This is a genomic window from Bacillus cereus group sp. N11 (assembly GCF_016483605.1).
Classification (GTDB): domain Bacteria; phylum Bacillota; class Bacilli; order Bacillales; family Bacillaceae_G; genus Bacillus_A; species Bacillus_A toyonensis.
Map to the genome: position 1 here is coordinate 115,343 of NZ_JAEHBN010000005.1, position 56,920 is coordinate 172,262.

The window sequence follows — 56,920 nt, forward strand, 5'->3', positions numbered from 1 at the left end:
GAGCTGGAGACCCTTGGGACATATTTATAAGATTGTTATCAAATGGCACGGAAAAAGTACCCGTGCTATATTTCCACAGTTACGATGAACTCAAAGAAATCATGAAAATTGCCTTTGAAATGTACGAAGATTTTAAACGAGAATTAATTCCTATTTATTCATAATGTAAAAAGCTACCGAAGACAACTAAAACAGTTACTTCGAGTAGCTTTTATTTATATATATTAAAGTTATTTATTTTCCTCTTTTTGAACATATACATAAGCATCTTTCTGCTCTTTATGTACATCGACCTTCGAATTCTCTGCAAGTTGACCCGCGTTTAGCAAAGAAAAAATAATCAACGCTTCTAGTGACATTTCGTTTTACCACTCCTTTCTAATTGTTATACGTTTATCATACCGCTTACATGTGATTTCCGTATGAACTCGAAAAGGAGATTAAAACAAAAAAAGCTTTGAGGAATTTCCTCAAAGCTTTTTATTTATTAGTAACGAATTAAGAAATATTTCTTCTTACCGCGGCGAATGATTGTGAATTTACCTTCGATGCGGTCGTTTTCTGTTACAACATAGTCTAATGCTTGTGTACGCTCACCGTTTACGTAGATTGCGCCGTTCGTTACATCTTCACGTGCTTGACGTTTTGATGGAGAGATTTTGCTTTCTACAAGTAAGTCGATTAATACTGTATCTTCTGCAGTACGTTCTACAGATGGTACGTCTTTGAATCCTTGTTCGATTTCGCTTGCAGTCAGTTCTGCTACAGAACCGCTGAATAGTGCAGCTGAAATTTTAATTGCTTGCTCTAATGCTTCTTCACCGTGAACAAGTTTTGTCATTTCAGAACCTAACGCTTTTTGTGCTGCACGTTTTTCTGGCGCTTCAGCTACTTGCTTTTCAAGCTCAAGAATTTCTTCATGAGATAAGAATGTGAAGTATTTTAAGTATTTAACAACGTCGCGGTCATCTGTGTTAATCCAGAATTGGTAGAACTCGTAAGGAGTTGTTTTCTCTGGGTCTAACCAGATTGCGCCGCCTTCTGTTTTACCAAACTTCGTACCGTCAGATTTTGTAACAAGTGGAATTGTTAAACCGAATGCTTTCGCATCTTCTTCTGATTTACGGATTAATTCAAGACCAGCTGTAATGTTACCCCATTGGTCACTACCACCGATTTGTAGGCGGCAATTATGGTGTTGGTATAAGTTTAAGAAGTCGTATGCTTGTAAGATCATGTAACTAAACTCAGTGAATGAAATACCCGTCTCTAAACGAGATGCTACTGTATCTTTTGCTAACATATAGTTTAAACCGAAGTTTTTACCGATATCGCGTAAGAATGAAATGACATCTAAGTTACCAAGCCAATCATAGTTATTAGCCATTGTTGCTGGGTTTTCCACGTTTTCGAACTCTAAGAAGTTTGAAAGTTGGTTTTTAATGCTTTCTGTGTAGTAAGCAACTGTATCTTTCGTATTTAATGTACGCTCTGCTTTTTTACCACTTGGGTCACCGATCATACCAGTACCACCGCCAACAAGTGCGATTGGTTGATGACCAGCTAATTGGAAACGACGTAACATTAATACTGGTAACATATGACCGATGTGTAAGCTATCCGCTGTCGGGTCGAAACCACAGTATAATTTAACGCTTTCTTTTTCTAATAATTGCTCAAGGCCCTCAGCATCTGTTTGCTGATTAATTAGACCGCGAAATTCAAGATCTTGTAAAATACCCATATCCTACATACTCTCCTTTAAGTTCATTACTGGCGTGAAGGTTGAAAACATAAAAAAATCGCCCCTTCAAATAAGGGACGATTTTGATTATCGCGTTACCACCCTAGTTGCAGGCAAAAAAAGCCTACCACCTTATTTACATAACGGCTTAGCACCGTCTTTTCCCTTTTGAATACAATTCAATCGAAAAAAGATGCTCTAGGGGCGTAATTCGCGATCATCTATGTGCTGATTTCCACCGACCATCAGCTCTCTAAAACAGGGAAATGATCACTACTTCTCCCTTTCCACGCTCAATTATTCATATACTTTTCTTTATACCATCATTTATATAGGCGTGTCAAATAAGGGCCGGATTTCTCTTCTTGTCAATCCTTTACAACGTCAAAAAGAGTAATTTATTAGACATAAAAAAGCCTCCCTCATCTATTCTTTCATAAATGTATACAGACGAGGAAGGCACTTCGTTCAAATATTATTTTAGTTTTTTTATAATCTTCGCAGGATTTCCGCCAACTACTACATTGTCCGGCACATCTTTCGTTACGACAGCACCAGATGCAATCACCGCATTGTCTCCAATTGTTACACCTGGATTAATAATTGCTCTTCCGCCAATCCATACGTTATCGCCAATTGTAACTGGTTTTCCGTATTCTGATCCGCTTATACGCTCAATTGGATCGAGTGGGTGCGTTGCTGTATAAATGTGAACACCTGGAGCTAACATACAGTTCACTCCGATTGTTACCGGGCATACGTCTAAAATCGTACAGTCAAAGTTCGCGTAAAAATTTTCGCCGACATGAATGTTATAGCCGTAATCACATCTAAAAGAAGATTCAAGATGAATATTATCTCCTGTCGTTCCGAATAATTCTTTTACGATTTCGCTACGCTCTTTCAATTGCTCTTCTGGCGTATCATTTAATTTTCTCGTTAATATACGTGCTTGCTCTCTTTCTTGTACTAAAACTGGATCAGCCGGTATGTACATTTCTCCTAGTATCATCTTTTCTTTTCTGTTTTCATCATACTATCCCCTTCAACTTATATATATAAGTTCATGATATCATAAAAAAGAAAGGCCTGAACATTTTTCGTTCAGACCTTTCTCTCTTAATCTTCCATCGTTGATAAGTCACCTGTTGGTAAGTTTAACTCCCACGCTTTTAATACGCGGCGCATAATTTTACCACTTCTCGTTTTCGGTAATTTATCTCTAAATTCAATTTGTCTTGGCGCTGCATGAGCTGCTAGGCCTTTTTTTACAAATTGACGAATTTCTTCTTTTAATTCATCAGATGGTTCGTATCCTGCTCGAAGTGCGATAAACGCTTTAATAATTTCGCCACGCACCGGATCAGGAATACCAATTACACCAGCTTCTGCAACAGCAGCATGCTCGATTAGTTTACTTTCTACTTCAAACGGTCCAACGCGCTCACCTGACGTCATAATTACATCGTCAATACGTCCTTGGAACCAGAAGTATCCGTCTTCATCCATATAAGCTGAATCACCTGATACATACCAATCTCCCGGCATAAAGTATGACTCATATTTTTGCTGGTTATTCCAGATTCCACGCATCATAGCTGGCCAACCTTTACCAATTGCTAAGTTACCCATTGTGTATGGAGGCACTTCATTTCCTTCATTATCAACAATCGCTGCTTTCACACCTGGAATTGGTTTACCCATTGAACCTGGACGGATTTCCATACACGGATAGTTACAAATAACTTGTCCACCTGTTTCTGTCATCCACCACGTATCATGAATACGAAGTCCAAATGCATTCATACCCCAGCGAATTACTTCTGGATTTAACGGTTCACCAACGCTTAACACGTGGCGCACTTGTGATAAATCATATTTTTTAATTGCGTCTTGTCCAGCTCCCATTAACATACGGAACGCTGTCGGTGCACTATACCAAACTGTTACACCGTAATCTTGCAGTGCTTCATACCATGCATCTGGACTAAATCGTCCACCTAAAATAACATTTGATGCTCCGACTAACCACGGTGCAAAAATGCCGTAAGCAGTTCCCGTTACCCAGCCCGGGTCAGCAGTACACCAATATACGTCATCTTCTTTTAAATCTAATACCCATTTCGCCGTTTGATAGTGCTGAACCATTGCATTTTGCGCATGGAGAACACCTTTTGGCTTACCAGTAGAACCAGACGTATAGTGAAGAATTAAACCGTCTTCGCGGCCTAACCATTCGATATGTAATTCTTTTGAAGCTTGTTCAAATAAAGGATTGAACGCTACTGTTTTACCGCCTTCTTCTACATTATCTCCAACAAGAAAGACTGTTTTTAAAGCTGGTAAATCATTTAATGGTATACGCTCTAACAATTCAGGAGTTGTAATTAACACCTTTGCTTCGCTATCTTCTAAACGATCACGAACTGCGCCTTCCATAAATGCTTCAAATAGCGGTCCAACAATTGCTCCTAATTTCACTGCACCTAAAAGCGCGAAATATAATTCTGGAGAACGTGGCATAAAAATAAAAACGCGATCGCCTTTTTCAACATCGCCATAATTTTTTAGGACGTTTCCTGCTTTATTAGAAAAATCCTTCATTTCCTTAAATGTATATTTCTCTTTTCGCGATCCATCTTGATAATAAAGGGCTACTTTATTTTTTCGATCAGATTTCGCATGCTTATCAATTGCTTCATACGCCATATTTACTCGGCCTGTCTCATTCCAAGTAAAATTTTTATTAACCTCTTCCCAGTTAAAATTCGCGTATGCCTCTTCATAATTCGGCAAATTATTTTCTCCTTTAATGACAGGAAGCGTTTCTACTTTCATACTTTACATCCCCCTCCTATGTATTCTATTATCTATTATAAAGACATTATTTAAAATTTTCAGTATATTTGTTGATTTTTAGACAAATTTTTAATGACAAAATTCGATTCACATCGCATATATTATAAAGTACGATATTAATAGATTCACAAACCCTCAAGGTGGTGAGCAATACATTGATTCATAAAAAAATATATAATGCTAGAAACTTGAAAACAGCGAAAGGCACTTTAATTATTGAAGGTCCTGTCTCTACCCATAATCTTGAAATGTATGAATTCCATCCAGATTTAATTGCGTTTCGTCCTGCCGAGCAGCAATATAAAGCAATTGTCGAAATTTCTAAATTACCAGAAGCTCGACTCATTATTGCTAGACATGACCAAATGATTGTTGGATATGTTACATATTTATATCCTGATCCACTTGAACGATGGTCAGAAGGAAAAATGGAAAACTTAATTGAGCTTGGGGCAATTGAAGTAGTCCCAGCCTTCCGAGGGTCCTCTGTCGGAAAGAACTTATTAGAAGTGTCTATGATGGACGATTATATGGAAGATTACATTATATTGACGACTGAATATTATTGGCACTGGGATTTGAAACAAACAGGATTGAATGTGTGGGAATACCGAAAAGTAATGGAAAAGATGATGAATGCCGGTGGGTTACAATGGATGGCTACAGACGATCCTGAAATTTGTTCACATCCCGCCAACTGTTTAATGGTCCGCATCGGTAAACGGGTTGATACGGATTCTATTCAAGCATTTGACCGTCTACGTTTTCACAATCGTTTTATGTATTAATAAAGGGGGCAACTGGAATGATTGTAGAAGAAATTATGAATCAAAATGTAGTTACGCTACATCCAAACGATACAATCGAAACAGCAATCCGAACGATTCGCACGAAAGGAATTCGGCACATTCCAATTGTCGATCAAAATAATCACGTCGTAGGCATTATTTCTGATCGGGATGTAAGAGATGCAAGTCCGTCTATTCTAGATGAACAAGTTTCACTCGATATGCTGAAGCAACCACTTGAACTTATTATGAAACATCCTGTTATGACTTGCCACCCTCTCGATTTCGTTGAGGAAATTGCTACTTTATTTTTTGAAAATAAAATTGGCTGCCTTCCTGTTACAAAGGCTGGTAAGTTAGTTGGTATCATCTCAGAATCTACAGTACTGCACACGTTAGTAAAATTAACAGGAGCACATCAACCAAGTTCACAAATTGAAATTCAAGTAAAAAATGAACCTGGTATTCTTGGAAAAGTCGTTGCTATTTTTAGTGATTTACAAATAAATATCGTGAGCGTTCTCGTCTATCCAGCAAAAGATGAGAATGATAAAGTACTCGTTTTCCGCATTCAAACGATGAATCCGCTAAAAGTGATTGATGCACTTGAAGCAGAAGGCTACCGCGTATTATGGCCAAACATCATGGGGATGCAAGCATGAGTAGCGCGTTTATTTATTCGGATGACTTTCGGGGCTATTCATTTAGCCCTGATCATCCTTTTAACCAACTGCGCGTCACACTTACGTATGATTTATTACAAAAGGGCGGTTTCATCTCTCCTTCCCAAATCATCTCACCACGGATGGCTACAGATGAAGAGATTGCTTACGTTCATACAGAGGAGTACATACATGCGGTAAAACGTGCTGGAGAAGGAAAGTTAGAAAAATCAATTGCGATGACATATGGACTTGGAACAGAAGACACACCGATGTTCTCAAATATGCACGAAGCAAGCGCATTGCTCGTTGGTGGTACGTTAACAGCTGTCGATGCTGTTCTTTCTGGAAAAGTAAAACACGCGCTTAACTTAGGAGGCGGCTTACATCATGGCTTCCGTGGTAAAGCATCTGGCTTTTGTATTTATAACGATAGCTCCATCGCAATGAAATATATTCAGAAGAAATACGGTTTACGTGTTTTATATATTGATACAGACGCTCATCACGGTGATGGCGTACAGTGGTCGTTTTATGATGACCCTAGCGTATGCACCATTTCATTACACGAAACCGGACGTTATTTATTCCCTGGAACTGGCGCTGTAAATGAACGTGGACAAGGTAATGGCTATAGTTATTCTTTTAACGTTCCACTCGATGCTTTTACAGAAGATGAATCGTTTCTAGAATCATATCGAACTGTCGTAAAAGAAGTTGCCGCATACTTTAAACCGGATATTATTTTAACGCAAAACGGTGCAGATGCGCATTATTACGATCCACTTACACACCTTTGTGCAACGATGAATATTTACCGTGAAATACCGAAGCTCGCTCGCGAAATCGCTAATGAATATTGCAACGGTCGCTGGATCGCTGTCGGCGGCGGTGGCTATGACCACTGGCGCGTCGTCCCAAGAGCGTGGGCACTCATTTGGCTCGAAATGAACAACATCCAAAACATCTCAGGTTATCTTCCTCCAGAATGGATTGACGCTTGGAAAGGACAAGCAGAAACAGAACTTCCCCTCACATGGGAAGATCCAGACAACATGTATAAACCTATCCCCCGTAAACCAGAAATTGAAGAAAAGAATGCATTAACTGTAGCGAAATCCCTTGAAATTATTCGGAATAATATGACAAAATCTTTGTACTAAACGAAAAGGAGGCTCGTTTTTTAATAGCCTCCTTTTATTTATTTTCGATTTCTGTCAGTAAGTCGATATATTTTAATAATCGCTGATATATTTCGAGTTGCGCCGATATATTCTGATAATCGCTGATATATTTCGAGTTGCGCCGATATATTCTAATAATCGCTGATATATTTTCATTTCATAACAGTCTGGCCCAACTTTTATGAGAAAAGGTCGTGATATTATGTGGAAACGACAAATGCTCCGCACGAAACGTGGTACATTTGAACTCTTTACAAAAGGGAATGGTGAACCGCTTTGTGTTACACACCATTATTCACAATTTAATGAAACTGGTGATTACTTCGCGGATGTTTTTACTGCTATGCATCGTGTATTTCTCATTAATTTACGAGATGCCGGTAGCTCTGTAACCGCCCAGTCAGAAAACGAATTAAGCATGATTGAAACAATCCACGACTTAGAAGCAATACGAGAAGCATTACAACTTCCAACATGGCATTTCGCCGGTCATTCAACAGGTGGTATGCTTGGAATTTTGTATGCGATTACATATCCGAATTCCTTACAATCATTAGTCGTAACCGGAGCTGCAGCAAGTGATTATACGAAAACATCAAACTGTATTTACCATTCCTACCATCCACAATTTCATTATATGCAAGAACTAATCAAGAACTTGAAAAACCCTCATCTTACAAATGAAGAGCGAAAGGAACTATCTACTAAGAGAACAAAATTATCATTGTATAAACCAGAAAACTATAACTTTTATTTTTGTAGACCGATCAAAAAAACAATGTCCACCAGCCGGATGAACGCTTTCGCTCATGAATATTCTTCATTTGATTTAAGAGAGTCTTTACCTTCTATTAAAACAAAGACACTTATTATGTGCGGACGACACGATGTGCAGTGCCCAATTCAATATTCTATCGAGATGCATGAGGGTATACGTAATTCTATCTTTATTCCATTTGAGGACAGTAACCATTATCCTTTTTTAGAAGAGGCTACCCACTTTATTTCTATCACACAAGAATTTTACAAAACGTTATAACAGGGAAAATCCAGTTTTGAGTTCAGTTACTATTAAAAAAATCTAAATAAATAACATATGAATTCACAGACTAATGTACTAATAAAAGCTCAAAGTCTCTATATGACTTTGAGCTTTATTTTTTAGAAGAAAAACTTCATACTATAATAAAATAAAAGATAAAAAGAAAAAAGGACTAAACCTAAATCAATAAATACTGACTTTTTATCTCCTTCTTTTACGCTGATCGTAATACCAAACATACTTCTAACCATCCAAAAAGCCACCAAAAATAATCCACCTAAATGGTCATTTGTATAATCTTTATCATAAAACATTTGTATTGCACCAATGATTAATAAAATAAGTATGATATTAGTCCCAATCTTTAAAGCCTTGTTTGATTTAATATTCTTTCGTACATCCCCCAAAACCTAACACTTCCTCTCAAACCATCCTGCGTTTTATTTCTCTTTATATTTTAACACGAATTACCTAATATTCCCTTTCAAATTCAAATCATAAGTGTAATACACTATTACGCATATAAAAAACCTGTCAACACTTCGACAGGTTTACTACACATTAAAACGATAACCAGCTCCCCATACCGTTTCAATATATTGCGGGTGGGCAGGATCTCTTTCAATTTTTTCACGTAACTTTCTAATGTGAACGACAACAGTAGCTAAATCGCCAGCAGAATCTAATCCCCAAATACGTTCAAATAACTGTTCTTTATTTAATACTTGGTTTGGATGCGTTACAAAGAATGTTAATAAATCAAATTCCTTCGTTGTAAACGCGATTTCTTCATTGTTTATAAAAACTTTCCTCGCTCGTTGATCGATAGAGATTCCATGAATATATAACGTATCACGTTGCTTACTTACATTTCCTGATAATCTTTCATAACGAGAAATATGTGCCTTTACCCTTGCGACTAATTCACTTGGGCTAAACGGTTTCGTTATATAATCATCCGCTCCTAATCCGAGTCCGCGAATTTTATCTATATCTTCTTTTTTAGCTGAAACAAGTAAAATCGGAATATCTTTTATAGCACGTATTTGTTTACAAATTTCGAATCCATTCATTTTCGGAAGCATAATATCTAAAATAATTAAATCATAGTCTTCTTGCAGAGCCATTTGTAAGCCTATTTCTCCAGAATGCTCTACATCAACTTGAAAATCACTAATTTCTAAATAATCTCGCTGTAATTCTGCAATACTTACTTCATCTTCTATTAGTAAGATTCTTTTCAATTTACTCACCACATTTCTCTACTTTTTCCAATGAGAAGGAAATGCTTGTGCCTTCTCTAGGCTCGCTTTCCGCCCAAATTTCTCCGCCATGTTCTTCCACAATTTGCTTCGCAATCGCTAAACCAAGTCCACTTCCACCTGTGCTAGAGTTTCGAGATTGCTCTGCACGATAAAACCGTTCAAAAATATAAGGAAGTGTATCAGATTCTATACCTGATCCATTGTCCATCACTTTCACAATAACTTTATCGTTATCACTCGATACTGTTACAGCAATTTTTTGCTCTTCTTTATCCATGTATTTCACACTATTATGAATTAAATTTGATATCACTCTATTTATCTTTTCGCAATCAGCCGTTACATATAGTGGTGATGGATGTAATTGTAAGTACACTTCTATACCTTCTTCACTTAAATCCATCTGCATCTCTTCTATTAATTCCTGCATAAACATATTTAATTCAACTGTTTCAAACTGGAATGGGACTCGATTTAAATCGAGCTTCGAAAATAAAAATAGTTCATCAATGAGTGTATCCATATGTTTTGCTTTCGTATGAATCGTTGTTAAATACTTATCCATTTTCTTCGGGGTATTTGCTACCCCGTCCTTTATTCCTTCCACATATCCGATAATAGATGTAATCGGTGTTTTCAAATCATGGGAGATGTTTGAAATGAGCTCTTTTCGATTTTCTTCATACTGCGTTTGTACTTCAATCGACTCTTTTAACTTCTTCCTCATTTCCTCAAACCCTTGATTCAATTGACCTATTTCATCATGCGATGTAACTGGAATTTGAAATTCTAAATTCCCTTCTTTAATTCTCTCCGTCGCATCTTTCAATACAAAGATTGGTTTTATCACACTTTTTGAGACGAAATAACTTACTAACCCAATGAGCAAAATGGCTAACAATAAAAGTGCTACGAACAAAATCGGAAATAATTTTTGTGTAAGATCTACAAACGAACTTTGCTTTTTTAGTACAAATATACTCCCTTCTTCATTATTTTGAAAAGAAAAATCAAATTTTACATATCGATAAAATGTATCGCCTAGTTCCGTTGTACCACGACTATTAATATTTGCTGCTTCAAATTTCGGAAGGGCTTCTGTTACGGTTGAACTTTCAAAACCCTTTGTAGCATAAGAAATGGTTTCTCCCTTTCTTACAACTATTTTCACACCTTCTTTTTCAAGTGATGCAACGAACGATTCATCTAATAGTTGATATTGATGTTGCTTTGCCGCTCCTTTCAATTCAAGATACGCATTCTCTTCTTCTGGAGTCAGCGGCTTTTGAATATAAGAACTTTTATAAAAATTTTTCACTGCTTCCAAGTCACCTGTTATGGAAAATACAATTAAAAATCCCGCAACTAAAATAAGCGTAATGGAGACGAGAATAACAGCAATATAAGAAAATAAAAACCTTGTTTTAATAGACATCATTTACAGCCTCACTTTATCACTCTATTTGTGGACAGTAAGACTTCCACCTCAAAATTCAGTTGAAACAAAAAGTTAGGTGCAAGTCGGGCTACCCGTAAACGCCCGATTGATTCAAACTTCATATTCATAAGCATAAAAATATATGTTCAATTACTCAAGCGATTTTATAGTAATTTTAGCGTCAGTTTATAAAAATTTAATGTTCTTATTTTACAGTTGAAATTAGGAGGTTGAAATTCCATGTTCAAAAAAACATTAAGCATGATATGTTGTGTAATTTTTTTACAAGGATGCTCGCAAGAACAAGAAGTAAAAAAGGAGATGACAAACATGGAGACTGCACTACTAGCAGCTACTGAAAAAAACGAAACGAACACTGTTATATCTTTATTAAAACAAGGAGCAAATATAGATGCAACGGATAGTCAAGGACGCACCCCGCTTATGATTGCCACATACAAAAATGATATAAAGACCGCGAAAGCTCTTATCGATGCTGGCGCCGATGTAAATATCCAAGATAATATAAAAAACAATCCATTTCTATACGCCGGTGCGGAAGGTTACTTAGACATTTTAAAACTAACAATTGATGCTGGTGCGGATCCAGCACTTACGAATCGTTACGGTGGAACAGTTCTTATCCCAGCCTCAGAACATGGCTATATTACTGTTATAAAAGAACTCCTCACGCGAACAAATATCGATGTAAACCATGTCAATAATCTCGGATGGACAGCTTTAATGGAAGCTATCGTACTAAGTGACGGCGATGAAACACAACAACAAGTCATTCGCCTACTCATTGAACACGGCGCAGATGTAAACATTCCCGATAATGATGGTGTCACCCCACTAGAGCATGCTCGTGCTCATAATTTTGAAGAGATAGAGAAGATTCTAGTAGAAGGACGTAAGTAAAAAGCTAACTTTTGCCTTCCTCCCCCGCCCTATGCTACATTTAACCCGTTACATCAATATTGATAGGGTGGGAATACAAATGAATAAACCTAAAATTGGGATGATTGGACTTGGAAGTATTGCACAAAAGGCATATCTTCCAACACTTACAAAAGAATTAGATTGGCACTTTGTTGGGGCGTTTACACCTAACGCGGAAAAAAGAAAACAAATTTGTCAGCAATATCGGATTCAAGACTTTCATTCTATTGAAACGTTAGCTTCAGAATGTGATGCAGTTTTCGTTCATAGTTCCACTGCTACACATTATGAAATCGTTTCTACACTTCTTGAAAAAGGAATCGATGTTTATGTAGATAAGCCGTTAGCAGCTACAGTAGAACAAGCTGAAAAACTAGTCGAATTGAGCGAAAAGTACAATCGAAAGTTAATGGTCGGATTTAACCGCCGCTTCGTTCCTATGTACGTTGCTGCAAAAGAACAAGCTAATACTATTTCATGGATTCGAATTGAAAAACACCGTACAAATAAAGTTGGGCCAAATACGTACGACTTTACTATGTTAGATGATTACTTACATATTGTAGATACTGCTCGCTGGTTAGCTAATGATGACCTTAACGTCGTTCATAATATGATGCAAATAAATGAAAAAAATGAACTTCTTTACGGCCATCATACATATACAACAACAAACGGACTATTACTTTCAACAGCGATGCACCGCCATGCTGGTACAAATTTAGAACAAATTGAACTTGTAACAGCAGGAAAAATCATTCGCGTAAAAAATATGAATACATTTGAAATTGAAGAGGAAAATTCCGTTTCACAAAGCGGTTCTTCCTCATGGGAAACGACGTTAAAGCAGCGTGGTTTTGAAGATGCTGTTCATCATTTTATTGAATGTGTACACGGAGATACGAAGCCTGTTGTAGATGGATTGGAAGGATTAAAAACGCAACAAATGCTACAAACTCTACTTGACGATGTAAATAAAAATTAAAACGGATACATTTTTCAGAATTTACTTTCATTCCCATTTCCCCTTTATTTCTCTCGTAAATTTCTATAGAATATGTTGATAGGAATTATAAATTTCATATTGAATCGTGGAAAGGATGGGATTAACACATGTGGAACGAGTTTAAAAAGTTCGCTTTCAAAGGAAATGTCGTTGATTTAGCTGTCGGGGTTGTAATCGGTGCTGCATTCGGTAAAATCGTTAGTTCTTTAGTAAAAGATATTATTACACCATTACTTGGTATGGTATTAGGTGGCGTTAACTTTACAGATTTACAATTTGGATATGGTAAATCAGCTGTTATGTATGGTAACTTCATCCAAACTATTTTTGACTTCTTAATCATTGCAGCTTCTATCTTTATGTTTATTAAAGTTTTCAACACTCTAACATCTAAAAAAGAAGAAGAAAAAGAGGAAGAAATTCCAGAACCAACAAAAGAAGAAGTTCTTCTTAGCGAAATTCGCGACTTATTAAAACAACAAAACTCTTCTAAAGATAGAGCATAATTGAACGGATAAAAAGGCATGCCCCTCTCGGGACATGCCTTTTTTATATGTTATAACGTTTCCGAATTCATATGAATAAATAAAATAATACCAGCAACCATAAGTACCATAATACTACCTGCAAATAGTGTAATACCGATGAACATTAAACTTGTGCTCATGTTCACTGATACACTTTCAGTAAAAATAGAAATTACATACGTGATAAGGGCAATTCCTGCAAGAATACTTCCTGGAACAAATCGCTTTAAGCCATTTTGTTTTAACGTCATATATGCAAAAAAAGCAGTCGTGCAAAGCGTAATTATCCAAAGAATGATCATCTTCTCTCCCCCCTCACAAACCTTTTCTTTCTATTATACATGACATTGCCCTATAATAGTTGAATTTGCACTTATGTGACATATAACAAGGGATCCTATTCTATACTATAGCCTAGAATAACATTACAGGACGAAAATCGATTTTCGTTACAAATAAATGGTTGTTTTTCCCTTTTGTTGATATAATTGTTATATAAAAATATTCTTTATAAGGGCATGTTCATAATGATCTGGATTTCACTAATCGTATTAGCCTATTTCATCATTCTCGTCCTAATACAGTATAACTACATTAAGACGCTCAAAGAAAAACAGCAAAAAATGAATGTCGCACAACATGAACTATACGACAAAATATCTTATGGAGAATCCCAAGTACATTACCATTATCAAAGTAACGTATTTACAATACCAGCTTCACTTGTAGCAAGTATTGTTTATAAAGTGAAACATTCGGCATAAGGAGATTTCCCAAATGTACGCTGTAAAATTATTGTTTGAATCTGTTCATTCAGGTGAGCCTAATCCTAGTAAGATAGATGAGCATTATGAAGAGAATCACGATACGCTTTTTGAAGAAAGTATCATTCTCGTTAAAGCGAACAGTTTAGAGGAAGCTCATGATCTAGGGAAAAAGATCGCTATACAATCAGAAGATACGTACGATAATGTATACGATCAACAAGTAACATGGAAGTTTCAAAAAGTACTTCATGTTTTTGAGTTAGATGAAACGCCATTTGAGACAGGAAAAGAATTGTACGCAAGATTTTTACACGTTAAGAAAAATGAAACTGTAGATACAGTAGTTAAAAAATACTATCCTGAATACAAATAAAAGCTCACAGCAATTGCTGTGAGCTTTTTTATACTTACTTCGTTGAATCTCTAAATTGGATACGGTGAGGTAAGATAACAGTGTGATCTTCCACTTTTTCTTTGTTCATATACTTTGTTAATAAACGCATTGCTACTGCACCGATATCATACATTGGCTGTACAACTGTTGAAAGCTGCGGGCGTACCATTAGTGCAAGGCGTGTATTATCGAAACCAAGTACTTCTATATCAGTTGGTACGTTTAATCCAGCATCTTGAGCTGCGTGGATTACACCTAGTGCCATTTCATCAGAAGATACGAAGATAGCTGTTGGCTTTTCATCCATACTCCAAAGCTTTTCGAATGCTTCGATACCTGAATCATATGTGTAATCTCCATCGATTACAAGATTTTCATCATATGAAATACTTGCTTCTTCTAAAGCTTTTTTATAACCTTGTAACTTTTTAGCGCTTCCCGCTTTATCAATGAAAGGACCAGAGACGAAACCAATACGTTTATGCCCTTGCTCAATAAAGTGCTTCATTGCATCGTAAGCTGCTTGTGTATAATCAATATTTACTGATGGCGTTTCATTTTGCTCATCAAATGATGCTGCTAATACAATCGGTACTGGAGACTTTTTAAATTCTTCAATGTGAATGTCTGTAATATCTTCACCCATGAAAACAATTCCGTCTACTTGTTTTCCAAGCATCGTATTTAATAAATGGAACTCTTTCTCTTTGTTTTGGTCAGAGTTACTTAAAATGATGTTATATTTGTACATTGTTGCGATATCTTCAATTCCACGAGCAAGTTCTGCATAAAACGTATTTGAGATATCAGGAATAATAACACCCACTGTAGTTGTCTTCTTACTTGCTAGTCCACGTGCTACCGCATTTGGGCGGTATCCTAAACGATCAATTGCTTCTAATACTTTCTTTCTTGTTGTAGGCTTTACATTTGGGTTACCGTTCACAACGCGAGATACGGTAGCCATTGAAACGTTCGCTTCGCGCGCTACATCATAGATTGTTACGTTCATCTCATCGCACACTCCTTCTATTTTTGTTATCTATTTTTATGTATCGGTTACTTGAATGAAAAAAAGACATCAACTCTATTTGCAGATGCCACCAATCGTCCCGAGTTCTTCCTTTTACTAATGATACGATAAAAACGCAGGCTCATACAATATTTTCCCGCAAAAGTTTCGAAAAAATTCGCTTCTTTTCTCGTATTTTCGTATTTTTTATGAAAAAAAGGGTATTTTTTGTAAAAATATAGATGTTTCATAAGTAGAAACCTTATTTTAAACCGTACGATAGTAAATGAAATTGATATGAGCGATTTTTCAAATATATTGACCACACCTCAAATTATATCGGCAATTATCCGCATATTTCGACCACAACTCAAATTATATGAGCGATTTTTCGCATATATCGATTGCAACTCAAATTATATGAACAATTTTTTAAACATATCGATTTACCAACAAAAATCGAACACAACAGGCACTATATAATAGAGAGGAAACTGTTCCAAAATGTTTTTTGGAATGCTTATTTCTTTTTTGTGATTTACTTCCAAATACTTTTAATTCTTTCATAAAGTCATTGAACTGTGAGATATTCATTTGCTGCGCTGCATCTGCACCAATTGCCATCGCTGCTTTTGCAGCTGGTGGCAGAAGGTCACGTTGCCCTGTAGAATGCGTAACATCGACAACGATAGGTAAATGTGTTTCTTTCTTTAAAATCGATACAGCGGAGATATTAAGCGTATTACACGTCGCTCTTTCATACGTGCGAATACCTTGTTCACATAAAGGCAATTTATTATAGCTGGTACACATTCAATTATCACACGATATACCGCAATGAATTACTATAAAAAAACATCGAACATTTTCACTCACAATAAAAAAAGACAGTTTAAAACTGTCTTTTTTTTTTACAAGAAGGAAACAAACGGTTTATCGCTGTTTTTCTCTTTTACAATAACTGCCTCGATTTTACTCTCGGACTTTATTTGTAATTGTACTTTCGCATCTTTAGGCAATTTCTCTAACATACCTTGAGCAGCCATTTGAGTAAGAGCCATTAATTCTGTTTTACCATTATATTTAATAACAATATTCATATTTAATGTATCCATTTGATTTTTCTTATAAGTAACTTTAGCATTAACTGGGATAAAATCTCCAGGAGAAAACTCTTTTATTGCCTTACCAAATTCACTTATTTTTGTATTATCTTCTCCATGTGCTTGTGTAAATTCATCAGAAGGATATGAATACGCTTTTTCATCGATTGTATTCCAACTTCCAAGGTTCGTATCATTTTTTTGAACGGTAGCACTAGCAATATACGTACCATTTTTTAACGAACTTGTACTTTCTTGTTTAAAAATAGCAAACGTAATTGGAGATTTGTTATATTTATCATTTTTATTAATAGCTTCTATAAGTTGTTTAGCAACTTCTGTACCTTTAGAAATGGCTTCTTCATTTGATACACTTGTAGACATAGATAAACCAATCATGACACCAGATAAACTTAATTCATTTGAATTCTGTTTCCCGAAATAGTCTTGTTCTATAATATTCGTTAAAACTGGTGCTTCTACTTTCGCGACTAGTTCATCAATTAACTTCTCTGGAATATACTGATTTAATTGTAATACGTGATTTTCTGTATCAAATTGTTGCATTGCAATATTCATTAAACCATTTTCATACTCTGCTAAATCTAATTTAGAATTTGTTTTTATATTAGCTGTATTAATAACCTTTTGTTCTTTTAAAGGAATAACAGTTCTATAATAATCCTTAGAAACAGCAGTTCTCGGAATCATACTTTTTTCTTTTGTATCTTTTTGTATAACTTCATCCTTCTTGCTAATCGTATTATTACTACAAGCTCCCAGTAATAAGCTTACGACTGCGAAGGATAATGCCATTTTCTTCATTACTTAAAACCCACTTTCAACAATCTAATTATTTAGTTTGAACTATTCATAGTGTACCATTAAATATATTTCAACAAAAACAAAAAAAAGAAGCAAGCACCTTTAGCTTGCTTCTTTTTACTTTATATTCTCTTCTAAAGCATCTTTTTTAATATTCCAATGAGAAGTATTCCATACTACTAGCCCATCTTTTATGTATAACACTTGTGGTGATTCGTGCTTAATACTGTACTGTTCTGCAACACGATTCGAAACATCTCTCGCATCTTGCACGTATAAGTAATACGCTGGTACTTCTCTTTCTTCATTGCAGTACGCTTGAAACTCTGTGTATGCACCATGACTAATCGGGCATGTCGTACTATGTTTAAAAAGAACATAAGGCTCGTTCTTTTCTACTAAGACTTCAAGCTCTTCAATTGTTTCAAGTTTTGTCATATTCATCAAGATTCACCTCTCATACGAAATCTAGAGCGCTTCTCGTTCTTTTCAGCTTTTTTCTCAATTTTTTCTAATTTACGCTCTTCTTTTTCAACCTTCTTCTCTTGTCTCGATGCACGGTAATGATTGTATACTTCAATCGCTGCACTACTCCACTGTACAACTTGCGCTACTTTATCTGCATTATTTTCAATTTCGTCCGTAACAGACTCTGATACATTACGAAGTTTCGTATTTAAAGAATGGATTGTTGTTCCAATTCCATCTACACCTGCTACCACTTTATTTAATGATTGCGACTTCTGTTGAATATCATCAGCTAACGCATTTGTTTTATGTAATAATTGCTCCGTCTCTACGCTAATTCCTTGCATTTGCTTTTCTAAACCTTCTAACGTGCTCGCAACGTTTTCTAACGTCTTCTGAACCGATAACAACGTTCTACATACATACACTACTAATACGGCAAAAGCAACCGCGATAATAGCCGCACTTACATATAAAAGAACTTGCATTTCATCACTTCCTTTATCTTTTTTCATACTTTATCCTATTATACAATCATTTTCCGTTTCATTCTAATCCCTATCTTTTCATTAGAATTTTCATACTTATTCGTTAACTTTAACATAAATGATTCAACAAATTCCACTAAGTAGGTTACAATAAGAAAGGATACATAATTAGTAGGGAGGCTTTACATATGAAAGATCCACGCATTGAAAAGTTAGCATACAATTTAATTAACTACTCTATTCGCTTACAAAAAGGCGAGAAAGTATTAATTGAAAACTTTGGCTTACAAAAAGAACTTGTAACTGCACTTGTAAAAGAAGCATATGCAGCTGGTGGTTTCCCATTCGTTTCTTTAAAAGATCATCAAGTAGATCGCTCTTTATTAATGGGTGCTACTGAAGAACATTTTGAACAAATCGCCGCATATGAAGCGAGCGTAATGAAAGATATGGACGCTTATATCGGGCTTCGCTCTGGCGACAACATTAACGAACAAGCTGACGTTCCAAGTGAGCGCATGAAAGTTCACGGTCAAACAGTTGGTAAAAAAGTTCATAGAGACATCCGTGTTCCGAAAACACGCTGGGTTGTTCTTCGCTACCCAAATGCTTCTATGGCACAGCTTGCTAAAATGAGCACAGAAGCTTTCGAAGACTTCTACTTCGAAGTATGTAACTTAGACTACGGTAAAATGGATAAGGCGATGGATAGCCTTGTTACATTAATGAATAAAACAGATAAAGTTCGCCTAACTGGTCCTGGAACTGACTTAACATTCTCTATTAAAGACATTCCAGCTATTAAATGCTCAGGTCATTTAAACATTCCAGACGGTGAAGTATACTCTGCACCAGTTCGTGATTCTGTTAACGGTACAGTTTCTTACAACACACCATCTCCTTACAACGGTTATACATTTGAAAATGTACAACTTAAGTTTGAGAACGGCCAAATCGTTGAAGCAACTGCAAACGATTCAGAGCGCATTAACAAAATCTTTGATACAGACGAAGGTGCACGCTACGTTGGTGAATTCGCAATTGGCGTAAACCCATACATCTTACATCCAATGGGAGACATCCTATTCGATGAAAAAATCGATGGCAGCTTCCATTTCACTCCTGGACAGGCTTACGACGATGCATGGAACGGCAACAACTCTAACATCCACTGGGATTTAGTATGCATCCAGCGCCCTGAATATGGCGGCGGCGAAATTTACTTCGACGACGTACTAATCCGTAAAGACGGACGCTTCGTTGTATCTGAACTAGAAGCTTTAAACCCAGAGAACTTAAAATAATAACAAAAACGCTCGGGATTTTATCCGAGCGTTTTTTTATCTTCACTCTATATTGAGCTACTTTTCTCGCTTTTTGTTTGCTGGAAGTGAAAATAATACAAAAGCGCCACTGCAATAGTACCAATCAATATCGGAACATATAAAGGCAGATCCCATTTCATATATACTCTAGTGCAGCCAACAATCACGAACAAAATTTCCAAGCAAAACAAAGGTTTTACATATTTCATTTCTTCCCTACCATTTCTATTTTCACATTCGGATTTTCTTTTTCTACAAGTGATACAAACTGCGTCATATCTTGCGGCATCGCAATCATATGTACTTTGTATGCATTCGTCGTAATTTCAAGGGACTTTCCAACTTGACGAATTATTCTTATCTCTTTCAATACGATATCATCATTTAAAATACCGTACTTTAGCACGCCATTTTCTACTTTATGTTTTTTAATAAATACTTCCCAAACGAGTGGTACATTTACAATAAAGCATAAACCCATCCCAATTAATGCTGACATCCACTGCTCTTTATTTGCGAAAAGCATGACAAGTGGATATACGAACATAAAAACTAACGTGAGACAAACGAAAATTACTACCGACTTACTTCTTTGAATCGGAATGTTCATACACGCACCCCCTAACTTAAATTATAACATTTTTTTCCATTTTAGCTCATGAAAAAAGGCCATTTCTACATGACCTTTTTCACAATGTACCTATAAAATTTCTTATCTACCTGTAACACTGGAAAGTTTTTCGGCAACTCGTCTATACTCACACTTTGAAAACCATTCTTTTCATAAAAACGATGTGCAGCTAAAAATTTCACTGTTGTTCCTAAGTAAATATCCTTCAATTTTTTATCCTCAGCCCATGAAATTGCTTTTTGAAGCAACATATGTGAGGCGCCCCATTCTTTTCCACGAAACTCTTTTTGTACGAACATTTTTCTTAGCGCTACTTGATGATTCTCAATATCTAATAAAGCTACTGTTCCAACTACTTTACCATCATAAATTGCTATCCAAAAGTTTCCGTGATCCTTTTGATAGAATGTTTCTATTTCAAGTAAATCAGGTTGCTCTTCTTTCGTAATGGGAACATTATACTCTTTTTGCTGAATATGAACGATAAGATCTACTACTTCCTCTTGAAACGTACTTTCATACGGAATAATACGAATCTTCTCGTTCATCGAATATCCTTCCATTCTGAAGCTAGTAAACTATATACAGCGATATCATGAAAATGATCATATATCCATTCATCATCTCTTAAAATACCATCTAATGTAAACCCTAAACGTTCTGGAATCGCGCGGCTTTTCACATTTTCAACACCGCACCTGATTTCAACTTTATTCAGCTTTAAATTTTCAAATGCATAATGAAGTACAGCCTTTACGCTACGCGTCATAATGCCTTTCCCACCAGCATCTTCTGTAAGATAATATCCAAGACTCGTCGCTTTCTTCCCCCAGCTTACCGGATGAATTCCTACCATTCCAACGAGCTTTCCTTTGTAACGTATACCACTTTCAAAACCGTTTCCCTCTGCAAATTTCTTTAACCACATCGGAAAAATCTCATCATAAGCATCAGCAGATTTCGTTCCATCTACCCAAGGGAGCCATCTTCTTAAATGGTTACGATTTTGATCTAATAATTCATATAATTCCTCTTTATGATGTTTTTCTAGTAATTGTAGTTCGATTTCGTCATCTACTCGGAGTGTGAACATGTTTTTTAGTCCCCTTTTTATTTTTTCTTATTATTCTAACATCTCAAAATAAATAATGTTAAATATTCACACTTTCTTTTGATTTTATTTGTATAAAACCGGAAGAATACAATACTCCCGTAACAACTAATATCATCCCTATACATTGTGCGGGTGTTATATTTACTCCTTCTATAAAAGAAATAAGCATTGTAACAACAGGCACTAAATTAAAAAATAAAGATGTTCTCGCTGCACCAATTTGAGCGATTCCATTATTCCACCATAAGTAACCGAGCACACTCATTCCCATTGCCATGAAGAGAATCGCTCCCCAAGCTAATAAAGGAACCTCCGAAACGGGTACTATACTTTTTTGCGTGGAAGATATCATAATAAAGGCAAGCGCACCAATCGTCATCGTATATGTCGTCGTTTGTATTGGGCTACCAGCTTTAATAAATCTTCTACCTAGTACACCGTATAACGCCCAACAAATATTCCCTAGTATAATATAAAAATCCCCTTTAGAAAATGATAAATGTTGTAGTGCGGTAAACGAGCCTTGTGTAAGCACAAAAACAACACCAAGTAGCGCAAGTAACATTCCAATTACTTGGCTCTTCACTATTTTCTCTCGTAAAATGACACTTGCTAATAACGTCGTAACGAGCGGATTTGTCGACATAATAAGTGCACCATTCATAGCTTCTGTATATTTCATTCCTAAAAAGAAAAAGAAGTTAAAGCCGAATACACCAACTATACCAAGCAAAAGGTAATAAGCCCTATTCTGTCTCCATACTTCCCACTCAAAATCTTTTCGTATTTTTAATAGACATAACATCACAAGTGCAGCAATTCCAAAGCGCCATGCCGCTATATGAATCGCTTCGAAATACTGCACCGCATATTTCGAAGCGTTAAATGTCCCACCAGTAAATATCGCAAATCCTAACAGCTGCGCATATACTTTATTCTTCATTGTCAGCCTCCGAGTTTTTCTCTTCTAAAAAACCGTAATAAATTTCTAATTTCTCTTCTGTTAGTTGAACTACTTTTTGCAATTGTTCCTGTTGTTCTTTTAACCGCTCTAAGTGAGTTGTTAAAATTAAAATTCTCTTTTTTACTTTCGTAGGTACTTCCTCTTTCCGCTGCTTGATTTCCTCTATAATACATCCATCACTTGCAAACTCAGCGATTTCTTCTAATGACATTCCAGTTTGCTTTAATGAATATAAGAATTTTAATAGACGCACATCACCTTCTGTATACTGACGAATGCCGCTATTTCGCGTTGGTGGTGGTAATAAACCTAACTTCTCATAATAGCGCAAAGTATGAATCCCCATCCCTGTTAACTCTGCTACTTCACCGATTTTATACATGTTCTCTCCCCCTTGTTTTTACATATTTATCTTACAACCTAGAGTTAACTCTAGGTCAATACGCAAATAAAATGAAACTTTAATCAGTGGGAGTTTTACTGCCCACAAATAGCGGGATAAAATATGAACACAACAAAAAAGACGCACAGCCAAGCTATGCGTCTTTTCTATTACTTCTCTGCAACTTGAACTTCTTTTACGTAAGCTGCTTCGAATTTTTGGATGTCTCCTGCGCCCATGAAAATTAGAACGCCGTTTTTATGTTTCTTTAATACATCCGTTGTTGTATCTGTAATTAGTTCTGCACCGTCAATACGCTTTTGCAGATCTTCGATTGTTAAGTCACCTTTGTTTTCACGTGCTGATCCGAAAATATCACATAAGTATACTTGGTCAGCTTTGCTTAGGCTTTCTGCGAACTCATCTAAGAACTTTTCTGTACGTGAGAATGTATGTGGCTGGAATACAGCGACAACTTCACGCTCTGGGTGTTTTTGACGAGCAGCTTCAATCGTTGCGTTAATTTCTGTCGGATGGTGTGCGTAGTCATCGATGATAACTTGCTCTCCCATCGGCTTTTCATTAAAGCGACGTTTTACGCCTTCAAAAGTTGTTAATTGATGTTTAACTGCTTCTACATCAACATTTTCGTAATGGCAAAGCGCAATTACTGCTAATGCATTTAATACACTGTGGTTGCCGTATCCTGTAATTTTGAACGTGTCATAGTACGTATTACGAACGAATACATCGAATATTGTACCATCTGTTCTCTTTTGAATGTTACGTGCTTGGAAATCATTATCTTCTCCAAATCCATAGAAAATAACAGGTACTTTCGCTTGAATTTTTTGAAGTTCTTCATCATCACCACATGCAATAATACCCTTTTTCACTTGCAATGCCATCTCTTGGAATGCACCAAATACATCATTGATGTCTGCAAAATAATCTGGATGATCAAAATCAATATTTGTCATAATTGCATAGTCTGGATTGTAAGACAAGAAATGACGACGATACTCACAAGCTTCAAATACAAAATACTTACTATTTTCTACCCCATGCCCAGTTCCATCGCCAATAAGGTAAGATGTCGGGTGTGCACCTTGCATTACATGGGCTAACAAACCTGTTGTTGATGTTTTTCCATGTGCACCAGTTACAGCAACACTTGTGTATTGGTTCATAAGGTCACCTAAAAAGTGGTGGTAACGATGTACTGGGATGTTTAATTCTTTCGCTGCTACGATTTCTTCATGCGTATCAGGGAATGCATTTCCTGCAATAATCACTTGTCCTTCTTTAACATTATTTTTATCAAAAGGAAGGATTGAGATATTACGCTTTTCCAACGCTGTTTGTGTAAAGAAACGCTTTTCATAATCAGACCCTTGAACAGTATGCTTCATGTCATGAAGAATTTGTGCTAATGAACTCATTCCTGTTCCTTTAATTCCTACAAAATGGTAAACTGTCATCTTAAAGAACCTCCAACATTTCGAACTAATACAACGGCCTATCTATAAGACAGTATATGAATCTTTTCTTATTTTGGTAATCATCATACATTTTGATGTAGTGAAGTTATTCTTTCTCTTCACTTATCAGGATAAACTCGTACGTACTTCTTTGTATGCCCATATCAAGTCCATTATAGCAAAAAAGAAGCCGCTATACTATGATAACAGAAAAACTGATAGGGTCAATCACCTATCAGTTTTCCTCTCTTTTACATATCTTCTCTTGTTTCTAATTGAACACGCTCTAGACGTGGGTTTGGACGATATTTACGGCCAGCTTTCGCTTCTGGTTTTCCATTTAATTCTACGTTATCACCAGTAAAGCCAATATTCATTTTTAATAAGCTACTTCCTACCCCGTATATATCCACAGGCACGTTTTGAGCTTCAAATTCACGAATACGCTTCTCATCAAATCCACCAGTTACAACGATGTCTACATGCTGGAATCCTTCCTCATCAAGTGCTTTACGAAGTGCAAATACAAGCGATGGGTTTACACCACGTGGATCGAATGTTCCAAGTACTTCTGGGTGACGAATGAAGTATTGATCAATCATTGTACGAGACGTATCGACACGCACACCTTTTAATGTTGATCCAAATTCACGCGCTACGCGAAGTGCATCTGTAATGACATCATTATTGTAATCAATTAATACAACTAATTCATCTTCTGGGAATTTCTTATGATATGCTTTTGCGGCTTCCACAACATCACCATTAAACATTTGAATTAATGCGTGAGGCATCGTCCCCATACCACTTCTGCCCCACCATTCATTCATCGCATGCGTCGCTTGTGCGCTCATACCTCCGATGTATGCTGCATAACCGTCACCAGCTTGTTGTGTATAATGATCGTCACGGTCTCCCATGAAAATAACTGGTTTTTCTTTATCTACACTACGTGCAGCTTGGACAACGTTATATACGTTTGTCGCAACCGATGTACGACGAGCTAAAATCCCATCAATGACACCTTCTAAAAATCCGAAATTTTCATAAGGACCATGAATTGTTAACACTGTTTCAAATGGACTAATATTATCGCCATCTTTTAAAGAGTTAATTTCAAGTTCCTCAGGATTTTTAGCGAATGTTTGCAGCAATGCAATTACTTCATCTGTTCCGCAAAGAACTGCATTTTCCTTTTGGAAAAATTGCATCGTTACAATACTTTTCGGGCGAAATTCTTCAATGATTTCTCTAGTCTTTAAAAAGTAAACGGCAGAGAACCAACCTTCTCCAACACGTTCGTCAAATTTAAATGTTCTATTTGTTAGTCTATTTATTTCACCTTTTAATTTTAATTCAATTTCTTTCATGTCGCTTTACTCCCTACTTTACTATCCAACATTTTCTCTTAGTATACAGCAAAACCGTTTACTATATATTTGTTTCCTGCATAGCAGCGAATTCATCCTCAGAAATAAGGACATCTCTCGGTTTCGTTCCTCTTCCTTCAGAAATAATCCCTTGCGATTCCATCTCTTCAATGAGACGTGCCGCGCGATTATAACCGATGCGGAATTTTCGCTGTACAGAAGATGTGGACGCTCCCCCTTGTTCTACAACAAATTGACATGCATCTAAAAATAGTTCATCTTCCGACTCACTCTGTTCTGATTTTGCTAATAAATCCTCTTGCTTAAATAAGTAATTCGGCTTCATTTGCTTTTTCACATGATCAACTGTTTTTTCAATCTCATCATCCGATACATATACACCTTGTACACGAACTGGCTTAGATGTACCGTTCCCTAAGAATAACATATCACCACGGCCAAGTAATTTTTCCGCGCCACCAATATCGATAATCGTACGCGAATCAACTTGAGATGATACAGTAAACGCAATACGCGTTGGAATATTTGATTTAATTAAACCTGTAATAACATCTACCGATGGACGCTGCGTCGCAACTAATAAGTGAATACCACAAGCACGAGCTTTTTGGGCAATACGACAAATCGCCTCCTCAACATCACCAGGTGCCACCATCATTAAATCAGCTAACTCGTCAATGACGATAACAATGTAAGGCAATGTCTCACCCGGAATTTCTCGCTCGCTTACAATCGTATTATAACGCGTTAAATCACGAGCACCAGCATGCGCGAACAATTCATAACGGCGTTCCATCTCTTCAACTGCCCACTTTAATGCAGCAGTAGCTGCTTTTACATCCGTAATAACAGGTGCTACAAGATGCGGAACAGAATTATATGGTGCAAGCTCAACCATCTTCGGATCAATTAGTATTAACTTCACTTCATGTGGCTTCGCTTTATATAAAATACTCGTTAAAATTGCGTTAATACACACACTTTTACCAGAACCCGTTGCACCCGCAATAAGTCCGTGTGGCATTTTTCGAATATCCGTTACAATTGGATCACCAGAAATATCAAGTCCAAGCGCAACAGTAAGTGGTGATTCACTCTTTGTAAACACAGGACTTCTTAAAATTTCACGAAGAAATACTGGCTTACTTTCTTTATTTGGAACTTCAATTCCAATCGCACTCTTCCCTGGAATTGGTGCTTCAATACGAATATCTTTCGCAGCTAAACTCAGCTTAATATCATCACTTAAGTTTGTAATTTTATTTACTTTCACACCTGGATCTGGCTGTACTTCAAAACGAGTTACTGCCGGCCCTTGCGATACATTAATAACATGTGCTCCAACATGGAAATTATTAAACGTTGTATCTAACAATTCTTTTTGCTCTTCCAACCATTCCGTATTATCTAACGCTGACTGTTGCGGGATTGACAATAATGCTAATGGCGGAACGGTATATGTTGGTGGTGTTTGTAATACATTTCGCATATCGTTCTCTCTTTGATTTACAACATATGCTTTCTCTTGTGGTTCTGTACTTGAACTTGGCTTTTGTACTTGCCCTGCAACCATTTGTTGTACTGGTCTTTCTTCCACTCGTGATTCTACTACCATTTGTTGCACTGGTTGTTCTTCCATTCGTGATTCTACTACCATTTGTTGCGCTGGTTGTTCTTCCACTTGTGGTTCTACTACCACTTGCTGCATTGGCTTTTCTTCCACTTGTGGCTCTACTACCACTTGCTGCATTGGCTTTTCTTCCACTTGTGGTTCTACTACCACTTGCTGCATTGGTTTCTCTTCCACTTGTGGTTCTACTATCATTTGTTGCGTTGGTTGTTCTTCTAATTGGTGTACAGGCTTATTCTCTACTCGCTCACTCATAGAAGATTGCATTGCACTCGTTCTAGCCGCATGTCTTTCCATTAATCGCGTTCTGTCTTGTTTCAACATAACAACATTAAATGGTACATGACGCTTTTTCTCACGTTTTGGCTCTTCTTTTTGCACAATTGGTTGTTCTTTAGCGACTGGCCCTTCTTCTACAACTGGTTGTTCTTCAGCGACTGGCCCTTCTTCTACAACTGGTTGTTCTTCAGCGGCTGGCCCTTCTTCTGCAACTGGTTGTTCTTCAGCGACTGGCCCTTCTTCTACAACTGGTTGTTCTTCAGCGACTGGCCCTTCTTCTACAAATAGTTTACTTTCCTCTGTTTCTGCAATTAAAACATTCGCAAAACTTTGGACATCTTCCTTCGTTTGTTCATCAGCCTCAGCAACATGTATGAATTCATTTTTTTGTTCAATTGCTTCATCTAATACCATTTCTTGCTGCGTTTCCTCAAGTTCTACAATTGCTTCTACTTCAGACCCCTCTGTTTCTGCAATTACTTCTGCTTCTTCAGTTTCTTCCATTTCCGCCATTACTTCTGCTTCTTCAGTTTCTTCTGCTTCCGCCATTACTTCTGCAACTTCTCCAAGCTCTTCTGGTATTTCCACAATGATTGTTTCTTCAAGTTTTTCTTCTGCTTTGACAATCACTGATTCTTCTGGAGCTTGCTTTTCTACTTCCATAATAGGTTGTTCTATTTCTGTATTACGTTTAATTTCTTCTGATAATATTGTATCCTCGTGCTCTACTTTGGAATCTACTAATTCCTCTTGTAAAATGTTTTCGTTTAGCACCACTACATCTTTTTCTTGCTCTGCATCTTCCATACGCTCAGCTACCGTTTTATGAAGTAATTCATCCGCTGAAACTTCCTGCGGTGTATTTATTTCTTGAATTACTTCTTTTTCTTCTACTACTGGCTCTTGGCGCTCAATTTCATAACCGTTTTTCTCGAGCCATTGATCAACAACTGACTTTTCTTCCTTTTTACTCTGTTGACCTTGCTGATCAACGTCTTGATGACTAGAAGAAGTCGGTGCTTTTCCTTCTGAGAAATAAGATAATGTATACCCTTTTTTCTCTAACCATGCATCAACGACTGATTTGCCCTCTACAGATATTTCAAGATCTTCTCTTTCCTTTTCTTCCTCCTGCTTTTCTTCCTTTTTCTCTACTGAAGGACGATTATATCCATAAATCGGCGAAATCATTTCTGTTGGACGAAATGGTCTACGGCTACTTTCTTGCGGCGATACAGATACTTTTTTTACGACTGGCTCTGGATCCGGTTCATATTGCACTTCCGGCTCTTCGTATGTAGAAACTGCATTCTCCACATACTGCCGTCTACTTCTCTCCACTTTTATTCCTCTTTGAGTAGGCTGCTCTTCGTATATACCTCTTTGAACAGGTTGTTCTTCAAAGTGAGGTAATTCTCTTACGTCATCCTCATCAAATCCATCATCTGGTATTAATGGAAAACGACATTTACCTGCATTTCTGCTTGCCATTTGTGCTTCTCTTGCTTCAGTGTAGTGGTTTACACGAGGAATTTTCGGCTGACTTTCAATTTGTTTCATTGCTTCTTTATTCATCGCTGTTTGTTCTTCCTCTTTGTTAAACAGCTTTTTCATCCAATCTAACATGCTTACCACTCTTTCTACTAAATAGTAACATCCTTTATTGTATCAGCATTCGGCAAAAAGTGCAGGTAAAATTAAGCATGTCATATTTATCCATAACATTCTAATTTACGATTGTTTTCATATAGAAAAAAGCAGCCTTCTATGTAAGACTGCTTTTAAGCTTTACTCTTCCGATATTCATCTACACTATCTGTTACACTTTGCAGTAAAGAATTTACATACTGCGGGTCAGATAATTTTTTATCTTCATCCTCATTGGACATAAACCCGAGCTCTAATAGTACGCCAGGAACTTTCGCCCAATTAAATCCAGAAAGGTCATCCCTAAATTTAATCCCATTTACTTTCACCTGATTGTTTTCTCTCATTTTATTTACTATCTTTTGCGAGATTTGAAGACTTTCTGCATAAATCTCTTTCGTATAGGGACTTCCTTCTGCTGGCGTCAATACAGCAAACCCACTTTGATTTGGATTTTCAGAACCATCTGCATGAAGGCGTAAAAATAAATCTGCCTTATGATCGTTTGCGAATGTCGCACGTTCTTTATTGCTTATATCAACATCTTGTGACGTTCTCGTCATTACTACTTGTATCCCTTTTGCTTCAAGCTTTTCTTTTAATAAAAAAGACATTTCTAATACAAGTACAGCCTCTCTCTTTTTCGTCACAACACCCGTTGTACCATCTGTCACTTTATATTTTTGCGTCGTTGCCCCTGGTCCAATCGGTTCTAAATTTAAATTTGCTTTTTGTTGATGCCCTGGATCAATAACGACGAGAAACTTTCCTTGTTTTTCATTACTCTCTACTTTTTGTTCATTATTTTGCATAAGTTGCTCAGTTGGCTTCACCGGCGTATTTTCCTCTTTCTTTTCCTCGGCCGATACTTCCTCCCGCTTAGTTTCTACTTGTTCATTCGTTTGAATTGTTTGCGATTCTTCTTTTTTTTCTTGTTCTTCTTGCTGCTTTTCTACCGGTGCTTCTTCTTTATCATCTTTACTATTTTCTTGTGTAGAAGATAATGTTTCTTTTTTCGACTGTTCTTGTGAACAACCTCCCATATATATTCCAATGAATGCAGTCATGACCATTATTTTTATATACTTCATGCTTCTCTCCCATCACTTTGCACCGGACTCAAAGTTTTTCTTATAATTGTTTTATAACCTCATCCATACTTCCAATATAAACAGGCTGCCACGTTTCTGTACCACGCTCTGCCGTATAGACTGGATAAGCGTCATCATCCACATTCACGAAAACTGGATCACCCATATCTGTTTCATATCCAATAACAATCCATTCTTCTTGCCATTTTCCACTTTCATTGCTTATTAATGAATTTTTATGTTTATCATATCGATAACCGATCTGCCCTTTTTCCAGTTCATCTTCACTAAATACATATATTTCATAAGTACCTAGCTCAACATCTTGCTGTTTTGAAGTTTCAATTCGTTTTAGAAGTTCTGCGATTTTTGGTTGTTGTTTCATACGTTTATCCCCTTCTATTTTTCTAAATTTTAACTAGATTGTTTATAAAATACAATATAGATTTTTTAAAAAAAGGTGACACCCTTATCATATTAACGATTTTTTGAGTATATCTATCACAACTCTCAATATATCAACGATTTTTTAAATATATCTATCACAACTCTCAATATATCAACGATTTTTTAAATATATCCATCACAACTCTCAATATATCAACGATTCACTACGAAATTTCGACTTACCGACAAAGAATGATAAAAAGAAAAGAGAGGCTGTCCAAAAGGACAACCTCTCTTTTCTTATATCAATTAAAATTTAAACTCTTGTCCAACTTCAAAGCTATCTTCTAATACAAGAATACCTTTTTCTTGCGGAGCGTCTGGAAGCTCTAATTCACGTGCAGAGCAGATCATTCCAGAAGAAGGAACACCGCGAAGCTCAGCTGGCTTAATTAACATACCACTTGGCATAACAGCGCCGATTTTTGCAACGACAACTTTTTGTCCTGCATCAACGTTTGGTGCACCACATACGATTTGTAATGTTTCTGTACCAATTTCTACTGTACAAATGTTTAATTTATCAGCATTTGGGTGCTTTTCTTTTTCAGCTACATAACCTACAACAAATTTCGGAGAAAGATCTGCTTCTACTTTTTCTTCAAAGCCGTTCTTCGCTAAAATTTCGTTGATTGTTTCTACAAGCTCTTTCGTTAATGTCAGGTTACCTGTTTCTTTTACTTCTAAGTAAGAAGATGCATTAAAGATGTTGAATCCTGCTGTTACATTGCTTTCACGATCGTATACGCGTGCAACATCTCCTTTACGATCAAAAGTACGGTTCTCTAAAGTAATATCTTGTAAGGCAACAATTAAAGTGTCACCAATTCCTTCAAGGTTATAAAAAACGTTCACTTCGTTCATCCTTTCTCTTTTCCATCTGTCTTCTTCCGATTCTTCGCTAAAATAAAGATTGGTTCAAAGTCCCCATCTTCATAAACGAATGAAAGTGATGTAATCGGAACATGCCCTTCGGCAAAAAATTTCATTGTCATTTGTGCAATAATATCATAACCGATTTCGTTGACGATATCAGCAATAATTAATACGTCTTGGTGAGGAACAGCAACAACCATGTCACCAGAGATCTTTTCACGCATCGATTGTAGTAACGTTTCGTTTAAAATACGACTCGCATCATACCCATCATTTGTGTTTAAAAAGTAGAATGTATTATCCGCTACTGTGTCCTGCTTAAATTCATAACCTAATGAGCGAGCATTAAATAATGCCATTTCGCGCACTTGCTGCTCTGTAAGCTCTAATTTTTGTAATAAGCGCTCATCAATTAGGCGATACGTTTTATTAGAATCTAGCGCGTAATAAATACGTGTTTCCGCCGTATGATCCGTCATAATAAACGGATTTCCTTCTTCTGATTGTTTTGGGAAAGAAGTAGAGCGAATAACAGGTAAAATTTTCGCCGTGCTATTTTCTTCTCTATGCATTGCAATTAACGCTTCTTGTACATAATAAGCAACCTCTTCAATCGCCTTTTCTTTGTTCACTTCCCATTTCGCTACTACTCCTGGAAGTGATACGTTAATACCTTTTTTCGAGTTTGTTTGTTCAATACGAAGAACTTCTTTCTCGCTATCATAATGAAAATCCCATTCTGGTCGAGATAATTTCTTCATTAACTCGTCTTTCATCTTTTTACTTGTCATTTTCATCTCTTTTTCCTCCCTTCCAAAAAAATAACCTCCCCCGCGAAGGTAGAGGTTGTTTTTACAATTCAATTGGCTAATTGTTTTATTTTAAACCTTCAATAAACTCTTCGATTTGCTCTTGTGTTTTACGATCTTTGTTTACATAGCGTCCAGTTTCTTCACCTTTATTGTACGCTACAAAGCTTGGAATGCCAAATACGTCTAATTTTACGCATAGATCAATAAACTCATCACGATCTACATAGTAAAATGAGAAATCACTATACTTCTCTTCTACTTCTGGCATAAATGGATCAACGAAACGGCAATCTGGGCACCATTCTGCTGAGAACATGAAGACTACATTCTCTTCATTTTTTAATTCTTGGAATTGTTCCATGCTTTCTAATGATTTCATCTATATTTCCTCCTCTAATGCGTGCACTTTTTTCACACTATAATCTTTTCTTTATACTACCATACATCGTACACGGTGCAAGGTTTATGCTTGCTTTTTATCATACTTATATTGCCCAACGAGTAACTTAACAACGTGTACAAATAATTCCGTTCGATCGACATAATCGTCTGTAAAAATACCGATAGCACCTTCGTGACTACGAATATCTTTCCGCTCTACAAACTCTTCCATCACTTCACTTAACTCTTTACCATCTTCAAGAGGCGTTAAAAAATCGTCTGGTAACTTAATACGTGCTCCACCGGCAACGAATATCTTATCGTCACTCGTTGCGAGTGCGCCCCAGTTACACATAAATAAACCGTGATCCGTTTTCATCACGCCGCCTTCTAACCCAATACCAATTTGAGCTTCTCCTTCTTGCAATGCTCGCTTCGCTCTATTAATTGCTCCTTGCATCGTCTCTTCATCTGAAAATGGCTGTGCCGATACTCCCGATGGGACAGAAAGAGATGTAATTTCAGCATCTTTCAATACCTTCTCCACAGCCCCAACCTTCGTTTTATTCTTCGATCCAACTACTACCTTCATTTCGTTCACCTCTATAAGAATTCATTATTCTGTTCTAATATCCACTTCAGCACAAATGAAGTGCCAACCACTACCACACACCACCAAGGAATCCCTTCTACCTATAGTAGAAGGTGACTTCCCACAATATTTTTGGTCCCGAACACAAAAACATTCTTCCGCGGTCTTCATGCATTATTCGAGCACTAATTAAGCACTGACCGCTACTACACATCGCTGGGTCATCTCTCCTACCTAAAAAAAGAAAGAGCTCTGCAGCCCTTCCTCTTTACGCGTTATTCTTAATTGTTTCTAACGTCGTTTTGTCCGTTGTTCTTACAAGCTTTGTAATAAGTTCTTTTGCTGCTGCATAATCATCAACATGTAAAATAGAAGCATGCGTATGAATGTAGCGAGCACAAACACCAATTACTGCTGATGGGATACCTGAGTTACTTGTATGTACACGGCCCGCATCTGTCCCACCTTGTGAAATAAAGTATTGGTACGGAATATTATGTGTTTCTGCTGTATCTAAAATGAATTCGCGCATTCCTCGATGAGTTACCATCGTACGATCGTAAATACGAAGAAGAGCACCTTTTCCTAATTGACCGAACTGCGTTTTATCACCAGAAGCATCGTTTGCTGGACTTGCATCAAGCGCATAGAAAATGTCTGGTTGAATCATATTAGCAGCTGTTTGTGCTCCGCGAAGACCTACTTCTTCTTGTACAGTAGCACCAGAGTATAATGTATTCGGTAATGTTTCATCTTTTAATTCTTTTAATAACTCGATTGCCAGGCCACATCCATAACGGTTGTCCCAAGCTTTCGCCATAATTTTCTTCTCATTTGCCATCGGTGTGAACGGGCAGATTGGCACGATTTGTTGTCCTGGTTTTACACCAATTTCAATCGCATCTTCATAACTATCTGCACCTATATCGATTAGCATATTTTTTATATCCATCGTTTTTGCACGTTGCGCATCACTTAATAAATGAGGAGGGATAGAACCAACAACCCCTATAACAGGACCATTCTTCGTCATCACTTGTACGCGCTGCGCTAATAGCACTTGGCTCCACCAGCCGCCTAACGTTTGAAAACGAAGCATTCCGTTTTTCGTAATTTGCGTAACCATGAAACCTACTTCATCCATATGACCTGCTACAAGAACACGTGGGCCAGTTTCGTCCCCTTTTTTCAGACCAAATACGCTACCTAAACCGTCTTGCACAATTTCATCAGCATATTTGCTTAATTCTTGCTTCATAAAACGGCGTACATCATGTTCAAAACCTGACGCACCTTGTAATTCTGTTAACGTACGAAATAATTGTAATGTCTCTTTATTCACGAAGTCCCCTTCTTTCAAACCTTAGTAGAATACCTTTTTTATTGTAACGAAATTTTCGAAATGTTTCTAGTTTCTTCTTTTTTAGCTGCATTTGCTTTATAATTATTATCGGTACACTATTTTTATTTTATAGAATTGAGGTGAATATATGAGCTGGAAAGGTTTAGTAGCAGGTCTTAGCGTTGGATTTGCAGCTGGTTATTTCGTTGCAAACAAAGTACAAGAACAATCCCATATTTCTTCAGAAAAAGCATTGAAAATGGTGAAACAAGCATTAAATCATAAAGGTGAAATTACTGGCTCTTGGGTACATATGGTTCCAGAGACATTTGAAAAATATGATGTTGCGTATGAAGTTTATCGCGGCGGTCTTACAACAATGTTAGATGATATACAAGAACGATTTGAATTTTTAGTTGATGCTAAAACAGGTACTGTTTTAGAGGTAATAGCAGCATAAAAAGAGGTTTCCCATTAGGTGAACCTCTTTTTTTTGAAAAATTGCGGATAGTGATTAAAATTATATCGGCGATTTTCCGAATATATCGGCGCAACTCGATTTATATCAGCGATTTCCCAATTATATCGGCGCAACTCAAATTATATCAGCGTTTGTTTAAATATATCGACTTACCGACAAAACCCGACAATAAAAAAGAGGCTGCTCCAATAAATATGATGGAACAACCTCTTTTTTTTAAGCTTCTATACTCGTTTTTCTCTCAATTTTTTCTACAATATGTCCTTCCTTATTCCACTTCACTGCACGATAATATGCGTCATGATAAAATGAAAACCATGCATCGTTTTCAGCACCGTACTTCATCCACTTTTGCTTATTTTCAATCGATGTCATCGGATAATCATCGTACGCCATTACCCATAATACATTTTGATGGGCGTGCGTCGGCAATAGATCAGCTAAATGAAGCATCGTTTCACCTTTGCTTTCTAACGCAATAACTGCATGTCCATCACTATGACCGCCTGTATGCGCCATTTTTATTTCATCCGTAATTTCTATTTCTTGCTGAAACGTAACAACTTGATCTACAATCGGCTCCCAATTTTCCTTCCAATATGTATTACGTGATCTAATATTTGGGTTCCTCATTTCATTCCATTCTGTTTCACTTACATAAACTTTCGCATTCGGAAACGTCGGTACAAGGTGCTCCCCTTCCCATTTCGTTAAACCAGATGCATGATCAAAATGAAGGTGCGTCATTAAGACGTAGTGAATATCTTCAGGCTTTAATCCCCGTTTTTCTAAAGATTCATAAACCGATGACTCTTCCGTTACTCCTTGATTTCTCTTCATTTTCTCATTCAATTTACCGTTTCCTATTCCAGAATCAATAAGCATATTTCCATCTTTCGTTTGCAAAAGTAACGGATCTGTTCGTAAATATATATGATTTGTATCGTTATGTTTATATTTTCGTGACCAAAGTACTTTCGGCACAACGCCAAACATTGCCCCGCCATCTAAATGTGTGTTCCCACCTTTTAACCACGTCACTTTTATATCTCCAATTCGTAATTCTTCCATCACACATCCCCCTTTTACATTAATTTTAACATAAAATTCTGATTATTTTAGTTATAAAAAAACCTATGCATTACTGCATAGGCTCTGTGCGATACTTCGCTTCAACTCGATAAATACGATGACCTTTACTAGAGAACTTCTCTTCGTACTCAGTCATAATATTACCTTCAAAATCACTGTTATGAAGATCTAGGCTTAAGTAAGTTAGTAACATACCATACTCAGCCATACTCATTAGAGAGTATTCAAATAACCCTTGGTTATCTGTTTTGAAATGAATTTCTCCGCCCTCTACTAACACTTCTTCATAATTGCGTAAAAACGTTTTATACGTTAAACGACGCTTCGTGTGACGATTCTTCGGCCATGGATCTGAGAAGTTTAAATAAACACGATCAATTTCACCTTTTGCAAAGAAAACTGTTAAATCTTCAGCATCTTTATTTATTAACTTTAAGTTCGGTAATTCTTCTTCAATTAATTTATCAAGTGCATCTACAACAACACTCGTAAATTTTTCAATTCCAATATAATTAATATGTGGATTTGCTTTTGCCATATCGTACATAAAGCGGCCACGACCTGTACCTACTTCAATGTGAATGGGTTGTTCATTTCCAAATACTTCTTTCCAATTACCCGCGCGCTCTTCTGGGTTTCCAATTACGATATGTGAATACTCATTAATTCGATCTAATGCATATGGTTTATGTCTTAAACGCATAGATGTCTCCCTCTCTTTACAAAGCTATTTTAAAGGAATGATTCCTTTTTTCTGTTTTAATCAATCTACCAAACAAAAAACCAAGTACGTACGAGCACTCGGTCCGTTTCTTTCAAGTATAAGATGTACCATTTTGATAAAAACTACATACAGCATTAAACATTCCATGACGACGTAGCTTTTTCTCTTACATTCCGAGAAGAGAAAAACAATCGAAAGGATGATCCGTTCATGCCAATTAGTCAACAACATCAATTAGAAGTGCTGAAAGATATTTTAGTCAATCACCAAAGCGATTGCTGCGGGACAGTTTCTGAATGCGAGCAATTAGAGCGCCTCATTCAATCGTTACTCGCAAACGATAATATAAGTAATGACGCTAAAACAATGCTAAACGATGTATATTCTTATAGTCAATCGGGTAAATCTTCCTCTAATTTGGACAACCATATTTCCAATAATCAAGAACAACTTACTCAGTGGATTGCTGGAATGGACAATTTTTCTTAAGTATTATTCTGAAGCAAGTAGTTGCTGTAAATATTGATGCCAATATTCAGCTTCTGCTTGCTGTTTTTTTGTTGTGTGCCATTGAATAGATAAAATCGTTTGTGCTATTACATACCATCTCATACGCCTAAGCAATGATTCATCCATTTCAATATCATAATACCCGAGCCACTCACTCCATTCATGACGCGGAATGTACCAGTATAATAACATACCTAGGTCTAGAGCTGGGTCAGCAATGACAGCTCCATCCCAATCAATTAAAAACAACTCATCTTCGTCCGACAATATCCAGTTGTTATGGTTTACATCACAATGGCATACAACGAATTCATTGTATTCAATACTTTTTAATGAATCCGTTAAATATTGAAGGCCTTGCTGAATTGTTTCATCTACCCTTATATCTCCCCTTAAAACAAGTTGCAATTGTTGTAATAACTCTTGGGCGTGAAGCGGCTGCTTCCCAAGTCTTTGAATCATCTGCACAAGCGCTTTAGAGGAGTGTATTTTCTTCAAAAGTTTCGCAACACGTTCTAGTTTCATATCCTCTGGCTCTAGCTTCTGTCCCGGAAGCCATTTTTGAGCAGAAATCACATCACCGTTCGTTACCCTTCTTGTCCAAAGTAATTTTGGAACAATTCCTTCTGCTGACAATACCGCTAAAAAGGGCGATGTATTCCGCTTTAAAAATAACTTCTGTTGTCCGTTTTGCGCAATATATGCATCGCCCGTTACTCCACCAGCCGGTACAAGACTCCACTCTTTTCCTAATAATTGTTCCAACCATTCCATATTCATTACCCGTTAACAAATCCTTATCTTTTATAGTTATGAAAAGAAAAACCGCAACATTTCTACACATGTTGTGGATTCATATATATTTTACTGTAAATGAAAAGAAAACTTGGCATAAGCCAAAAACTCTCTATTTTATTTTACAAAACCACTCATAGAATGACAACTTATCAAAATCGTCACCTTTGTCAATTCTACATTTATTACATTCTCATCGTCAAGTAGCGATTTGTCACATTATCGTCAATATATACGTGCTAATGGGAGCCAATTGAAGTTCCTTTCCTCTAAATGAAGAAATTGGCTCTATTTTCGCTTGCTTTTCGTTTACTAACACATGCCACGTTCCTTCTTTTGGAAGCTGCACCGTTTTAGCTTCCAAACCGCTATTAAATAAAACGACAATTTCTTTCCACGGCCCAAACAATTCTACATGCTCTAGGTGGTATGCAAGTACTTCTGTAGATGTTTGCAAAAAAGTCATATGCTTTTTTATAAGATCTGCGTTTTGTAATCGGAATGCCCCGTGCTCTTTGCGAATCGCAATTAACCCTTTTATATAGTTAACTGTCTCCATCTCTTTCTCTTTTTGATCCCAGTCTAATCGATTTATTTCATCATTTGCATTATAACTATTTTCATTTCCATTCTTCGTACGATAAAACTCTTGTCCTGCGTGTAAGAAAGGAATTCCTTGCGAAAGAATAACTATTGCGCTTGCTAGAAGGTGCCGTTTTTTCAAAATCTCTTCCGGTTCTTCATTACTGTGCACTAGTTTATCCCACATCGTCATGTTGTCATGACATTCTACATAGTTAATACTTTGTACCGGTTCTAGAAATAATCCTGTTTCTTTCACACTTAAAAGACTACCTGATGCTATATACTGTAAATGCTGACAGTCTACATGCCCACCAAACGCAAAACCACGTTTATTTACATTAAATGTGCTACCTTTTATTCCATCACGAAATTGATCATTAAACTGCGCGATATGTGGCATTTTTCTTGCATTATTTAACGTTGCTTTTTCTTCAAGAGGAAGCGGTGTTTGTAAATCCCATCCTTCTCCTAATAACAATGCGTCTCGCTTTATGTTTCGCACTTCTTTTTCTATTATGTTCATTGTATCAACATCTAAAATCCCCATTAAGTCGAATCGGAATCCATCAACATTGTATTCCGTCAGCCAATATAAAATAGACTCTATAATGAATTTCCTCATCATTTTCCGTTCAGACGCTATATCATTTCCAACTCCCGTCCCATTAGAAGGCATACCATCTTCGCCATGGCGAAAATAATAACCTGGAACAAGCTTTTCAAATGATGATAGTTCTCTTTCATAAACGTGATTATATACAACATCTATAACTACTCGGATACCGTTTTCATGAAATGTTTCAATCAATTGCTTACACTCTACTATCCTGTTATACGGATCAGCAAGGTTTGTAGCATAAAACCCCGTTGGCGTATTGTAATATAATGGATTGTAACCCCAATTATATGCGCCGGAAGGATTTGCCTCATCTACACCACCGAAACAAGATAACGGTAATAATTCAACATGTGTAACACCTAAATCTTTTATATGAGACAATCCTGTTAACGTCCCATTCCGTCCCGTCGTTCCCTCTTCCATCAACCCTCTATATGTTCCTTTTTTATTCACTCCACTATTTGGGTGAATAGTCGCATCACGAATATGCAGTTCATACAATATAGCATCTGTCATTGACTGTAATGGTGGTAATTCCTCTCGTCTCGTTACATTCGTCTTTTCCAAATCGATAACAACACCGTATTTCCCATTTGCAGTCGTTGACTTTGTGTATGGATCCACCGCTTCATTCCATATTAAATTAATACAGACGAGGAAGGTATATCGAGCCCCATCATGATCCCCTTGTAATGCATGAACCCAAACACCATTTTCTTCTCTATGCATGTCATAATCGGTATATTCTTTATCACTTTTATAAAATCTTACTTTTGCAAGCCTCGCAGTTGGAGCCCACACTTTAAATGTTGTTGCTTCTTTTTTGTATACAGCACCTAAATCTGTGCCTTCGTAATAATACTTCTCATCGAAAATTGCCGTTCGAATAACAGCGCCTATTTGTAAATCCGTTTCTTCGTTCCGTTCATCTCGTACTGTATAATACTTCCCCACATCTAGTGACTCTTCTATAAAGCACTCATACTTTGTTGCATCTGGAAGCGCAATAGTATGAGCAATCGGTAAATCTTTCACATTATTTCCTTCTTGCAAACGAAATGTCCGACTTGTTCCATACGCATGTGGGAGCAAAATTGTAATTTTATTCATTTCATCTAAATAGGCATCAAATGGACGTTTTACTTTCAGCATAAAAAAATCACCATCATTCTCAAAATTAAAATAAAGTGAATCTTTAATCAATTCAGGGTATCCCCTGCTAATTATTAGCCCCCACCAATCGGGCCTTTGTGTGAGTATACGAGCTGCAAATAATAAAGCTTTTCTTATTAGCAAGACTCTATACAGTAACTCCATTATTCTCTATAGTATATTCACCTGTATAAAAAACGTTTTCATACATTCTATTTTTGTAGTTTTATTTCAGCAATCGATTTATATTTCGGTGTTTCCTTCACGTGAGATTCGTATAAAGTAATTGTATCCGCTTGAAATGATATTTCAGGCACTTTTTTTATATTTTCCAAATGAAACTTTCTTTCTCCCATCCATTTACGAGCAACAGTAATATGTGGATGATACGGACGTGTTTCTAAAGAAAACCCATTCCCTTCACAAATCGCATGCACTTGCTTTTGTAACTGAAACAACTCATGATTCTCACTTACCTTCGCCCAAAAAATACGTGGCCTGTCTTCCATGCCAAATGTTGAAAATCCTTGTAATGTGAAAGGTAGTTCCTTTTTTTCTATAAGTGTTTGTAATCCATTCTTTATTCCTTTTAATTGTTCCTCTGTCGCACTTCCTAAAAAGGAAAGGGTAATATGATAGTCTTCCTTATGTACCCACGAGCGAAATGGTAATTCCTCCTCCATATCCTCTTTATAATTAGAGAGCACTTCTTTTATATAATTTGGTAAAGTAATTGCGACAAAATAATGCGGCTCCATTTATATCATCTCCTTCTTTTTATTGTTGCTTTTCTTTCTTATCTCATTCAGTTAAAAAGAAGCCGCCCTCTAAAGTAGAGAGCGGTCATTATTCATATATCCTTTATTTCGCTAATTCATGAATTGCTTGCGCGTAAATTGCTGTTGCTTTTAATAAGTCTTCAATTTCAATGTACTCATCTTTTTGATGCGCAAGTTCTTCTTTTCCAGGGAATAGCGGGCCAAATGCAACGCCAGCTTTCAATGAACGGGCGTAAGTACCACCGCCGATTGCTAATAGCTCTGCTTTTTCTCCTGTTTGTTCTTCATACACGCGCTGCAGCGTACGAATTAATACGTGGTCTTTATCGACGTGATGCGGACGAGAGTTAGAATAATCCGCTACTTCAAATCCATGAATACTAACGTATTCTTTTAACTTCGCAATCATTTCTTCAAAGTTAGTCGTAACTGGGTAACGTACGTTTAACCCTAAGTTGCCACCGTTTTCTTTCGTATAAGAAAGGCGACCGACATTCACTGTTAACGGACCGCTAACTTCGTCTTTATAAGCAATAGTAGCTTTTTCACCAAAAATATCACCAGTAAATGTTTCTGCTGCAAATGTCGCAAATGCATTTGCTTTTCCATCAAGTGAAACTGTAGTTAAGAAGTTTGCTAATAGTAAACCTGCATTTTCTCCTTTTTCTGGAGTAGATCCGTGTGCTGAAATTCCTTCTATTTGCAACGTCACTGTATTTCCTTCTATAGTTGAGTTCCCTATTTTTTTAGCCGTTTGTAAATACTCTTCATATGCTACTGTAAGTGCATTTACATCTTCTCCTGTAATAACCGCTTTTGCAAAATCAGGAACCATGTTTAAACGACGGCCTGACTCAAATGAAACGAGTTCATATACACCTTTTTTCTCTTCACTACCATTTTGCACAACTTGTATATCAGAAATTCCTTTTTCTGCATTAATAATTGGAAAGTCCGCGTCTGGCGCAAAACCGATTGTTGGCATTTCTTCGTTTTTAAAGTAGTGATCTACACATTTCCAGTTACTTTCTTCATCTGTTCCTAAAATCATACGAACGCGTTTTGAAAGAGGCAACCCTAATTCTTTCACAATTTTCATCGCATAATAAGCTGCCATCGTTGGGCCTTTATCATCAATTGCACCACGTGCAAAAATCTTTCCTTCGCGAATATCTGCACTATATGCAGGAGTCGTCCAGCCATCTCCTTCTGGTACAACATCAACATGACAAAGAATACCTACTAGTTCTTCTCCTTGTCCCATTTCAAGATGACCTGCATAACCTTCTAAATTTTTAGAAGAAAAACCTTCTAATTCTCCTTTATGTAACATGAAAGATAAAGCTTTTTCTACACCTTCACCGAACGGTGCGCCCTCTTTCGCCGACTCTTCTTCCCACACACTTTTAATTTGCAAAAATTGTTGTGTATCACGAATTAAATCATCTTTTCGTTTTGCAACTTCTTCTGTCCAATTAATCGCTGACATCACGCATCCATCCTTCGCTATATTATCTCTTTCATCATAGCAAACCGAAATCCCTTATGCCATACACGAAAGTTAAATACCGAACAATTTTAATATTTCAGATATTTCCCATTAGTTTTTCTTTTATTTTTTCAAAAAATTTTGCAGGAATTTGGCGTTTTACGTAGAATTTTATGTGTTAGTTGACTGATCATATATACAATGTCAACTACCAATATTTTTCTATATGAAATTTTGTTAAACTTTTGTAAAATTTAAGTAGATTAAAGCATGAATTTTATCATGTAGAGTACAATGGTAGTAACGACCTTCTTTCCTGAATGGGGTCAAAAAAACTAGTAGAGGAGTGGTTTTCTCTTGAAACCTACAACTACTCGTATGCTAACACGCATTAAATCAATTTATATGTACATCAATGAAAACGGAACGGTAACGACGAAAGACCTTGTAGATGAGTTCGGGATCACACCGCGAACGATACAACGTGATCTAAATGTGTTGCAGTTTAATGAACTCGTGTATAGCCCTTGCCGCGGTAAGTGGACAACAACAGGAAAGAAAGTGAGAATGACCTCATAACGAAAAAATAATTGTATGTAAATAAATACATACCCCTTTCTAACTCATTAGAAAGGGGTCTTTTCTGCGCCTAAAAACAGGACTACTTCTCAGTATCTACTTGATATGTTTTTAACATTTCTACTTCTTCATCTGTTAGCTCTCGGTATTCTCCAAGTTCTAGTTCTTCATCTAATACTAACGGACCCATCTCTGTTCTCTTTAGGTAAACAACCTTTTTCCCTACTGCTTCAAACATGCGCTTCACTTGATGGAATTTTCCTTCTGTAATCACAAGCTCAATTTCAGAAACATCATCGCTTTTTAATATTGTAAGTGCACCTGGTTTCGTTTCATAACCATCGTCTAAAATAACACCTTTAGCAAACTCTTTTACATCCTCTTCCGTTACAACTCCTGCAACGTGTGCATAGTATTTTTTCGGCACATGCTTTTTCGGAGATAATAATTGATGTGATAACTTCCCGTCATTTGTTATCAATAAGAAACCTTCCGTATCGATATCAAGTCGTCCAACTGGGAACGGATCAAAGATTGCATCTTCTAGTTCTAATAAATCTATTACTGTTTCGTGATTATCATCTTCTGTAGCTGAAATTACACCTTGTGGTTTATGCAGCATTAAATAAACAAACTCTTTATATTCTACAACTTCACCGTGAATCATAACTTCTTGCTCTTCTACATTTACATGAACCTTTGCATCTTTCACCGGCGTTCCATCAATCTTCACAACGCCGTCTTTCAATAATTTCTTTACTTCTTTTCTACTTCCGTATCCCATATTCGCTAATAATTTATCTAATCTCACGTTTTTCACCTTCTTTATTTATCATAGAAAAGGGGACGTATTTACGCCCCTTTTGATTTCAACTTTATTTTGAATCTACTGCCAAGTTTACGCTGGATTTTCTCTAACGCTTCTCCGCCAAATACTCTTTCAAGTACTCCTGTGCGAATTGCTAACAGACCGTAAACAAGACCACCAACACCTGCACAAATCGCAACTGTAATTAAAGCACCAATACGGCCATCTGGCGAAATCATGAAGGATAGAATCCACTGTGATAGTTTTACCGCCACGACCATTACAAGTGTTAATACTGCAATTTGGAATGTTCTCTTATATACAACACCAAATGAATAGTGTGCATGTTTTTGGATTTGTCTATTCGTATACCATACGGACGCTAAGAAACCGACTGCAGTAGCTAAAATCGCTCCTACTGTACCGAAATATCGAATAAAGATTACGTTACATACAAATTTCAAAATAACACCCATAACAAGTGCGACAATCGCATGTTTTTGTTGATTAATCCCTTGCAGAATCGCGGCTGTCACCGTAAATAAAGCAAATAACAATGCAACTGGTGCATACCACATTAACACTTGTCCACCTAATGGATCTGAATCGTAAAACGCAGTGTAAATTGGATAAGCCAGTGTTGAAATACCGACAACTGCTGGCAATGTTAAAAACATATTCGCCTGGAATGTTTGTGTAATTTGTAATTTTAAATAGCGATATTGTTTTTCCGTAAATGATTTTGTAATCGCTGGTACAAGCGTTAAACTAAACGCTGTTGCAAGCGATACTGGAATCATAATTAATTTATGCGTCCACATTGTGAAAATACCGAGCGCTCGCTCTGCGATATCACCTTGACCAATTGCCTGCATAATAGAGTTAAATGTCAATGTATCAATTTGTTGATATAAAGGAATTGTTAACCCAATTACAACGTAAGGAATTGCATACGCAAATAACTCTTTAAACAATTGAACGGTACTTACTGTCGATTCTGGTACAGTTTGTTCAATTAAATATTGATCCAAATATTTTTTACGTTTTAACCAGTACCAAATTAATACGCCGAGTGCTCCAACTGCTGAAACGAATGCAGCGAATGTCGCAACTCCGACTGCTGTTGCTACTGTACCGCCAAGTATTTTAATAACGATGAAACTACCCGCTAGTAAAAAGACGATACGAATAATTTGTTCAATAATTTGTGACACCGTAGTCGGTCCCATCGATTGGTGACCTTGGAAATAACCACGAATCAAACTTGCTGCCGGTACAACAATAAGTGCGAAACTTACGAGGCGAATAATCGTCGTAACTTCTTCTACCTTATTTTGTAAACTTTGTTTACCAAGCATTGCTTCTGCAAATAATGGTGCGGTCATGTACAGTACTAAGAAGGAAAGAACTCCTGTTACTATCATCATAACCATTCCCGAGCGGAACATTCTTCGGCTCGTTTTATAATCTCCAAGTGCATTATATTTGGAAACAAACTTTGAAACAGCAAGCGGCACCCCTGCCGTTGCAATACTTAAAAATATCGTATATGGAATATATCCATATGTATAGAGCGTTCCGCCTTCTGTGCCTACTAATGCATGAAACGGAAAGACGTAAATCATGCCTAAGAACTTTACTAAAAATGTCCCTAACGTCACAATAAGCGTTCCGCGCAGAAATTTTGAATCGGACATACGAAAATCCTCCTACTTCCTATATAACGCTGAACTCTAACTTTTGTATTGTACCACAATTCTCCCCTCAAGCAGTACTTCACTCTATTTTTCTTTTAAGGGAAAACATGCTATTCTTTTAGGCAGGAAATGTAGAAAATGAGGTCGATATATTATGCATTATGATGTTATTGTAATCGGTGGCGGGCCTTCTGGGCTAATGGCTGCAATCGGTGCTGCAGAAGAAGGCGCAAATGTCTTACTTCTTGATAAAGGAAATAAACTAGGGCGCAAACTTGCGATTTCTGGTGGTGGTCGTTGTAACGTAACAAACCGTCTACCACTTGATGAAATCGTTAAACATATACCAGGAAATGGCCGCTTCTTATACAGCGCTTTTTCTATTTTTAATAATGAAGATATTATTACATTCTTCGAAAATCTCGGGGTAAAATTGAAAGAAGAAGATCATGGCCGTATGTTCCCTGTATCAAACAAAGCGCAATCTGTTGTAGATGCACTTTTAACACGATTAAAAGACTTAGGTGTGAAAATCCGTACGAATACACCTGTTGAAACGATTGAATATGAAAATGGTCAAACGAAAGCAGTTGTATTACAAACAGGCGAAGTGTTAGAAACGAATCACGTCGTTATCGCTGTTGGCGGAAAATCTGTTCCTCAAACTGGTTCTACTGGAGATGGATACGCTTGGGCTGAAAAAGGTGGTCATACAATTACAGAATTATTCCCAACAGAAGTACCAATCCTTTCAAATGAACCATTTATTCGAGACCGTTCACTGCAAGGTCTTGCTTTACGTGATATAAACTTAAGCGTATTAAACCCGAAAGGAAAAGCTATCATTTCTCACAAAATGGACATGCTCTTCACTCATTTCGGCCTATCTGGTCCTGCTGCTCTTCGCTGTAGTCAATTCGTCGTGAAAGCACTGAAAAAGTTTAAAACGAATACAATACAAATGAGTATTGATGCATTACCAGAAGAAAATAGTGAACAACTATTCCAGCGCATGCTGAAACAAATGAAAGAAGATCCGAAAAAAGGAATTAAAAACGTGTTAAAAGGATACGTTCCCGAGCGTTACTTCCTATTCTTATTAGAAAAAAATGAAATTGACGGTAGCGAACAAGCTGGACAAGTTTCTCATGAAAAGATTCGTGCACTTGTGAAAGACTTTAAAGAATTTACTGTGAATGTAAATGGTACGCAGTCAATTGAAAAAGCATTCGTTACTGGCGGAGGCGTATCTGTTAAAGAAATTAATCCGAAAGAAATGTCTTCTAAATTCACGAATGGCTTATATTTCTGCGGAGAAGTTCTTGATATTCACGGTTATACGGGCGGTTATAACATTACATCTGCTCTCGTTACTGGTAGAATTGCTGGAACTACAGCTGGAGAAAATGCGAAAATGCAATATTAAAAAAGAAACAGGATTCCTGTTTCTTTTTTTATAGGTACATGAAATTATATCGGCGATTCTGCAAATATATCAGCGATTCCACGACTTATATCATCGATGTTTCAAAAATATCAGCGATTCTGCAACTTATATCAGCGATTTCTCAAATATATCGACTTACCGACAATAAGCGACAAATATCCCCCCCCTAACTTCCCATTACTTATTTGTTGCTTTATATACCTTAGTACCTTTATATTTTATATTGTTGAATATTTAAAAAAGGGTAAGGGGAAAACATATGAGAAAAAAAGTCATGGTGTCTTTAATGCTAATGACGTTTCTTTCTGCTGTAGAAGGAACGATTGTTAGTACAGCAATCCCTCGTATAACGAGTGATTTGTCAGGCGTCGAACTTGTTAGCTGGGTTTACGCAATTTATATGCTTGCCACAGCGGTTTCGACTCCAATATACGGAAAATTGGCTGATTTATTCGGTCGTAAAAAAGTTCTACTTATCGGAGCTACAATCTTTTTAATCGGCTCTGCACTTTGCGGTGTCGTTACATCGATGGAACAATTAATCTTCTTCCGTGCTCTTCAAGGTATAGGCGCTGGCGCTGTTATGCCAATCACAATGACGATTATTGGAGACTTATATAGCGAAGCGAAAGACCGCGCGAAAGCACAGGGCTGGATGAGTGCCGTTTGGGGGGTATCTGGTGTTGTCGGGCCGTTAGTAGGTGGTTTTTTAGTTGATTCTCTTTCTTGGCGCTATATTTTCTTCTTAAACGTTCCTTTCGGAATTATCGCTTGCTTAATGTTTGCCACTTCTTATAAGGAATCTGTTAAGTCTGCCGCCAAGCAGCATATCGACTATCTTGGTGCGACAGTCTTCTCATTAAGTACAATTGTTTTACTATACGCATTATTAACAGGTAGCAGTAAGCAAAACTGGGGAGACATTACAATCATCGGTCTATTAATCTTTGCGGCTGTGTCATTCATTATTTTCTTATACATCGAGAAAAAATCTCCGGAACCATTAATTCCGCTAGCACTTTTCTCTAACCGTACATTATCTACGATAAACATATTAACTCTTATTGCCGGTGCGATGATTATTAGTATTACAATGTACCTTCCAATTTGGAGCCAAGGTGTATTAGGAAAAAATGCGACAGAAGCTGGACTCATTTTAATGCCAATTCCTGTTATGTGGACGTTCGGTGCTATGTTCTCCGGTAACTTAGTTGGCAAATTACAAACGAAACAAATTATTTTACTTGGAGCTAGCATTTTATCAGTTGCTACCTTCTTATTATTTACATTGTCAACAAATTCACCATCGTTCCTTATTTATGTTGCAGTCGGATTATTCGGCTTAGGCATGGGGCTTGTGACACCTATTTACATGGTAACAATTCAAGCAGCCGTACCAGCTCATACACGCGGAACAGCCGTTGGTTTAAACACATTTATTAATACATTTAGTCAAACGTTAGGTGCTGCAATATTCGGTACAATCTTCAATACGATGATTCACGCACGTGGTATTAAAAACCTTGATCTTGTATCTGGCGGACACGGCGGAACTACAGCAAACGTAGCAACTGAATCACAATCTGCATTAGCAGCAAGTGTACACGTTATTTATATGAGTACTTTCGTATTAGCAGTATTTACATTAATTATTGCTTGGCTCTTATTAAAACCAGCTACACAAACAAGTGAGCAATAATAAAGAGGATGACCCAAATGGTCATCCTCTTTTATTATTCATTCTCCACAATATGTTTAAGCACGGACAATTTATTATCCCAAAATCGTTCATAATATGAGAGCCACTGCTTTAATTCTTCTAACGGCTCCGGCTGCAAACAATATATCTTCTCTCTTCCACTCTTTCTTCCACTTACTAAATTCGCTTCTGAAAGAATATGAAGATGCTTCACAACAGCCGTACGACTCATCGGAAAATGATCCGTTATTTTTGAAATTGGTAACTCTTTATCACTTAATAACCGTAACACTTCTCGGCGGGTCGGATCAGCAATTGCTTGAAATACATCATATTTCGCTGCTGACGAAGACATTTATCCTTCAACAACCTTTTTCAGTTTTTCATTTACAATCGCTACCCAGCCACCATTCATTCTATCGCGAATAATAGAGCTCTTCGCATTCGCTTTCGGCAGAATTTCATCAGGATGTTTCCAACCGCCGTGAATTAATGTAAATTCTGTTTTATTCTCTCCTAAGTCTCTCAAATGGAATGAAACAACCCAGCCATCTGTGTCCCATGAGAAAGATAAATGGTTTGGTTCATCAATTTCTAACACTTTACATGGTGACGGTCCAAATGGTGATTGAACATGAAACTCATGTCCTACCTCTAATTCAAAATCATTCGGCATAAACCATGATGCAATTCCTTCTGCAGTTGACACTACATTCCATACTTTTTGAATAGACGCGTTAAAAACGATTGTTTGTTTAATATCGTTTAATGTATTTTGTTGAGTCATTTTTTTAGCTCCTTTATCCGGCATTAAAACATAACACCTTTTAGTTGTATTTGAATGATATAACACCTTTTAGTTTCATGTCAACACTAATTCTTTTTACCGTTGAGAAATTCTCAACATTTTTTCAACAGGACAAACACCCTCTCAGCATTCCCTCATAATATACTCACAAAGGCAATAAAAAATAAAAACTTCTCTCAACATGAAACTCCATCATTCATATTGAAAGAAGTGCCTTACTTATATCATGCGTACATCGTCTCTCCTCCTTCCCTCAAGAGGCAATACGCAAGATATAAAAAATCAGAAGGAATATGCCCACCATTTGAGTAGGTAGTTATTTCTCTTCTCCTCAACATTTCCTTAGGAGCGAAATGACTACCGACTCACTTTTTTAAACAAAAATAAAAAGGGGATGAAAGCTATGTTCTATTGCATTAACTGTTCTGACATTCACCATGAAAAACATCCGAATGATAAAGTATTCAAAAACGGTTTTTATATTGATCCATTTTTAGGTGATCGTTATCACCTTGGTATGTGTAAAGATGCCCAAGATCATGAAACAGAGGCAAACCTTTTAACGACAAAGAAATTAGGCGCACCCCAATCTATTATGAACGTATTACCAACCCATGTTGTCCCAACATAAAGCATAAAAAAGAGCTGGCTCACCCAGCTCTTTTTTATGCTTTATAAACAATCATTGCTGAAAAACAATAAATTTGGTTTTCATCATCGTTAATAGAAACACCAACTTGGTACTTAATATCTACAAAGTGACTATCATCAATCTTTTTCAAAAACACATTTACAGCGTCTTCTAAGTCTTTTTCGTGACTTTCATCAAACACTTTCACACGAATCATGTTAACACCATCCTAGATCGCAGCCCTCCGCCGCTTGATTATTGCCACGGTGCGTATCTATGATGCGATAAAACTTTCCATTTTCATATATATATCCGTCTTCTAACACATATTGTTTATCTTCAGTATAGACATAAAACTTACCTATCATAAATTTACTCGTATATAATTCCAAATAATTTGATCTAAATTTAGCTACAACTTTATTTGTAATATCAATTTTTATTGTGTGCCCCACCTTCTCTCCCTCCTTTGCAAAGAACGGATTTAGGTATATTGTATTAGCGATTTTACATTTTATGCTTAAAAATAAGTGGATATGCCCCTTCTTCACCCTGTACTATTTTTCTAAAAAAGTTATCTATATTTATTTCACATAAAACCATAAAAAAATACATAAAAAAAGACCTTTTACATATTGACTCAAATGTATTCAATATGGTATTATATAAAATTTGACATTTTTACGAACTTATGTTATCATTAAAAGTGGTTACCACATATGGAGGTGGATGATTTGTTTCAAATTGGTGATAAAATCGTTTATCCAATGCACGGTGCAGGAATTATCGAAGCAATTGAAGAGAAAGAAATATTAGGTACTTCACGTCAATATTGTGTGATACGCATCATTAGTAAAGATATGCAAGTAATGCTTCCGATGGAACAATTAAAAAAATCAGGTATTCGTTATATCGTTGATCGAGGTACGTTAGATGATATACTTCTTGAATTTCAAAACGGGGAGTCAGACCCATCACTCTCATGGAAACAAAGATATACAATGAATATGGAAAAAATGAAAAATGGCAATTTACAAGATAGCGCAGAAGTGGTTCGGGATTTACTTCGCCGTAATAAAGAGAGAACATTAAATGCGAGCGAAAAACAAATGCTAGATAATGCACGAAAAATGATGATCAGCGAAGTCGCGCTCGTACAAAATGTTACTGAACATCAAGCAACAGAATTTCTTCAAGATACAATTAATCACTAAATTTAAAATAGCTGGCCGCTATTTTTTTTTGTAAAAAAAGGACGAAGAGTTTTATCTCTTCGTCCTTTTATATTACCCACGCCCAGCTTGAAACGATGGATATAACGTCATTCCACCATCTGCAAATAGCGTAATTCCCGTTACATAACTCGCCTCTGATGAAGCAAGCCAAGTTGCTACCGCTGCAATTTCTTCCGGTTTCCCAATATAGCCCATCGGTATCATACTTTCTACGTCAGCCCGCTGTTTTGGATCAGCAAACTTTTCGGCATTAATTGGCGTATTAATTGCACCTGGTCCAATATTATTTACTCGAATACCTTTTGGTGCATATTCTAACGCTAACGTTTCTGTCATAAGTTTAATACCGCCCTTACTTGCTGCGTAGTGCACGAATAGTGGCCACGGAATTTTCTCATGAACGCTAGACATATTAATGACAGATCCTTTAATGTCGTGTTCCACAAAATATTTAATCGCTTCACGGCTTCCTAAAAAAGCGCCTGTTAAATTTGTATTGATTACTTTATTCCAATCTTCTAACGGCATTTCATGCGACGGTACCGCGTTTTCTATTCCTGCATTATTAATCATAACGTCGAGCGTACCAAACTCTTTCACAGCAGATTGAATGAGATTCATAACATCTGCCTCGACCGTCACATCACCTTTTACAGCAATCGCTTCTCCGCCTACCTTTTTAATTTCTTCTAACACATCATTCGCTTCTGAATCTCGTGAGCGATAGTTAATAACGACCTTTGCTTTCTCCTTAGCAAACCTTACTCCCATCGCTCTTCCGAGACCCGTTGCTGATCCTGTAATAACGACGACTTTCCCTTCTAAATCACTATACATTTCAATACCTCCTTAACCTTTTGCAATTCCTAACATAATTCCAGCTGCAATAATAAAAACGATCCCAACAACGATACCTGTTAATTGACGTTTCGTTTTTCTTTCGCCTAATATAAGAATCCCGCCAAGCGTCGAAATAACAATTCCCATTTGCGATAGTGAAAAGCTTGTTGCGACTCCGACACGCGGCTGCGAAATGAATAAAAACATATTTCCAGCTGCCCAAATTAATCCTGGAATAATATTTCGTATCGCATATTTATTAAATGGATGATGTTTAAACGTAAGTAAAATACCTCCTAACACCATACCAACTGCTTGTGGTAATAAAGCCGACCAACCATCTACGTTAAATAGCCTAATAACTACTACGTAAACTAAATAACCGACTGTTGAAATTAATAAAATTATGATGCCCCTTTTAAAATTTGCTGCTTGCTCTGCATTTTTTTCTTCTTCACTTTGAAGTGACGTTAAAATAACACCGATAAGAATACAAACGAGCGCTAAAATTCCAAGGACGACTGAAATTGTCGTGGACCATTCATGAAATACGATAACGCCAAATAAAGTCGTCGCAACTAATTGCAGTCCTGTTGAAATTGGCATCGTCCTCGAAACACCCATTAAATCAATACTTTTCAATTGATTCGCCTGACCAAGTGCCCAAAATAAACCTGACACAATTCCAACTCCAATAACGGTAGGAGTTAATACTGGCTTTACAAAAATATAAACAACAATCGAGAAAATAAGTGCACCAAGCGTTGTGCCAAGCGTTTGACTATACGGTCCACCGCCCAGTTTCACGTTAAATAGCACAATACTTCCCCAAAATATAGCTGGTAAAATCGCTAAAAATATATCCATGGCTCATTACCTTTCTTTACGAAATGTCATCAGTTACCGCTCTACACTGTTAGAGTGTGCTTTCATTTTTTCTTTCGCTTGTGCGCAAACCTTTTCTGCGATCGCACTAGAAACATTTTTTTCTCTTTCCACTTTCTTGATCTTTATGTGATCTAAATTATCTTCCAAAGTAAGTGTAACTTTGTCATTTGGCGGATTATGTGCACCTTGAAAAGTAAGAAATTGTAGCGTCACTTCAAATCGAGGAACGAATTCGTCTTTCTTACCGAGACGCTTTATATTTACAACTGAATCACATTCATATTGATCTTCTGTCGCTTGCCTTATAACGGAGTAATATCGATTTAAGAGCGCACTCTCTAAAAGTTGTTCTTTCGATTCTTTCGCCAAAGAGTCGCTTGGAGAAAAGAGAAAGATAGAACATATCATCGTCATCATTACACATATTTTTTTCATAATGCCCTCCTTGTTCTATAAATTAGTGTTCTCAAAAATACCATAAAAAAACGACTTCCCCTATTCAGGAAAGTCGTTTTAATGAATCCAATATTAACCACCGCTCACTGGCGGTATGAGTGCAACAACATCACCAGATTGAATTTTATCATCTTCATTTGCGTATTCTTCATTAATTGCAACCATAATTGGCGCTGATACTGGTACATTATATTCATTGGTAACAATATCTTTTAACTCTGCAACCGTAATATTTTCTTTCTCTATTCGTAATTCACTTGTTCCTGCTTCTTCTTGCAAGTGCGCAAATAACAATACTCGAATCATACTTATAACTCCTTCCCAGGCTCTCCCGCCGGATATGGCGTTTTTTCTAATTGGTCACCAATCCACGAGTCACCATCTTCCCAAAACTCCTTTTTCCAAATGGGAACAATTTGTTTTATGCGTTCCATAATATATTCATTCGCTTCATAGGCCGCTTTACGATGCGGTGTTGAAACAGCCACAACAACCGCGATATCAGAAATTTGCAATGTACCTATGCGATGCGTAATCGCAACGTGTGTATCTGGCCATTTCTCCTTCACTTCTAAGCCTATTTTCTGTAGCATCTTTTCTGCCATCGTCTTATAAGCGACATACTCTAAGTATAATGTACGACGCCCTTTCGTAAACTCCCTAACCGTTCCAATAAACGTTGTAACAGCACCGCATTCACGGCGAATTACTTTCTTCGCTACCTCTTCAATCGAGATTTCTGTATCAATTACTTCATAATATGTATTTATCATTTCGCACTCCTAACCGTTTGTAAAAACCAGTCTATGTACAACTTTTCTTCTGTTATATGAAATACTTTATATTCTTCTCGTAAATTTACCGGCGCATTATACCACGTAATGACCGCTACTACATTTTCTACTTTATGTACAAGTTCAACGTCTTCCGCAGAACGAAGTAACACTATTTTCGGATAGTTCTCTTTTTTATAGCCCTCTATTAAAATTGTATCCACTTCAAAAAACTCATATAAGCGAATAATTTCTTGTAAGGACCATTCCTCTCTTAACGAAGAAAGTGAAAGTAATCCCGCACCTTCTACACTACTTACGACAGCACCGGCTTTTCTGTGTCTTTCACTATCTTTTTGTGCTACTTCTGGAAAACCTCCGTGCCCGTGATGTTTAATTGTAGCAACTTTCATTTCGCTTTCGGCTAAAGCATGCACAACTTTCTCTACAAGTGTTGTTTTCCCGCTATTTTGATACCCTACTATTTGTATGATTGAAGAGGCTTTGCCCAAGGCCAATCACATCCCTCCGAATGCTCTAACAATAATACGGATACTTTCATCCCTGCCTCAAATCCTCTCGTTCCTCCAGGCAACACGATAAACGCATTTGCATCCGCAAGTGAAGATACCGCACTCGATTTATCTAAACCGACCGGCATCGCTTGTAATGCCCCATCCACGATCGTCACGTTTGCTCTTACGAAACGAGTAAATGGATTTGGCTTTGGAAAATCTTTTTGTAAAATAGCATCAGCTCTATATACGTGAGGCTCCTTCGCATACAAATACGTTTTTATAATCGGATGCACAAATAATTCAAAGCCTACATAACAAGCGGACGGATTCCCTGATAAACCGAAAAGTAACTTTCCATCAACTTCAGCTACTGTCGTTACACTTCCTGGTCTCATCGCTATTTTATTAAAGAGGACATTCGCCTGTAATCTTTCATATATAGCTGGTAAGTAGTCATAATCTCCTACCGAAACACCGCCTGTTGTAATTAAAATATCAACCTCATCCATCGCCGATTGAACAGCTGTAAAACATGCATCTAGCTCATCAGCCAGTTGGCCATAATATCGGACCTTTCCACCAGCTTTCATAATTTGAGCGGCAATCATATAAGAGTTACTATTTCTAATCTTTCCTGGTTCTAACGACTCGTGTACTTCTAGTAATTCACTCCCTGTCGTTACAATACCGACAACAGGCTGTTTTACAACTTTCACAGTACTATATCCAAACGTCGCTAATAGCGCAGCAACACCTGGATTAATTGCAACACCTTTCTTAACGAGAACTTGATTTTGTTTTATATCTTCTCCTTTAAATGACACATTGTCACCACTATTAAAAGGACGCTTTAACCTCATATATGTTTTTCCGTTCTTCTCAAATCCTTCTGTCAGTTCTAGCATTACGACTGCATTGCAATCCTCTGGAATAGCTGCTCCCGTCATAATACGAACTGCTTCAAAAGAACCTACCTCTTCTACAAAAACAGACCCCGCTCCAATTTCTCCTATCACTTCAAATTCAACTGGATTCTCTTGATTCGCTTCTTTCGTATCTTCTGCTCGAATTGCGAAACCATCGTAAGGAGAACGATCAAAATGAGGAACGTCATGATCTGAGACAACATCTTGCCCAAGAATTCTCCCGTAACTTTCCGTAATAGAAACTTCTTCTACTTCACCATGCTTCGCATATTTCATTACCCGCTCTACTGCCTCAGCAACTTGAATTGGAATTCGTTTTTCTACCATCGTTTCTCACCTCATATTTGCAATTTTTTTTATCTCGATTAAACTTTATATATTAAACAGAAATTACTTCAAGGAGGAATTCCATGTCTTCATTCACACACTTTAATGACCAAGGACGCGCGAAGATGGTTGATATAAGCGACAAAAAAACAACCGTTCGAAC

The 56,920-nt window shown here is 36.9% G+C and carries 66 protein-coding genes, 1 pseudogene and 1 other annotated feature (2 of these 68 cut by a window edge); of the genes and pseudogenes, 19 read left to right on the forward strand and 48 right to left on the reverse strand.

Annotated features, from left to right (window positions below; all coding sequences use genetic code 11):
- Positions 1–164 carry the final stretch of a hypothetical protein gene (locus JDS98_RS10105; RefSeq protein ID WP_199633863.1) on the forward strand. 301 nt of this gene lie to the left of the window's left edge, so 164 of the gene's 465 nt are visible here — the last part of the coding sequence; its start codon lies off the left edge, out of view; the stop codon is at positions 162–164.
- Positions 165–230: 66 nt separating this feature from the next.
- On the opposite strand, the gene JDS98_RS10110 is transcribed toward JDS98_RS10105, so the two are convergent.
- The 4 genes from JDS98_RS10110 to acsA all read right to left on the reverse strand — a co-directional run bounded on the left by JDS98_RS10110 (position 231) and on the right by acsA (position 4,582).
- Complete coding sequence (locus JDS98_RS10110; RefSeq protein WP_000050944.1) at positions 231–359, reverse strand: hypothetical protein; 129 nt, start codon at positions 357–359, stop codon at positions 231–233.
- Between the two features lie 128 nt (positions 360–487).
- Positions 488–1,744 (reverse strand): tyrosine--tRNA ligase, encoded by a 1,257-nt coding sequence (gene tyrS / locus JDS98_RS10115; RefSeq protein ID WP_199633864.1) that lies wholly within the window; start codon positions 1,742–1,744, stop codon positions 488–490.
- 70 nt (positions 1,745–1,814) lie between these two features.
- Positions 1,815–2,043 (reverse strand) — a binding site (T-box leader).
- A gap of 176 nt (positions 2,044–2,219) precedes the next feature.
- The gene (locus tag JDS98_RS10120) at positions 2,220–2,741 is read right to left on the reverse strand and encodes a sugar O-acetyltransferase (RefSeq protein ID WP_374191398.1); all 522 of its coding nucleotides are present in this window, start codon (positions 2,739–2,741) and stop codon (positions 2,220–2,222) included.
- Positions 2,742–2,863: 122 nt separating this feature from the next.
- Positions 2,864–4,582 carry an acetate--CoA ligase gene (acsA, locus tag JDS98_RS10125; RefSeq protein WP_000862062.1) on the reverse strand — a complete coding sequence of 573 codons (1,719 nt, stop codon included), beginning with the start codon at positions 4,580–4,582 and terminating at the stop codon, positions 2,864–2,866.
- Between the two features lie 176 nt (positions 4,583–4,758).
- On the opposite strand from acsA, the gene acuA reads away from it, so the two are divergent.
- From acuA to JDS98_RS10145, 4 genes are all read left to right on the forward strand, one after another.
- Complete coding sequence (gene acuA / locus JDS98_RS10130; protein ID WP_098711742.1) at positions 4,759–5,391, forward strand: acetoin utilization protein acetyltransferase AcuA; 633 nt, start codon at positions 4,759–4,761, stop codon at positions 5,389–5,391.
- A gap of 17 nt (positions 5,392–5,408) precedes the next feature.
- On the forward strand, positions 5,409–6,053 hold the full coding sequence (locus JDS98_RS10135; protein WP_002123078.1) for an acetoin utilization AcuB family protein: 645 nt from the start codon (positions 5,409–5,411) through the stop codon (positions 6,051–6,053).
- On the forward strand, positions 6,050–7,216 hold the full coding sequence (gene acuC, locus JDS98_RS10140) for an acetoin utilization protein AcuC (protein ID WP_000092816.1): 1,167 nt from the start codon (positions 6,050–6,052) through the stop codon (positions 7,214–7,216). Before JDS98_RS10135 ends, acuC begins: the two co-directional genes overlap by 4 nt.
- Positions 7,217–7,418: 202 nt before the next feature.
- Positions 7,419–8,276: an alpha/beta fold hydrolase gene (locus JDS98_RS10145; protein ID WP_199633866.1), complete on the forward strand. Its 858-nt coding sequence runs from the start codon at positions 7,419–7,421 to the stop codon at positions 8,274–8,276.
- 122 nt (positions 8,277–8,398) lie between these two features.
- Here JDS98_RS10145 and JDS98_RS10150 read toward each other — a convergent pair whose 3' ends face one another.
- The 3 genes from JDS98_RS10150 to JDS98_RS10160 form a co-directional block, all read right to left on the reverse strand.
- Complete coding sequence (locus JDS98_RS10150) at positions 8,399–8,686, reverse strand: hypothetical protein (protein WP_000503083.1); 288 nt, start codon at positions 8,684–8,686, stop codon at positions 8,399–8,401.
- 147 nt (positions 8,687–8,833) lie between these two features.
- Positions 8,834–9,523 (reverse strand): response regulator transcription factor, encoded by a 690-nt coding sequence (locus tag JDS98_RS10155; protein WP_002039721.1) that lies wholly within the window; start codon positions 9,521–9,523, stop codon positions 8,834–8,836.
- A 1-nt stretch (position 9,524) separates the two neighbouring features.
- The gene (locus JDS98_RS10160; protein ID WP_199633894.1) at positions 9,525–10,979 is read right to left on the reverse strand and encodes a sensor histidine kinase; all 1,455 of its coding nucleotides are present in this window, start codon (positions 10,977–10,979) and stop codon (positions 9,525–9,527) included.
- A gap of 243 nt (positions 10,980–11,222) precedes the next feature.
- On the opposite strand from JDS98_RS10160, the gene JDS98_RS10165 reads away from it, so the two are divergent.
- The 3 genes from JDS98_RS10165 to mscL all read left to right on the forward strand — a co-directional run bounded on the left by JDS98_RS10165 (position 11,223) and on the right by mscL (position 13,436).
- Complete coding sequence (locus JDS98_RS10165; RefSeq protein ID WP_087970544.1) at positions 11,223–11,903, forward strand: ankyrin repeat domain-containing protein; 681 nt, start codon at positions 11,223–11,225, stop codon at positions 11,901–11,903.
- Positions 11,904–11,982: 79 nt separating this feature from the next.
- Positions 11,983–12,909: a Gfo/Idh/MocA family protein gene (locus JDS98_RS10170; RefSeq protein ID WP_199633867.1), complete on the forward strand. Its 927-nt coding sequence runs from the start codon at positions 11,983–11,985 to the stop codon at positions 12,907–12,909.
- Between the two features lie 128 nt (positions 12,910–13,037).
- Positions 13,038–13,436 (forward strand): large conductance mechanosensitive channel protein MscL, encoded by a 399-nt coding sequence (gene mscL, locus JDS98_RS10175; RefSeq protein WP_000267017.1) that lies wholly within the window; start codon positions 13,038–13,040, stop codon positions 13,434–13,436.
- 50 nt (positions 13,437–13,486) lie between these two features.
- On the opposite strand, the gene JDS98_RS10180 is transcribed toward mscL, so the two are convergent.
- Entirely contained in the window at positions 13,487–13,759 is a 273-nt protein-coding gene (locus JDS98_RS10180; protein WP_098711738.1) for a DUF3917 domain-containing protein, read from the reverse strand.
- A 225-nt stretch (positions 13,760–13,984) separates the two neighbouring features.
- Between JDS98_RS10180 and JDS98_RS10185 the strand changes: the two genes are divergently transcribed.
- On the forward strand, positions 13,985–14,221 hold the full coding sequence (locus JDS98_RS10185) for a DUF3949 domain-containing protein (RefSeq protein ID WP_000637875.1): 237 nt from the start codon (positions 13,985–13,987) through the stop codon (positions 14,219–14,221).
- A 13-nt stretch (positions 14,222–14,234) separates the two neighbouring features.
- A complete protein-coding gene (locus tag JDS98_RS10190) occupies positions 14,235–14,597 on the forward strand; it encodes a DUF4288 domain-containing protein (RefSeq protein WP_000271415.1) in 363 nt (120 codons plus the stop codon).
- A gap of 34 nt (positions 14,598–14,631) precedes the next feature.
- Here the strand turns inward: JDS98_RS10190 and ccpA are convergent, their stop codons facing one another.
- The 5 genes and pseudogenes from ccpA to JDS98_RS10215 form a co-directional block, all read right to left on the reverse strand.
- Positions 14,632–15,630 (reverse strand): catabolite control protein A, encoded by a 999-nt coding sequence (gene ccpA, locus JDS98_RS10195; RefSeq protein WP_001103299.1) that lies wholly within the window; start codon positions 15,628–15,630, stop codon positions 14,632–14,634.
- A 537-nt stretch (positions 15,631–16,167) separates the two neighbouring features.
- A pseudogene (locus JDS98_RS10200) lies at positions 16,168–16,419 on the reverse strand (bifunctional 3-deoxy-7-phosphoheptulonate synthase/chorismate mutase); the annotation flags it as partial.
- Between the two features lie 122 nt (positions 16,420–16,541).
- A complete protein-coding gene (locus JDS98_RS10205; protein ID WP_000738035.1) occupies positions 16,542–17,558 on the reverse strand; it encodes a CamS family sex pheromone protein in 1,017 nt (338 codons plus the stop codon).
- A gap of 117 nt (positions 17,559–17,675) precedes the next feature.
- Positions 17,676–18,002 (reverse strand): bacillithiol system redox-active protein YtxJ, encoded by a 327-nt coding sequence (gene ytxJ / locus JDS98_RS10210; protein WP_001057464.1) that lies wholly within the window; start codon positions 18,000–18,002, stop codon positions 17,676–17,678.
- A complete protein-coding gene (locus JDS98_RS10215; RefSeq protein ID WP_033657337.1) occupies positions 18,002–18,514 on the reverse strand; it encodes a DUF948 domain-containing protein in 513 nt (170 codons plus the stop codon). Before JDS98_RS10215 ends, ytxJ begins: the two co-directional genes overlap by 1 nt.
- Positions 18,515–18,702: 188 nt before the next feature.
- On the opposite strand from JDS98_RS10215, the gene JDS98_RS10220 reads away from it, so the two are divergent.
- Positions 18,703–19,818: an aminopeptidase gene (locus tag JDS98_RS10220; RefSeq protein ID WP_000654730.1), complete on the forward strand. Its 1,116-nt coding sequence runs from the start codon at positions 18,703–18,705 to the stop codon at positions 19,816–19,818.
- A 47-nt stretch (positions 19,819–19,865) separates the two neighbouring features.
- Here the strand turns inward: JDS98_RS10220 and JDS98_RS10225 are convergent, their stop codons facing one another.
- The 16 genes from JDS98_RS10225 to JDS98_RS10300 form a co-directional block, all read right to left on the reverse strand.
- The gene (locus JDS98_RS10225; protein ID WP_081339638.1) at positions 19,866–20,048 is read right to left on the reverse strand and encodes a hypothetical protein; all 183 of its coding nucleotides are present in this window, start codon (positions 20,046–20,048) and stop codon (positions 19,866–19,868) included.
- Positions 20,045–20,449, reverse strand: coding sequence for a PH domain-containing protein (locus JDS98_RS10230; protein WP_001025038.1), 405 nt, complete (start codon positions 20,447–20,449; stop codon positions 20,045–20,047). The genes JDS98_RS10225 and JDS98_RS10230 overlap by 4 nt, the downstream gene beginning before the upstream one ends.
- 65 nt (positions 20,450–20,514) lie before the next feature.
- The gene (locus JDS98_RS10235) at positions 20,515–21,018 is read right to left on the reverse strand and encodes a GNAT family N-acetyltransferase (RefSeq protein ID WP_098911640.1); all 504 of its coding nucleotides are present in this window, start codon (positions 21,016–21,018) and stop codon (positions 20,515–20,517) included.
- Positions 21,015–21,563, reverse strand: a complete 549-nt coding sequence (locus JDS98_RS10240) for a GNAT family N-acetyltransferase (RefSeq protein WP_000494651.1) — start codon at positions 21,561–21,563, stop codon at positions 21,015–21,017. Before JDS98_RS10240 ends, JDS98_RS10235 begins: the two co-directional genes overlap by 4 nt.
- Before the next feature lie 58 nt (positions 21,564–21,621).
- Positions 21,622–22,527 (reverse strand): DMT family transporter, encoded by a 906-nt coding sequence (locus tag JDS98_RS10245; RefSeq protein WP_097959323.1) that lies wholly within the window; start codon positions 22,525–22,527, stop codon positions 21,622–21,624.
- Positions 22,517–22,930, reverse strand: a complete 414-nt coding sequence (locus JDS98_RS10250; protein WP_000276596.1) for a MerR family transcriptional regulator — start codon at positions 22,928–22,930, stop codon at positions 22,517–22,519. The genes JDS98_RS10245 and JDS98_RS10250 overlap by 11 nt, the downstream gene beginning before the upstream one ends.
- A 170-nt stretch (positions 22,931–23,100) precedes the next feature.
- Entirely contained in the window at positions 23,101–24,411 is a 1,311-nt protein-coding gene (gene murC / locus JDS98_RS10255) for a UDP-N-acetylmuramate--L-alanine ligase (protein ID WP_000219460.1), read from the reverse strand.
- A gap of 251 nt (positions 24,412–24,662) precedes the next feature.
- Positions 24,663–25,781 (reverse strand): nicotinate phosphoribosyltransferase, encoded by a 1,119-nt coding sequence (locus JDS98_RS10260; RefSeq protein WP_000658377.1) that lies wholly within the window; start codon positions 25,779–25,781, stop codon positions 24,663–24,665.
- A 61-nt stretch (positions 25,782–25,842) separates the two neighbouring features.
- A complete protein-coding gene (locus JDS98_RS10265) occupies positions 25,843–29,337 on the reverse strand; it encodes a DNA translocase FtsK (RefSeq protein ID WP_199633868.1) in 3,495 nt (1,164 codons plus the stop codon).
- A gap of 155 nt (positions 29,338–29,492) precedes the next feature.
- Positions 29,493–30,449 carry an N-acetylmuramoyl-L-alanine amidase gene (locus JDS98_RS10270; protein WP_199632917.1) on the reverse strand — a complete coding sequence of 319 codons (957 nt, stop codon included), beginning with the start codon at positions 30,447–30,449 and terminating at the stop codon, positions 29,493–29,495.
- 40 nt (positions 30,450–30,489) lie between these two features.
- On the reverse strand, positions 30,490–30,834 hold the full coding sequence (locus JDS98_RS10275) for a hypothetical protein (RefSeq protein WP_000813346.1): 345 nt from the start codon (positions 30,832–30,834) through the stop codon (positions 30,490–30,492).
- Positions 30,835–31,145: 311 nt separating this feature from the next.
- The gene (ytpR, locus tag JDS98_RS10280) at positions 31,146–31,760 is read right to left on the reverse strand and encodes a YtpR family tRNA-binding protein (protein ID WP_001006772.1); all 615 of its coding nucleotides are present in this window, start codon (positions 31,758–31,760) and stop codon (positions 31,146–31,148) included.
- On the reverse strand, positions 31,757–32,569 hold the full coding sequence (locus tag JDS98_RS10285) for a DUF1444 domain-containing protein (RefSeq protein ID WP_000784599.1): 813 nt from the start codon (positions 32,567–32,569) through the stop codon (positions 31,757–31,759). The genes ytpR and JDS98_RS10285 overlap by 4 nt, the downstream gene beginning before the upstream one ends.
- 79 nt (positions 32,570–32,648) lie before the next feature.
- Positions 32,649–32,963, reverse strand: a complete 315-nt coding sequence (locus JDS98_RS10290; protein WP_000838192.1) for a thioredoxin family protein — start codon at positions 32,961–32,963, stop codon at positions 32,649–32,651.
- A gap of 84 nt (positions 32,964–33,047) precedes the next feature.
- Complete coding sequence (locus tag JDS98_RS10295) at positions 33,048–33,557, reverse strand: DUF84 family protein (protein WP_097959495.1); 510 nt, start codon at positions 33,555–33,557, stop codon at positions 33,048–33,050.
- Between the two features lie 268 nt (positions 33,558–33,825).
- Positions 33,826–34,899: a M42 family metallopeptidase gene (locus tag JDS98_RS10300; RefSeq protein WP_001031519.1), complete on the reverse strand. Its 1,074-nt coding sequence runs from the start codon at positions 34,897–34,899 to the stop codon at positions 33,826–33,828.
- Between the two features lie 148 nt (positions 34,900–35,047).
- On the opposite strand from JDS98_RS10300, the gene JDS98_RS10305 reads away from it, so the two are divergent.
- The gene (locus JDS98_RS10305) at positions 35,048–35,359 is read left to right on the forward strand and encodes a PepSY domain-containing protein (RefSeq protein WP_199633869.1); all 312 of its coding nucleotides are present in this window, start codon (positions 35,048–35,050) and stop codon (positions 35,357–35,359) included.
- A gap of 237 nt (positions 35,360–35,596) precedes the next feature.
- Here JDS98_RS10305 and JDS98_RS10310 read toward each other — a convergent pair whose 3' ends face one another.
- Both JDS98_RS10310 and trmB read right to left on the reverse strand, forming a co-directional pair.
- On the reverse strand, positions 35,597–36,451 hold the full coding sequence (locus JDS98_RS10310; RefSeq protein WP_097959494.1) for a YtnP family quorum-quenching lactonase: 855 nt from the start codon (positions 36,449–36,451) through the stop codon (positions 35,597–35,599).
- 70 nt (positions 36,452–36,521) lie between these two features.
- A complete protein-coding gene (gene trmB / locus JDS98_RS10315; protein WP_001239372.1) occupies positions 36,522–37,175 on the reverse strand; it encodes a tRNA (guanosine(46)-N7)-methyltransferase TrmB in 654 nt (217 codons plus the stop codon).
- Between the two features lie 231 nt (positions 37,176–37,406).
- Between trmB and JDS98_RS10320 the strand changes: the two genes are divergently transcribed.
- Positions 37,407–37,685, forward strand: coding sequence for a YtzH-like family protein (locus JDS98_RS10320; protein WP_001122853.1), 279 nt, complete (start codon positions 37,407–37,409; stop codon positions 37,683–37,685).
- A 3-nt stretch (positions 37,686–37,688) separates the two neighbouring features.
- Here the strand turns inward: JDS98_RS10320 and JDS98_RS10325 are convergent, their stop codons facing one another.
- From JDS98_RS10325 to pepV, 4 genes are all read right to left on the reverse strand, one after another.
- A complete protein-coding gene (locus tag JDS98_RS10325; RefSeq protein ID WP_002039786.1) occupies positions 37,689–38,486 on the reverse strand; it encodes a phosphotransferase family protein in 798 nt (265 codons plus the stop codon).
- Positions 38,487–38,715: 229 nt separating this feature from the next.
- Positions 38,716–40,857 carry a type I pullulanase gene (gene pulA, locus JDS98_RS10330; RefSeq protein ID WP_002060138.1) on the reverse strand — a complete coding sequence of 714 codons (2,142 nt, stop codon included), beginning with the start codon at positions 40,855–40,857 and terminating at the stop codon, positions 38,716–38,718.
- Between the two features lie 212 nt (positions 40,858–41,069).
- The gene (gene thpR / locus JDS98_RS10335) at positions 41,070–41,615 is read right to left on the reverse strand and encodes an RNA 2',3'-cyclic phosphodiesterase (protein ID WP_098912190.1); all 546 of its coding nucleotides are present in this window, start codon (positions 41,613–41,615) and stop codon (positions 41,070–41,072) included.
- Between the two features lie 103 nt (positions 41,616–41,718).
- Positions 41,719–43,125: a dipeptidase PepV gene (gene pepV, locus JDS98_RS10340; protein ID WP_098820850.1), complete on the reverse strand. Its 1,407-nt coding sequence runs from the start codon at positions 43,123–43,125 to the stop codon at positions 41,719–41,721.
- A gap of 357 nt (positions 43,126–43,482) precedes the next feature.
- On the opposite strand from pepV, the gene JDS98_RS10345 reads away from it, so the two are divergent.
- Positions 43,483–43,704, forward strand: a complete 222-nt coding sequence (locus tag JDS98_RS10345) for a DeoR family transcriptional regulator (RefSeq protein WP_000805512.1) — start codon at positions 43,483–43,485, stop codon at positions 43,702–43,704.
- 82 nt (positions 43,705–43,786) lie between these two features.
- Here the strand turns inward: JDS98_RS10345 and JDS98_RS10350 are convergent, their stop codons facing one another.
- A complete protein-coding gene (locus JDS98_RS10350; RefSeq protein WP_001234943.1) occupies positions 43,787–44,515 on the reverse strand; it encodes a pseudouridine synthase in 729 nt (242 codons plus the stop codon).
- 41 nt (positions 44,516–44,556) lie between these two features.
- Positions 44,557–46,209: a putative polysaccharide biosynthesis protein gene (locus tag JDS98_RS10355; RefSeq protein WP_001284037.1), complete on the reverse strand. Its 1,653-nt coding sequence runs from the start codon at positions 46,207–46,209 to the stop codon at positions 44,557–44,559.
- A gap of 154 nt (positions 46,210–46,363) precedes the next feature.
- Between JDS98_RS10355 and JDS98_RS10360 the strand changes: the two genes are divergently transcribed.
- Both JDS98_RS10360 and JDS98_RS10365 read left to right on the forward strand, forming a co-directional pair.
- A complete protein-coding gene (locus JDS98_RS10360; RefSeq protein WP_000558865.1) occupies positions 46,364–47,635 on the forward strand; it encodes a BaiN/RdsA family NAD(P)/FAD-dependent oxidoreductase in 1,272 nt (423 codons plus the stop codon).
- A 280-nt stretch (positions 47,636–47,915) separates the two neighbouring features.
- Positions 47,916–49,355 carry an MDR family MFS transporter gene (locus tag JDS98_RS10365; protein WP_199633870.1) on the forward strand — a complete coding sequence of 480 codons (1,440 nt, stop codon included), beginning with the start codon at positions 47,916–47,918 and terminating at the stop codon, positions 49,353–49,355.
- Positions 49,356–49,389: 34 nt separating this feature from the next.
- On the opposite strand, the gene JDS98_RS10370 is transcribed toward JDS98_RS10365, so the two are convergent.
- Both JDS98_RS10370 and JDS98_RS10375 read right to left on the reverse strand, forming a co-directional pair.
- Positions 49,390–49,710: an ArsR/SmtB family transcription factor gene (locus JDS98_RS10370; RefSeq protein ID WP_000098842.1), complete on the reverse strand. Its 321-nt coding sequence runs from the start codon at positions 49,708–49,710 to the stop codon at positions 49,390–49,392.
- A complete protein-coding gene (locus JDS98_RS10375) occupies positions 49,711–50,142 on the reverse strand; it encodes an SRPBCC family protein (RefSeq protein WP_033661377.1) in 432 nt (143 codons plus the stop codon).
- Between the two features lie 424 nt (positions 50,143–50,566).
- Between JDS98_RS10375 and JDS98_RS10380 the strand changes: the two genes are divergently transcribed.
- Complete coding sequence (locus JDS98_RS10380) at positions 50,567–50,794, forward strand: DUF3973 domain-containing protein (RefSeq protein ID WP_000498976.1); 228 nt, start codon at positions 50,567–50,569, stop codon at positions 50,792–50,794.
- A 34-nt stretch (positions 50,795–50,828) separates the two neighbouring features.
- Here the strand turns inward: JDS98_RS10380 and JDS98_RS10385 are convergent, their stop codons facing one another.
- Both JDS98_RS10385 and JDS98_RS30245 read right to left on the reverse strand, forming a co-directional pair.
- Positions 50,829–51,011, reverse strand: coding sequence for a sporulation protein Cse60 (locus JDS98_RS10385; RefSeq protein WP_000621749.1), 183 nt, complete (start codon positions 51,009–51,011; stop codon positions 50,829–50,831).
- Between the two features lies 1 nt (position 51,012).
- Positions 51,013–51,249, reverse strand: a complete 237-nt coding sequence (locus JDS98_RS30245) for a DUF2553 family protein (RefSeq protein WP_000510185.1) — start codon at positions 51,247–51,249, stop codon at positions 51,013–51,015.
- 264 nt (positions 51,250–51,513) lie between these two features.
- Between JDS98_RS30245 and JDS98_RS10395 the strand changes: the two genes are divergently transcribed.
- Positions 51,514–52,008, forward strand: a complete 495-nt coding sequence (locus JDS98_RS10395; RefSeq protein ID WP_000451446.1) for a CarD family transcriptional regulator — start codon at positions 51,514–51,516, stop codon at positions 52,006–52,008.
- A 72-nt stretch (positions 52,009–52,080) separates the two neighbouring features.
- On the opposite strand, the gene JDS98_RS10400 is transcribed toward JDS98_RS10395, so the two are convergent.
- From JDS98_RS10400 to moeA, 7 genes are all read right to left on the reverse strand, one after another.
- Complete coding sequence (locus JDS98_RS10400) at positions 52,081–52,866, reverse strand: glucose 1-dehydrogenase (protein WP_000286691.1); 786 nt, start codon at positions 52,864–52,866, stop codon at positions 52,081–52,083.
- A 12-nt stretch (positions 52,867–52,878) separates the two neighbouring features.
- Positions 52,879–53,736, reverse strand: a complete 858-nt coding sequence (glcU, locus tag JDS98_RS10405) for a glucose uptake protein GlcU (RefSeq protein ID WP_000350875.1) — start codon at positions 53,734–53,736, stop codon at positions 52,879–52,881.
- A gap of 33 nt (positions 53,737–53,769) precedes the next feature.
- Positions 53,770–54,192 (reverse strand): DUF3888 domain-containing protein, encoded by a 423-nt coding sequence (locus tag JDS98_RS10410; protein WP_097959490.1) that lies wholly within the window; start codon positions 54,190–54,192, stop codon positions 53,770–53,772.
- Positions 54,193–54,285: 93 nt separating this feature from the next.
- Positions 54,286–54,519 (reverse strand): molybdopterin converting factor subunit 1, encoded by a 234-nt coding sequence (gene moaD / locus JDS98_RS10415; protein WP_097959489.1) that lies wholly within the window; start codon positions 54,517–54,519, stop codon positions 54,286–54,288.
- A gap of 2 nt (positions 54,520–54,521) precedes the next feature.
- Positions 54,522–54,986 (reverse strand): molybdopterin synthase catalytic subunit MoaE, encoded by a 465-nt coding sequence (moaE, locus tag JDS98_RS10420; RefSeq protein ID WP_000611221.1) that lies wholly within the window; start codon positions 54,984–54,986, stop codon positions 54,522–54,524.
- Positions 54,983–55,504 carry a molybdopterin-guanine dinucleotide biosynthesis protein B gene (mobB, locus tag JDS98_RS10425; RefSeq protein WP_141555995.1) on the reverse strand — a complete coding sequence of 174 codons (522 nt, stop codon included), beginning with the start codon at positions 55,502–55,504 and terminating at the stop codon, positions 54,983–54,985. Before mobB ends, moaE begins: the two co-directional genes overlap by 4 nt.
- Positions 55,468–56,757 carry a molybdopterin molybdotransferase MoeA gene (gene moeA / locus JDS98_RS10430; protein WP_097959487.1) on the reverse strand — a complete coding sequence of 430 codons (1,290 nt, stop codon included), beginning with the start codon at positions 56,755–56,757 and terminating at the stop codon, positions 55,468–55,470. Before moeA ends, mobB begins: the two co-directional genes overlap by 37 nt.
- Positions 56,758–56,840: 83 nt before the next feature.
- On the opposite strand from moeA, the gene moaC reads away from it, so the two are divergent.
- Positions 56,841–56,920, forward strand: partial view of a cyclic pyranopterin monophosphate synthase MoaC gene (gene moaC / locus JDS98_RS10435; RefSeq protein ID WP_000094154.1) — the start only. Its footprint extends 406 nt past the window's final position; 80 of the gene's 486 nt are visible here — the first part of the coding sequence; its start codon is at positions 56,841–56,843; the stop codon falls past the right edge of the window.

Bases quoted from the DNA above. Each gene is read 5' to 3' on its own strand.
- JDS98_RS10110 (WP_000050944.1), bottom strand. From the start codon at position 359: ATGTCACTAGAAGCGTTGATTATTTTTTCTTTGCTAAACGCGGGTCAA.
- murC (WP_000219460.1), bottom strand. From the start codon at position 24,411: ATGACAGTTTACCATTTTGTAGGAATTAAAGGAACAGGAATGAGTTCA.
- JDS98_RS10145 (WP_199633866.1), top strand. From the start codon at position 7,419: ATGAGAAAAGGTCGTGATATTATGTGGAAACGACAAATGCTCCGCACG.
- acuC (WP_000092816.1), top strand. From the start codon at position 6,050: ATGAGTAGCGCGTTTATTTATTCGGATGACTTTCGGGGCTATTCATTT.
- JDS98_RS10375 (WP_033661377.1), bottom strand. From the start codon at position 50,142: ATGACTCAACAAAATACATTAAACGATATTAAACAAACAATCGTTTTT.
- JDS98_RS10230 (WP_001025038.1), bottom strand. From the start codon at position 20,449: ATGAACATTCCGATTCAAAGAAGTAAGTCGGTAGTAATTTTCGTTTGT.
- JDS98_RS10185 (WP_000637875.1), top strand. From the start codon at position 13,985: ATGATCTGGATTTCACTAATCGTATTAGCCTATTTCATCATTCTCGTC.
- JDS98_RS10295 (WP_097959495.1), bottom strand. From the start codon at position 33,557: ATGAAGGTAGTAGTTGGATCGAAGAATAAAACGAAGGTTGGGGCTGTG.
- JDS98_RS10245 (WP_097959323.1), bottom strand. From the start codon at position 22,527: ATGAAGAATAAAGTATATGCGCAGCTGTTAGGATTTGCGATATTTACT.
- JDS98_RS10305 (WP_199633869.1), top strand. From the start codon at position 35,048: ATGAGCTGGAAAGGTTTAGTAGCAGGTCTTAGCGTTGGATTTGCAGCT.
- JDS98_RS10395 (WP_000451446.1), top strand. From the start codon at position 51,514: ATGGAGGTGGATGATTTGTTTCAAATTGGTGATAAAATCGTTTATCCA.
- thpR (WP_098912190.1), bottom strand. From the start codon at position 41,615: ATGGAGCCGCATTATTTTGTCGCAATTACTTTACCAAATTATATAAAA.
- JDS98_RS10250 (WP_000276596.1), bottom strand. From the start codon at position 22,930: ATGTATAAAATCGGTGAAGTAGCAGAGTTAACAGGGATGGGGATTCAT.
- JDS98_RS10215 (WP_033657337.1), bottom strand. From the start codon at position 18,514: ATGCAAGTTCTTTTATATGTAAGTGCGGCTATTATCGCGGTTGCTTTT.
- ytpR (WP_001006772.1), bottom strand. From the start codon at position 31,760: ATGAACGAAGTGAACGTTTTTTATAACCTTGAAGGAATTGGTGACACT.
- JDS98_RS10135 (WP_002123078.1), top strand. From the start codon at position 5,409: ATGATTGTAGAAGAAATTATGAATCAAAATGTAGTTACGCTACATCCA.
- JDS98_RS10120 (WP_374191398.1), bottom strand. From the start codon at position 2,741: ATGTACATACCGGCTGATCCAGTTTTAGTACAAGAAAGAGAGCAAGCA.
- JDS98_RS10180 (WP_098711738.1), bottom strand. From the start codon at position 13,759: ATGATCATTCTTTGGATAATTACGCTTTGCACGACTGCTTTTTTTGCA.
- JDS98_RS10380 (WP_000498976.1), top strand. From the start codon at position 50,567: ATGTTCTATTGCATTAACTGTTCTGACATTCACCATGAAAAACATCCG.
- JDS98_RS10360 (WP_000558865.1), top strand. From the start codon at position 46,364: ATGCATTATGATGTTATTGTAATCGGTGGCGGGCCTTCTGGGCTAATG.
- JDS98_RS10190 (WP_000271415.1), top strand. From the start codon at position 14,235: ATGTACGCTGTAAAATTATTGTTTGAATCTGTTCATTCAGGTGAGCCT.
- JDS98_RS10240 (WP_000494651.1), bottom strand. From the start codon at position 21,563: ATGTTCACACTCCGAGTAGATGACGAAATCGAACTACAATTACTAGAA.
- JDS98_RS10225 (WP_081339638.1), bottom strand. From the start codon at position 20,048: ATGAAATATGTAAAACCTTTGTTTTGCTTGGAAATTTTGTTCGTGATT.
- JDS98_RS10365 (WP_199633870.1), top strand. From the start codon at position 47,916: ATGAGAAAAAAAGTCATGGTGTCTTTAATGCTAATGACGTTTCTTTCT.
- JDS98_RS10235 (WP_098911640.1), bottom strand. From the start codon at position 21,018: ATGAACGAGAAGATTCGTATTATTCCGTATGAAAGTACGTTTCAAGAG.
- JDS98_RS10220 (WP_000654730.1), top strand. From the start codon at position 18,703: ATGAAAGATCCACGCATTGAAAAGTTAGCATACAATTTAATTAACTAC.
- JDS98_RS10320 (WP_001122853.1), top strand. From the start codon at position 37,407: ATGCCAATTAGTCAACAACATCAATTAGAAGTGCTGAAAGATATTTTA.
- acsA (WP_000862062.1), bottom strand. From the start codon at position 4,582: ATGAAAGTAGAAACGCTTCCTGTCATTAAAGGAGAAAATAATTTGCCG.
- JDS98_RS10160 (WP_199633894.1), bottom strand. From the start codon at position 10,979: ATGTCTATTAAAACAAGGTTTTTATTTTCTTATATTGCTGTTATTCTC.
- ccpA (WP_001103299.1), bottom strand. From the start codon at position 15,630: ATGAACGTAACAATCTATGATGTAGCGCGCGAAGCGAACGTTTCAATG.
- JDS98_RS10260 (WP_000658377.1), bottom strand. From the start codon at position 25,781: ATGAAAGAAATTGAATTAAAATTAAAAGGTGAAATAAATAGACTAACA.
- ytxJ (WP_001057464.1), bottom strand. From the start codon at position 18,002: ATGAATATGACAAAACTTGAAACAATTGAAGAGCTTGAAGTCTTAGTA.
- JDS98_RS10410 (WP_097959490.1), bottom strand. From the start codon at position 54,192: ATGAAAAAAATATGTGTAATGATGACGATGATATGTTCTATCTTTCTC.
- moeA (WP_097959487.1), bottom strand. From the start codon at position 56,757: ATGGTAGAAAAACGAATTCCAATTCAAGTTGCTGAGGCAGTAGAGCGG.
- moaE (WP_000611221.1), bottom strand. From the start codon at position 54,986: ATGATAAATACATATTATGAAGTAATTGATACAGAAATCTCGATTGAA.
- glcU (WP_000350875.1), bottom strand. From the start codon at position 53,736: ATGGATATATTTTTAGCGATTTTACCAGCTATATTTTGGGGAAGTATT.
- pulA (WP_002060138.1), bottom strand. From the start codon at position 40,857: ATGCTGAAAGTAAAACGTCCATTTGATGCCTATTTAGATGAAATGAAT.
- JDS98_RS10370 (WP_000098842.1), bottom strand. From the start codon at position 49,710: ATGTCTTCGTCAGCAGCGAAATATGATGTATTTCAAGCAATTGCTGAT.
- JDS98_RS10355 (WP_001284037.1), bottom strand. From the start codon at position 46,209: ATGTCCGATTCAAAATTTCTGCGCGGAACGCTTATTGTGACGTTAGGG.
- pepV (WP_098820850.1), bottom strand. From the start codon at position 43,125: ATGTCAGCGATTAATTGGACAGAAGAAGTTGCAAAACGAAAAGATGAT.
- JDS98_RS10400 (WP_000286691.1), bottom strand. From the start codon at position 52,866: ATGTATAGTGATTTAGAAGGGAAAGTCGTCGTTATTACAGGATCAGCA.
- moaD (WP_097959489.1), bottom strand. From the start codon at position 54,519: ATGATTCGAGTATTGTTATTTGCGCACTTGCAAGAAGAAGCAGGAACA.
- JDS98_RS10285 (WP_000784599.1), bottom strand. From the start codon at position 32,569: ATGAAAATGACAAGTAAAAAGATGAAAGACGAGTTAATGAAGAAATTA.
- JDS98_RS10275 (WP_000813346.1), bottom strand. From the start codon at position 30,834: ATGAAACAACAACCAAAAATCGCAGAACTTCTAAAACGAATTGAAACT.
- JDS98_RS10310 (WP_097959494.1), bottom strand. From the start codon at position 36,451: ATGGAAGAATTACGAATTGGAGATATAAAAGTGACGTGGTTAAAAGGT.
- tyrS (WP_199633864.1), bottom strand. From the start codon at position 1,744: ATGGGTATTTTACAAGATCTTGAATTTCGCGGTCTAATTAATCAGCAA.
- JDS98_RS10265 (WP_199633868.1), bottom strand. From the start codon at position 29,337: ATGTTAGATTGGATGAAAAAGCTGTTTAACAAAGAGGAAGAACAAACA.
- JDS98_RS10170 (WP_199633867.1), top strand. From the start codon at position 11,983: ATGAATAAACCTAAAATTGGGATGATTGGACTTGGAAGTATTGCACAA.
- JDS98_RS10290 (WP_000838192.1), bottom strand. From the start codon at position 32,963: ATGAAATCATTAGAAAGCATGGAACAATTCCAAGAATTAAAAAATGAA.
- JDS98_RS10325 (WP_002039786.1), bottom strand. From the start codon at position 38,486: ATGAATATGGAATGGTTGGAACAATTATTAGGAAAAGAGTGGAGTCTT.
- JDS98_RS10385 (WP_000621749.1), bottom strand. From the start codon at position 51,011: ATGATTCGTGTGAAAGTGTTTGATGAAAGTCACGAAAAAGACTTAGAA.
- JDS98_RS10205 (WP_000738035.1), bottom strand. From the start codon at position 17,558: ATGAAGAAAATGGCATTATCCTTCGCAGTCGTAAGCTTATTACTGGGA.
- JDS98_RS10270 (WP_199632917.1), bottom strand. From the start codon at position 30,449: ATGAAGTATATAAAAATAATGGTCATGACTGCATTCATTGGAATATAT.
- JDS98_RS10165 (WP_087970544.1), top strand. From the start codon at position 11,223: ATGTTCAAAAAAACATTAAGCATGATATGTTGTGTAATTTTTTTACAA.
- trmB (WP_001239372.1), bottom strand. From the start codon at position 37,175: ATGCGTTTAAGACATAAACCATATGCATTAGATCGAATTAATGAGTAT.
- mscL (WP_000267017.1), top strand. From the start codon at position 13,038: ATGTGGAACGAGTTTAAAAAGTTCGCTTTCAAAGGAAATGTCGTTGAT.